Source organism: Aeromonas sp. 603079 (assembly GCF_049172135.1).
GTDB classification, from domain to species: Bacteria; Pseudomonadota; Gammaproteobacteria; order Enterobacterales; family Aeromonadaceae; genus Aeromonas; species Aeromonas veronii.
In genome coordinates this window covers 57,468-115,138 of record NZ_JAAKPX010000018.1, presented here as the reverse complement: position 1 = coordinate 115,138, position 57,671 = coordinate 57,468, and the positions used below count along the sequence as shown (strand labels likewise).

Annotated in this window: 45 protein-coding genes and 1 tRNA gene (2 of these 46 cut by a window edge); 17 read left to right on the top strand and 29 right to left on the bottom strand. The window is 60.2% G+C overall.

The genetic code is table 11. The features are described from left to right. The 8 genes from G5287_RS14680 to G5287_RS14645 form a co-directional block, all read right to left on the bottom strand. Window positions 1-903 carry the 5' portion of an MFS transporter gene (locus G5287_RS14680; RefSeq protein ID WP_421173157.1) on the bottom strand. It extends 432 nt beyond the left edge of the window, so only the first 903 of its 1,335 coding nucleotides appear in the window; it begins with the start codon at window positions 901-903; the stop codon falls past the left edge of the window. A 27-nt stretch (window positions 904-930) separates the two neighbouring features. Further along, window positions 931-2,451, bottom strand: a complete 1,521-nt coding sequence (uhpB, locus tag G5287_RS14675) for a signal transduction histidine-protein kinase/phosphatase UhpB (RefSeq protein WP_227340821.1) — start codon at window positions 2,449-2,451, stop codon at window positions 931-933. Further along, on the bottom strand, window positions 2,448-3,038 hold the full coding sequence (uhpA, locus tag G5287_RS14670; RefSeq protein WP_005334071.1) for a transcriptional regulator UhpA: 591 nt from the start codon (window positions 3,036-3,038) through the stop codon (window positions 2,448-2,450). Before uhpA ends, uhpB begins: the two co-directional genes overlap by 4 nt. A 192-nt stretch (window positions 3,039-3,230) precedes the next feature. Beyond that, complete coding sequence (rnk, locus tag G5287_RS14665) at window positions 3,231-3,626, bottom strand: nucleoside diphosphate kinase regulator (protein WP_005334070.1); 396 nt, start codon at window positions 3,624-3,626, stop codon at window positions 3,231-3,233. A gap of 245 nt (window positions 3,627-3,871) precedes the next feature. Beyond that, the gene (locus tag G5287_RS14660) at window positions 3,872-4,609 is read right to left on the bottom strand and encodes a substrate-binding periplasmic protein (protein ID WP_421208170.1); all 738 of its coding nucleotides are present in this window, start codon (window positions 4,607-4,609) and stop codon (window positions 3,872-3,874) included. 82 nt (window positions 4,610-4,691) lie between these two features. Continuing rightward, window positions 4,692-5,378, bottom strand: a complete 687-nt coding sequence (locus G5287_RS14655) for a hypothetical protein (protein ID WP_421208510.1) — start codon at window positions 5,376-5,378, stop codon at window positions 4,692-4,694. 72 nt (window positions 5,379-5,450) lie between these two features. After that, window positions 5,451-6,842 (bottom strand): alkaline phosphatase, encoded by a 1,392-nt coding sequence (locus G5287_RS14650; RefSeq protein WP_139732383.1) that lies wholly within the window; start codon window positions 6,840-6,842, stop codon window positions 5,451-5,453. 11 nt (window positions 6,843-6,853) lie between these two features. Further along, complete coding sequence (locus tag G5287_RS14645; RefSeq protein ID WP_421208172.1) at window positions 6,854-8,251, bottom strand: alkaline phosphatase; 1,398 nt, start codon at window positions 8,249-8,251, stop codon at window positions 6,854-6,856. A gap of 323 nt (window positions 8,252-8,574) precedes the next feature. Between G5287_RS14645 and ylqF the strand changes: the two genes are divergently transcribed. Next, on the top strand, window positions 8,575-9,525 hold the full coding sequence (gene ylqF / locus G5287_RS14640; protein ID WP_421231500.1) for a ribosome biogenesis GTPase YlqF: 951 nt from the start codon (window positions 8,575-8,577) through the stop codon (window positions 9,523-9,525). Window positions 9,526-9,684: 159 nt separating this feature from the next. Here ylqF and G5287_RS14635 read toward each other — a convergent pair whose 3' ends face one another. The 3 genes from G5287_RS14635 to dinG form a co-directional block, all read right to left on the bottom strand. After that, complete coding sequence (locus G5287_RS14635) at window positions 9,685-10,581, bottom strand: histone deacetylase (protein WP_227340820.1); 897 nt, start codon at window positions 10,579-10,581, stop codon at window positions 9,685-9,687. A gap of 99 nt (window positions 10,582-10,680) precedes the next feature. Beyond that, the gene (locus tag G5287_RS14630; protein ID WP_216954052.1) at window positions 10,681-11,340 is read right to left on the bottom strand and encodes a DUF2057 domain-containing protein; all 660 of its coding nucleotides are present in this window, start codon (window positions 11,338-11,340) and stop codon (window positions 10,681-10,683) included. Window positions 11,341-11,482: 142 nt separating this feature from the next. Continuing rightward, the gene (dinG, locus tag G5287_RS14625) at window positions 11,483-13,555 is read right to left on the bottom strand and encodes an ATP-dependent DNA helicase DinG (RefSeq protein WP_421173160.1); all 2,073 of its coding nucleotides are present in this window, start codon (window positions 13,553-13,555) and stop codon (window positions 11,483-11,485) included. Between the two features lie 394 nt (window positions 13,556-13,949). On the opposite strand from dinG, the gene G5287_RS14620 reads away from it, so the two are divergent. Next, window positions 13,950-14,999 carry a porin gene (locus G5287_RS14620; protein WP_088869706.1) on the top strand — a complete coding sequence of 350 codons (1,050 nt, stop codon included), beginning with the start codon at window positions 13,950-13,952 and terminating at the stop codon, window positions 14,997-14,999. A 567-nt stretch (window positions 15,000-15,566) separates the two neighbouring features. Here G5287_RS14620 and tyrA read toward each other — a convergent pair. The 12 genes from tyrA to hinT all read right to left on the bottom strand — a co-directional run bounded on the left by tyrA (window position 15,567) and on the right by hinT (window position 28,007). Continuing rightward, entirely contained in the window at window positions 15,567-16,694 is a 1,128-nt protein-coding gene (tyrA, locus tag G5287_RS14615) for a bifunctional chorismate mutase/prephenate dehydrogenase (protein ID WP_005334049.1), read from the bottom strand. A gap of 132 nt (window positions 16,695-16,826) precedes the next feature. Next, on the bottom strand, window positions 16,827-17,900 hold the full coding sequence (locus G5287_RS14610; RefSeq protein WP_021231016.1) for a 3-deoxy-7-phosphoheptulonate synthase: 1,074 nt from the start codon (window positions 17,898-17,900) through the stop codon (window positions 16,827-16,829). 409 nt (window positions 17,901-18,309) lie between these two features. Continuing rightward, the gene (gene glgC / locus G5287_RS14605; protein ID WP_005334047.1) at window positions 18,310-19,611 is read right to left on the bottom strand and encodes a glucose-1-phosphate adenylyltransferase; all 1,302 of its coding nucleotides are present in this window, start codon (window positions 19,609-19,611) and stop codon (window positions 18,310-18,312) included. A gap of 290 nt (window positions 19,612-19,901) precedes the next feature. Beyond that, complete coding sequence (gene secF, locus G5287_RS14600; protein ID WP_005334046.1) at window positions 19,902-20,819, bottom strand: protein translocase subunit SecF; 918 nt, start codon at window positions 20,817-20,819, stop codon at window positions 19,902-19,904. Between the two features lie 150 nt (window positions 20,820-20,969). Next, window positions 20,970-22,772 carry a protein translocase subunit SecD gene (gene secD, locus G5287_RS14595; RefSeq protein WP_421231499.1) on the bottom strand — a complete coding sequence of 601 codons (1,803 nt, stop codon included), beginning with the start codon at window positions 22,770-22,772 and terminating at the stop codon, window positions 20,970-20,972. 158 nt (window positions 22,773-22,930) lie between these two features. Beyond that, complete coding sequence (locus G5287_RS14590; RefSeq protein WP_227340814.1) at window positions 22,931-23,365, bottom strand: hypothetical protein; 435 nt, start codon at window positions 23,363-23,365, stop codon at window positions 22,931-22,933. A 96-nt stretch (window positions 23,366-23,461) separates the two neighbouring features. Continuing rightward, window positions 23,462-24,319 carry a DUF6279 family lipoprotein gene (locus tag G5287_RS14585; protein WP_227340813.1) on the bottom strand — a complete coding sequence of 286 codons (858 nt, stop codon included), beginning with the start codon at window positions 24,317-24,319 and terminating at the stop codon, window positions 23,462-23,464. Window positions 24,320-24,322: 3 nt separating this feature from the next. Continuing rightward, window positions 24,323-25,147: a phosphotransferase gene (locus G5287_RS14580; RefSeq protein ID WP_227340812.1), complete on the bottom strand. Its 825-nt coding sequence runs from the start codon at window positions 25,145-25,147 to the stop codon at window positions 24,323-24,325. A gap of 10 nt (window positions 25,148-25,157) precedes the next feature. Next, the gene (lpoB, locus tag G5287_RS14575) at window positions 25,158-25,754 is read right to left on the bottom strand and encodes a penicillin-binding protein activator LpoB (protein WP_227340811.1); all 597 of its coding nucleotides are present in this window, start codon (window positions 25,752-25,754) and stop codon (window positions 25,158-25,160) included. Then, window positions 25,754-26,149 carry a YcfL family protein gene (locus tag G5287_RS14570; RefSeq protein WP_421231498.1) on the bottom strand — a complete coding sequence of 132 codons (396 nt, stop codon included), beginning with the start codon at window positions 26,147-26,149 and terminating at the stop codon, window positions 25,754-25,756. Before G5287_RS14570 ends, lpoB begins: the two co-directional genes overlap by 1 nt. Before the next feature lie 83 nt (window positions 26,150-26,232). Beyond that, window positions 26,233-27,627: a COG3014 family protein gene (locus G5287_RS14565; protein WP_421231497.1), complete on the bottom strand. Its 1,395-nt coding sequence runs from the start codon at window positions 27,625-27,627 to the stop codon at window positions 26,233-26,235. Window positions 27,628-27,656: 29 nt separating this feature from the next. Further along, window positions 27,657-28,007, bottom strand: a complete 351-nt coding sequence (gene hinT / locus G5287_RS14560; RefSeq protein ID WP_266133813.1) for a purine nucleoside phosphoramidase — start codon at window positions 28,005-28,007, stop codon at window positions 27,657-27,659. Between the two features lie 249 nt (window positions 28,008-28,256). On the opposite strand from hinT, the gene G5287_RS14555 reads away from it, so the two are divergent. Next, window positions 28,257-30,269, top strand: coding sequence for a methyl-accepting chemotaxis protein (locus G5287_RS14555; protein WP_216979043.1), 2,013 nt, complete (start codon window positions 28,257-28,259; stop codon window positions 30,267-30,269). 69 nt (window positions 30,270-30,338) lie between these two features. Here G5287_RS14555 and G5287_RS14550 read toward each other — a convergent pair whose 3' ends face one another. Beyond that, a complete protein-coding gene (locus tag G5287_RS14550) occupies window positions 30,339-31,214 on the bottom strand; it encodes a 6-pyruvoyl trahydropterin synthase family protein (RefSeq protein ID WP_421202614.1) in 876 nt (291 codons plus the stop codon). An 80-nt stretch (window positions 31,215-31,294) separates the two neighbouring features. Here G5287_RS14550 and G5287_RS14545 point away from each other — a divergent pair, with 80 nt between their 5' ends. The 5 genes from G5287_RS14545 (at window position 31,295) to G5287_RS14525 (ending at window position 36,663) form a co-directional block, all read left to right on the top strand. Then, complete coding sequence (locus G5287_RS14545; protein ID WP_421221499.1) at window positions 31,295-32,638, top strand: dihydroorotase; 1,344 nt, start codon at window positions 31,295-31,297, stop codon at window positions 32,636-32,638. Between the two features lie 112 nt (window positions 32,639-32,750). Further along, window positions 32,751-32,827, top strand: a tRNA-Pro gene (locus G5287_RS14540). A 216-nt stretch (window positions 32,828-33,043) separates the two neighbouring features. Further along, complete coding sequence (locus G5287_RS14535) at window positions 33,044-33,475, top strand: CC0125/CC1285 family lipoprotein (protein WP_421231496.1); 432 nt, start codon at window positions 33,044-33,046, stop codon at window positions 33,473-33,475. Window positions 33,476-33,679: 204 nt separating this feature from the next. After that, entirely contained in the window at window positions 33,680-34,939 is a 1,260-nt protein-coding gene (locus G5287_RS14530; RefSeq protein WP_421202613.1) for a dicarboxylate/amino acid:cation symporter, read from the top strand. A 104-nt stretch (window positions 34,940-35,043) separates the two neighbouring features. Beyond that, a complete protein-coding gene (locus tag G5287_RS14525) occupies window positions 35,044-36,663 on the top strand; it encodes a methyl-accepting chemotaxis protein (RefSeq protein WP_421231495.1) in 1,620 nt (539 codons plus the stop codon). 68 nt (window positions 36,664-36,731) lie between these two features. Here G5287_RS14525 and G5287_RS14520 read toward each other — a convergent pair whose 3' ends face one another. Next, window positions 36,732-37,334, bottom strand: a complete 603-nt coding sequence (locus G5287_RS14520) for a DUF924 family protein (RefSeq protein WP_421231494.1) — start codon at window positions 37,332-37,334, stop codon at window positions 36,732-36,734. A 251-nt stretch (window positions 37,335-37,585) separates the two neighbouring features. On the opposite strand from G5287_RS14520, the gene G5287_RS14515 reads away from it, so the two are divergent. The 3 genes from G5287_RS14515 (at window position 37,586) to G5287_RS14505 (ending at window position 40,568) form a co-directional block, all read left to right on the top strand. Then, entirely contained in the window at window positions 37,586-37,726 is a 141-nt protein-coding gene (locus G5287_RS14515; protein WP_021231002.1) for a hypothetical protein, read from the top strand. 1 nt (window position 37,727) lies between these two features. Further along, window positions 37,728-38,648 (top strand): DUF808 domain-containing protein, encoded by a 921-nt coding sequence (locus G5287_RS14510; protein WP_257696067.1) that lies wholly within the window; start codon window positions 37,728-37,730, stop codon window positions 38,646-38,648. A gap of 123 nt (window positions 38,649-38,771) precedes the next feature. Beyond that, the gene (locus tag G5287_RS14505; protein ID WP_421231493.1) at window positions 38,772-40,568 is read left to right on the top strand and encodes a M3 family oligoendopeptidase; all 1,797 of its coding nucleotides are present in this window, start codon (window positions 38,772-38,774) and stop codon (window positions 40,566-40,568) included. A gap of 63 nt (window positions 40,569-40,631) precedes the next feature. On the opposite strand, the gene G5287_RS14500 is transcribed toward G5287_RS14505, so the two are convergent. Beyond that, window positions 40,632-42,038: a nucleobase:cation symporter-2 family protein gene (locus G5287_RS14500; RefSeq protein WP_069527695.1), complete on the bottom strand. Its 1,407-nt coding sequence runs from the start codon at window positions 42,036-42,038 to the stop codon at window positions 40,632-40,634. Between the two features lie 505 nt (window positions 42,039-42,543). Between G5287_RS14500 and ycfP the strand changes: the two genes are divergently transcribed. Together ycfP and G5287_RS14490 are read left to right on the top strand one after the other, a co-directional pair. Further along, window positions 42,544-43,083: an alpha/beta hydrolase YcfP gene (ycfP, locus tag G5287_RS14495; RefSeq protein WP_139734373.1), complete on the top strand. Its 540-nt coding sequence runs from the start codon at window positions 42,544-42,546 to the stop codon at window positions 43,081-43,083. 74 nt (window positions 43,084-43,157) lie between these two features. Then, window positions 43,158-44,450, top strand: coding sequence for an NAD(P)/FAD-dependent oxidoreductase (locus G5287_RS14490; RefSeq protein WP_019445491.1), 1,293 nt, complete (start codon window positions 43,158-43,160; stop codon window positions 44,448-44,450). An 84-nt stretch (window positions 44,451-44,534) separates the two neighbouring features. On the opposite strand, the gene G5287_RS14485 is transcribed toward G5287_RS14490, so the two are convergent. From G5287_RS14485 to G5287_RS14475, 3 genes are all read right to left on the bottom strand, one after another. Further along, a complete protein-coding gene (locus tag G5287_RS14485) occupies window positions 44,535-45,176 on the bottom strand; it encodes an energy-coupling factor ABC transporter permease (RefSeq protein WP_227340803.1) in 642 nt (213 codons plus the stop codon). Between the two features lie 87 nt (window positions 45,177-45,263). Then, window positions 45,264-46,061 carry a pyruvate formate lyase 1-activating protein gene (gene pflA / locus G5287_RS14480; protein ID WP_005333994.1) on the bottom strand — a complete coding sequence of 266 codons (798 nt, stop codon included), beginning with the start codon at window positions 46,059-46,061 and terminating at the stop codon, window positions 45,264-45,266. A 65-nt stretch (window positions 46,062-46,126) separates the two neighbouring features. Further along, entirely contained in the window at window positions 46,127-49,063 is a 2,937-nt protein-coding gene (locus tag G5287_RS14475; protein WP_227340802.1) for a sensor domain-containing phosphodiesterase, read from the bottom strand. A gap of 135 nt (window positions 49,064-49,198) precedes the next feature. On the opposite strand from G5287_RS14475, the gene G5287_RS14470 reads away from it, so the two are divergent. From G5287_RS14470 to pbpC, 4 genes are all read left to right on the top strand, one after another. Further along, entirely contained in the window at window positions 49,199-50,887 is a 1,689-nt protein-coding gene (locus G5287_RS14470) for an FAD-dependent oxidoreductase (protein WP_005344666.1), read from the top strand. 214 nt (window positions 50,888-51,101) lie between these two features. After that, the gene (locus tag G5287_RS14465; RefSeq protein ID WP_421231492.1) at window positions 51,102-51,761 is read left to right on the top strand and encodes a DedA family protein; all 660 of its coding nucleotides are present in this window, start codon (window positions 51,102-51,104) and stop codon (window positions 51,759-51,761) included. Window positions 51,762-51,926: 165 nt separating this feature from the next. Then, a complete protein-coding gene (locus G5287_RS14460) occupies window positions 51,927-56,810 on the top strand; it encodes an alpha-2-macroglobulin family protein (RefSeq protein WP_421231491.1) in 4,884 nt (1,627 codons plus the stop codon). Window position 56,811: 1 nt separating this feature from the next. Then, a protein-coding gene (gene pbpC / locus G5287_RS14455) for a penicillin-binding protein 1C (protein WP_421231501.1) crosses the window boundary here: on the top strand, window positions 56,812-57,671 show its 5' end (the start). 1,537 nt of this gene lie beyond the right edge of the window; only the first 860 of its 2,397 coding nucleotides appear in the window; its start codon is at window positions 56,812-56,814; its stop codon lies beyond the right edge, outside the window.

The following is a 57,671-nucleotide window of genomic DNA, read 5'->3' as shown; positions in this document are numbered from 1 at the left end:
GATAAAACCCCCTACCTCGAACATGGAGATGGCCGAGTTGGCGCTCATCAGATTGAAGCCGCGCTGCTCGGTCATGTAGAGGTTGCCCCAGTCGTTGATGGCGGTGCGCACCACATAGACCAGCACGTAACAGCAGGCCAGCAGCCAGATATAGGGGTTGCCGAGCACATATTTGCGCAGGATCTGGCGATGGGAGAGCCCCGCATCCTGGGTCTGCTGGGCCAGCTCCATGGCATCCTTGCGCCACTCGCCCACCGACGGCAGTCCCATGGCCGCCGGGGTATCCCGCAGCCGCCAGCAGAGCAGCAGACCGGCTGCAATGGCGATAAGGCCGGGCACTATCATGCCGTAGCGCCAGCCATGCTGCAGGGCCAGGGTGCTGACGATAAGGGGGATGAGCGCCCCGCCGGCGTTGTGGGCTGTGTTCCAGGCCGACCACCAGACGCCCCGCTCGCTGCGCGAATACCAGCTGGTGAGCAGTTTGGAGCAGGGTGGCCAACCCCAGCCCTGAAAGAAGGCGTTGGCCACCCAGAGGGCGGCAAACATCCAGAGAGCGGACGAGAGGCCGAACAGGATATTGATGACGCCGGTGGCCATCAGTCCGACACCCATAAAGTAGCGCGGGTTGGCGCGGTCACTGATGATGCCGGAGAAGAACTTGGAGCAGCCGTAGGTGATGTAGAACAGGGTCCAGAGCATGCCGATGTCTGACTTGTCCAGCATGTCGCTCGCCAGCATGTCCGGCATGGCGAAGTTGAAACTCTTGCGGGTGAAGTAGAAGACCGCATAGCCCAGATACATGGTCAGCAGCAGATGCAGCCGCCAGTGACGATAGGTGGCGTCGATCTCGGCCTGCTCGCGGATCGGCGGTTGCGCCGGTGCGCTTCTCATAAAGCTCAGCATGGGGCTCCTCCCTGATGAAGGGCGAGGTTACTCATGGCTCTCCTCCCGCTTGCGGCAGGGGAGATTGACCGTCAACTGGGTGCCGTGGACGCAGGAGAGCTGCAAGGTGCCTCCCAGCGCCTGCACCCGCTCGCGAATACCGAGCAGACCATAGCCCTGCGCCGCGCGGCTTTGCGGCAAGCCGCGACCATCATCCTCCAGCACCAGCTGCAGCTGTTCTTCACCGTGCCGCGTCCGGATTGTCACCGAGTGGGCGTTGGCATGCTTGACCACGTTGTTGAGCCCCTCCTGACAGACCCGAAACAGGGTGACCCGCTGGGCATCAGAGAGATCGCTGTCCGCCAGCTGCCACTCCAGCCGGGTGACGATGCCGTGGCGCTCCAGCTCCAGCTCTCTGAGCAGTGCCCGTACCGCTTGCTCCAGGGTCATGTCGTCGAGCTGGCGCGGGCGCAGGCGACCGAGCAGACCGCGCACCGCGTCGTAGATGCCAAGGGAGAGGGTATCGATCAGGGCGCTGCTCTGGCCCACACCCGCATTGTCGGGGGCGAGGCGGCGAACAATACCGGCCTGGGTACGAATGGCTGTGATGGTCTGGCCGATGTCGTCGTGCAGCTCGCGCGCCACCTCCTTGCGGATGCTCTCCTCGGTCTCCAGCAACCGCTCGGTGAGTTGGCGATTGTGGGCAAGCTGGCGGGTCAGCGCCTGATTGAGCTCGCGCTGGCGCTGGATCCCGGCGCCCAGCAGCAGGCCGGTGAGACTCTGGGCCAGCAGGGAGAGCAGCAGATCGAGGGGGTGATCGTGCCAGGCCTGGCTCGCCAGCAGGGCGATGGTGTTCATCAGGGTTGCGAGCAGCGCCCCCTGCCAGCCGTAGCGCCACGCCATGGCGATGATAGGGATGGCCAGACAAAACGGGGTAAATCGCACCAGCGAGTTGGGCAGTCCCAGCTGAAGCCATAGGCTCAGCACGAATAACAGCAGATACCAGACCAGATGGCGAAAGCGCCAGTCTACCGGCTGATCCACCAGTGCAGGACCGAGCGGCACCCAGGTGGCGCGGGTAAGGTAGTGCCAGATCAGCATGCAGGTGGAGGTGAGGGTGAGCCCGCCGGTGAGGGTGAGCAGCAGGGCCGAGAGGCCATCTTCTCCCGCCAGATGCCAGAGCAGGGATTGCAGCAGGGCTGCCACCGAGACGGTGGCGAGCAGCAACAGCAGTTGCTGCCAGTCGTTGCGCACCGGCTGGCGGCGGGCAATCAGCAGGGGGAGCAGGGTGAGCAGGCTGCCGGTCAGCAACCACTGCCAGTGGGGCAGCCCAACCTCCAGATTGATCCAGTAGAGCAGCCCCCCTTCACAGAGCAGCAGCGGCAGCCAGTAGCGACCGGGACTTTGCAACAGCAGGCCGAGACGCAGGCCGAAGGGGAACAGCAGCACCGCCAGTGCCGGGCCGCCCGCCAGATGCAGGCTGATGCTCCACAGGCAAAACCAGCCGGCGGCAAAGATGAAGCAGGCCGCCAGCGCGATGGCGACATAGCTGGCAAAACGGGAGATCACCAGCTATCCAGCATGCGGTGGGCCAGCTCGACGTTGTTGCTGACCTTGAGCTTGTCCATCAGGTTGGCGCGATGGACGTGAACCGTCTTGGGGGAGAGTCCAAGCTGCTCGGCAATGGCCTTCACCTCCAGCCCCTGTGCCAGCAACTGGGCAATCTCCCGCTCCCGATTGGTGAGGGGATCCCGGCTGCTGCTGGCCAGTTTCTGGGCGATGTCCGGCGTCAGATAACACCCCCCCTGGGCGGCGGTACGCACCGCGGCGATCAGCTCGTCCGGACTGCAGCGTTTGGAGAGAAATCCCTTGGCGCCGGTTTGCAGTGCCTGCTCGATGAGGGCCGGGCTGTCGTGCACCGAGAGCATCACCACGGCCAGACCGGAGGGGAGCTGCTTGAGCAGATCCAGCCCCGATTGGTCGGGCATCGAGATGTCGCAGACGCAGACGCGCGCCCCGCTGCCGGGCAGGCCGGCAAGGGCATCGCTGGCGGAGCCGAATTCGGCGACCACCTGCAGGTCGGGCTCCAGATTGAGCAGTTGGGCAAAACCGGATCGGACGATCTGGTGATCGTCGATAAGGGCAATTTTTATCATGATGTCAGCCTGAAATTCGGTGCGTCATGACCATGACGCGGCCAACAAGATACCTGCCCCTCGAGTCAGGCTCAAGCAGCAGCAGGAAAAGGGGCTAAAAACCGGGGAGCAAGGTGAACAAAGCTTGATCGGGATCAGCTGGCAAGGGCGAGCAAGCGGGCTGATCAACAGGGGATGACCAGCCCGTGGGACTCAGCGGTGCAGCTCGCCGGCGCGCTCCGGCTGATAGACCACTTCCAGAATTTCGACCTCGATGGTGCGACCGGCCGGGCCCGGCCAGGCGATGCTGTCGCCCACTTTCAGACCGAGCAGGGCGCTGCCCACCGGCGCCAGTACCGAGATGTTGCTCTCGTCGCCCTTGGCATCGCGCGGGTAGACCAGGGTGAGGCAGAACTCGTTGCCGCTGCTCTGCATCTTGAAGCGTACCTTGCTGTTCATGGTGACCACGTCCGGCGGCATGTCGGCCGGTTCGCGGATCTCGGCGCGGTCCAGCTCCTCTTGCAGGGCGAGATGCTGCGGGTGGTTGCCGAGCAGTTGTTCGATACGGTCCAGATCAAGGCTGGAGATAACCAGATGAGGTTGTTTCATAAGATATTCCTTATCAATAGCGGATAGGCCCATACCGGCGGGTGCAGGTTGGCCATCACGCAAAGTGTTACAAAAATGGATTCAACAGGTTCAATCGATTGAAAATGCCATGCCCCCAAGCGACTCGCGGCCGAAGGAGCGAGGCGGGGGCTCAGCAGGGTGTGAGCAAATGCGAGGAAATAGCGAGTATTTTCATGGGGCTACCATAACCATTCTGGCCGGCCTTGGCAACCGTGATTGAGTGACTACTCAGGAACCTGATAGTTGTACTGACGGATGATCCGCGCCAGTGTGCCATCATGGCGCATCTCGTCAATCACGGCTTGCCAGCGACGCCCTTCGGTGAAGGGAAAATCCTTGCTGGCCGCGATAAATAACTGGGTACGCATCAAGGATTCGCCTTTTACTATCTCATCGATGGAAAATCCGCCCGTCTGCTGGTTGTAGAGGATGACGTTCCAGGCTGCGACCCAGGCATCGATGCGTCCTCGTTGCAGTTTGAGGGCATTGAGGTCTTCGGTGGCGACGGTTTGGCTGGCGAGATTCAGCCTCTGCTTGAGCAGATACTGGCCGAAGGAGTGACGCAAGGTGCCCACCTTGAGTGAAGGAAGCGCGTTTATCATGAGTGGGGTGGGATGCTTGTGGCGATTGCTGACAATGAGGAACTCTTCATCAAGGATGGGGGAAACCCAGTAGTAGAGATGCTCCCGTTGAGAGCTGCGTACTGGCGGTATCAGCAGTACATCCTTGCGATGGGCGGTTTGGGTGAGGGCTCGGGCCAGCGGCATCAGCTCGATGGTGAGCGGCTCTTTGAGGCGCCGGGCGGCCTCCTCCATGATCTCGATGGCGACACCGCTTGGTTTGCCGTGAGAGGAGCGAATGACGTAAGGGGGCAGCTCGGCCGCCACCAGCACAATAGCCTGGGCACCGGTGTTCACCAGCAACAACAGCAGGGCAAAAAAGGGCAGGCAGAGAGCGCGCATCAAGGTCGTGAGCCAGAGTCGAATATGCAGAGTGTAACATTCCTGCCTGCGTTGTCGTTGTGCCCGCTGAGGGGTTGGGATCTCAGTCGAAGAAATCCCGCAGATCGCGCACTTCGTAATCAGCGAGTTGCTGCCAGGGGAGCTGAGCAGGCAGCTTGCGCAGGGTCACCTCCATCCGGTAGCTGCGATAGCCGTCGAGACTGGCTGACTCGACCACCAGCGGGATCTGCCACTGACTCGACCAGAGAATCCGGGTTCGTTGCTGCCCTTCGCGCTTTTCATACCAGCGGGCCTGCTCGGGGGCGGCCTCATCCAGCGGGGTCATCCCCTCGAGCAGCGCCGGGTTGACGAGATGGCGGAGCCGCGGCCAGTCGGGTTTGAAGGCCACCTGGCCATACTCTTCCACCGGCACCTCAACCAGTTGGTTGTGCCAGCTGTCGGCATAACGCAGCTGAAGTTCACCCTCATCACTGCGACTGACCCAGCGGGCCGCCATCTGGTGGGTAAAGTGCTTGTGGCCGGGGGTGGCGTCGTGAGTGGCGTGATAGGCACGGGCAAGGGGGAGGGGAATGAGCCGCTGGCTCCACACCTGATTGCCCACGCGCAGCCACTTCTCTTGCCAGACACTCTCTCTGGCGATGCCATCGCTGCCGGTGTTCCGGTCGTGATAGCTGATCCGGGCGGCGAGATCCGGGGGCGTGTCGTCAGCATGCAGGGGGAAGGCGAAGGTGCTGCCAAGCAGCCATAACGAAAGCAAAAGTCGCATCATCATCTGTCGCTCGAAAGAGCCGGGGCCCGGGCCGCTGAGTCGATTGCTCAGATGCACCCGGGCCCCTGCTGCTTACAGGCCGAGCGCCTCCCGCAGTTTGCCAAACACCTTGGTGTTATCCAGCGTGCCCTTGAAGCGGTTGCTGCCGGCGCCATCGGCAAACAGCATCACATCGCCGCCGCCGTGGGTTTCCGATGTCAGTTTGACGCCGGTCTCCTGCAGATAGTCATTGGCCATCACCTGATCGCTGGTGAGGACGGGGCGTACATCGGGGCGGTTGGGGCCGTTACCGAACACCAGGGTGGTGAAGGGCTTGCCATCCACGTCGTTCTGGGTCGAGCCATCGCCATTTTTAACCAGATCCAGCACCGGATTACCCTTGGCGGAGTAGCCGTTAATGGTCATGGTGTGGTCATGGTCGGCGGTGACCACGATCAGGGTATTGCTGAGATCCACTTTACCCAGCGCCGTCTTGACCGCCTCATCCAGTGCCACTGCGTCGGTGAGCGAGCGCTTGGCATTGGTGCCGTGCAGGGCGTGATCGATACGGCCACCCTCTACCATCAGGAAGTAACCCTGACTGTTCTTGCTCAGCAGGTCGATCGCCTTGGCGGTCATTTCGGAGAGGGACGGCTGGGTATTGGCTGCCCCCTTGGCGACCCGATCCAGCTCGTAGTCCAGGTGGGATTTGCTACTGAACAGACCGAGCACCTTGCCGCTGGTGACCTTGGCCAGTTCGCTTTGGGTGGTGACATAGCTGTATCCCTGCGCCTTCATCTCGGCGGTCAGGTCGCGGTTGTCATTGCGACCGCCCTTGTTGCTGGCGCTGTAGGGGGTCCAGTGGTTGGCACCACCGCCCATCAGTACATCGACCCCATCCCCCAGCGCCTGGTTGAAACCAGTTCCTCCCGGAACAGCTTGTGCGGCGATGTCATAAGCGGCATCCCGATGGCAGATGTGGGCGTAGGTAGCCGCCGGGGTGGCGTGGGTCAGCTCAGTAGTGGTGACGGCTCCGACCGATTTGCCTGCCGCCTTGGCCAGCTCCAGGATGGTGGGCACCGGCTTGCCATTATCGCTGCTGCAATTGTTGACGGTTTTGTTGCCATTGACGTCTTTGCCGGGGGCGACGGCTTTGGTGTCGCTGCTCATGGCGATCACCTCGTTGTTCATCTTGACCCCGGTGGTGTAGGCCGCCATTGAGGGGGCCGAGTCGGTGGTCTGGGCATCGTTGGAGAAGGTCTTGATGCGGGCACTGCGCGGCAGTTTCATCATCTCCAGATTGCCCTCTTCTCCCACCTTGAACAGGCGGGTGGCGGTGAGCACGGTAGGCCCCATGCCATCACCGATAAAGAGAATGACGTTTTTGGCATCACCGGCCTGTGCCTGGGAGGTTGCGCCCAGTGCACTGAACAGGGCGGCGCAGACCAGCGTGTGCTTGATGGATGTGTTCATCTGTTTGCTCATGAAAGTGCTCCTTACAGCTTGGCCGCAGCCTTGATCTTGCCGAACACGGCGGTGTTGTCGAGTGAGCCATGGAAGCTGTCAGCCCCCTTGCCGATGGCGCCGAGGAAGACATCTGTGCCGCCGTGGGTCTCGTTGCCGATCTCGCCCACCTTGACCACCACTTCCTGGTGGTAGTCATTGGCGGAGACGGTGGCATCGTCGAGCGGGGCGACGCTGCTGCGCGGGCCATCCAGCCGGTTGTAGCCGTTGCCAAAACCTATGATGGTGTAGGGCATGCCCTCGCTATCCTTGCTTGGCTCGCCAGTCTCGTAGTTCTTCACCAGCCCGAGTACGCCGGGGTTGTCGGCGGTGGTCTTGCCGGTGCGCTTGGCATAGCCGTTGAGCACGAGCGTGTGGTCGTGATCGGCGGTGACCACGATCAGGGTGTTTTTCAGCTCGGGGTCGCTCTTTTTCACCTCGTCGATGGCGGCTTTGATGGCGTTGTCGAAGGCGATGGTGTCTTGCAGCGCCCGCTTGGCGTTGGTGTCGTGCAGGGCGTGGTCGATGCGGCCCCCTTCCACCATCAGGAAGTAACCCTTCTCTTTGCCCTTGAGCTGCTTGATGGCGGCCAGGGTCATCTGGGCCAGTGACGGCTCGCTGGCAGGGCGGTCCAGGTCATATTTCATGTGGCTGGAACCAAACAGACCCAGCAGCGGCTTGCCCGCATCGGCCTTGTTCAGCTCATCCAGATTGCTGGCAAACTGGTAGCCCTTGGCCTGCATTTCGCTGATGAGGTTGCGGCCATCCTCCCGCTTGCCCTTGTCGGCTTTGGGCAGGAAGAAACTGCTGCCGCCACCGAGCACCACATCCAGCCCCTCCTTGAGGGCGCTGTTGTAGCCTTTGCCGCCCGGTACCAGCTGGACGGCGATATCTGCCTCCAGATCCCGGTTGCAGATATGGGCATAGGTAGCCGCCGGGGTGGCGTGGGTCACCCGGGTACTGGTTACCACGCCGGTACCGCGGCCATCGGCTTTGGCCAGCTCCAGCAGGGTCGTCACCGGCTTGCCGGCGCTCTTGCTGCAGTCGCTTTCATAGGTGGCGTCGCCGTCCATGCTGATGACGCCGTTGTTGCTCTTGACCCCGGTCATGTAGGCCGCCATGGAGGGGGCCGAGTCAGTGACCTGGGCATCGTGGGAGAAGGTCTTGATAAAGGCCGTTTCTGGCAGGGTATCGATGGTGAGATCACCCTCTTCGCCGACACCGTAGATGCGGGCTGCCGTCAGGGTGTTGAGGCCCATGCCGTCACCGAGGAAGAAGATGACGTTGGTGGGTTGGGCTGCGGGCTTGGTCGCCACCGTGTCATTGTCTGATTTGCAGCCGGCAGCCAGGGCGGCGCCGATCATCACTGCAAGTCCTGCCATTTTTCTCATTGGGGTTCGCTCCTTGTAAAACCTGAGCGCAGCCTAGAGGGGGCAGATGACACTTTTACTGACTATCGGTGACGGTTGTGTGAAAAAGTGATGAAAATGTTACACTATATCAATGTGTTATCTGTCAATTGAGCCAGTTGGTCCGGTCGCTTCCGGCAAGGTCGCTCCGCCTCGGCGGTTTGCTGATTTGATGAGGTGATGGTTAGAATGACCTGTCAAAAGAGGCCCGCAGCAGGTAAAATGCGCCCCCTTCGTTAGATGCCCGCGGCAGAGCGCCTGTTGTTCCATGCGCCCCCCCGCAGCCCCCACAGAGAGTAACGGATATGTCCATCAACTGGTTCCCCGGTCACATGCACAAGGCCCGCAAAGAGATTGCCGAGGTCATGCCCCAGGTCGATGTGATCATCGAGATGCTCGATGCCCGCATCCCCTTCTCCAGCGAAAACCCGCTGGTGCCCGAGCTGCGTGGTGATACCCCTGTGATCAAGGTGCTGAACAAGGCGGACCTGGCCGATCCGGCGATCACCGATCTGTGGGTGGCGCACATGGAAAAAGAGAAGGGGATCAAGGCGCTGCCGCTGACGCAACAAGAGCCGGAGAAGATCAAGCAACTGCTGACTCTCTGCCACGAGATGCTGCCGGAGCGCAATTTTGAGCTGCGCGGCGTGCGGGCGATGATCATGGGGATCCCCAACGTGGGCAAGTCCACTCTGATCAATACCCTGGCGGGGCGCATCATCGCCCGTACCGGCAACGAGGCGGGGGTGACCAAGTCCCAGCAGCGGATCAAGCTGGATAACAACGTTATCCTGACCGATACCCCGGGTTTCCTCTGGCCCAAGCTCAACCCGCCCTCCTGCGGTTATCGTCTGGCCATCACTGCGGCCATCAAGGACACGGTTTTCGACTATGCCGATATCGCCATGTTTGCCGCCGATTACTTCATCAAGGCCTATCCGGAGCGGATCAAGGCGCGCTACCAGATTGACGAGTTGCCCGAGACCGAGATCGAGCTGCTGGAGATGATCGCCCGCCAGCGGGCGTTTATGCGCAAAGGGGGGCTGGCCGACCTGCACAAGGCGTCCGAGATCCTGATCAACGAGTTCCGCTCCGGCTTGCTTGGCCGCATCTCGTTGGAGACGCCGGAGATGGTGAGCGTCGACATTGTCGAAGCCGCCGCAGAAGCCGAGCAAAAAGCCAAAGAGAAGGCCGAGCGGGAAGAGGAGCGTCAGGCCCGCGCCCGCCGCAAGTACGCCCGCAAGCGTCAGAAATAGTTATCCTCAGGCGTCCCGAGCTTGCCTGACAACGAGCGAGCTTGTGTGACCGAGATGACGGAACACGAAGAGGCGACCCCAGGGGTCGCCTCTTCTGTTTTATCTAGAGAAATCTCCTCCCACTCTGATGGCGTGTCCGCGCCATATAAAGCCATGCCATCAGCCAAAACGATGGCGCGCCGTCTCAAACAGCGACATATGAAGCGGGATCAGCTGTCGCCAGTCGCGGCGATAGCCGCCACCGGGCACCGCCGCGATGGGCAACCCATGCTTGATTGCACAGCCAAATACCATGGCATCGCGCAGGCGAACCCCTGCATCGCTCAAGGAGAGATAACCAAGCTCGTCGGCATGATGCACATCGACGCCCGCCTGATAGAGGATGAGATCCGGCGAATAGAGCCGCAGTGCCAGCGAGAGTGCCTGTTGCAGTGTGGTGAGATAGGCATCGTCCGTCATGCCGCTTGGCAGCGGAAAGTCGAGGTGAGAGGCGGCTTTGTGATGGGGAAAGTTGTGCTCCCCATGAAGGGATAGGGTGATGATATCGCGCCGTCCGGCGCACAGGGCTGCACTGCCATCTCCTTGATGCACATCGAGATCGACGATCAGCACCTGTTCGCAGCGCCCCTCGTCGAGGCAAGCCTGCGCCGCAATCACCAGATCGTTGAACAGGCAAAAACCGCTGCCGTGATCGCGATGGGCGTGGTGATAGCCGCCGGAGATCTGCAAGCCGCATCCCTGCTCAAGAGCATGGCGGCTGGCGGCAACGGTGGCACCCACCGAGCGCAAGGTGCGCTCTATCAGAATGGGTGACCAGGGAAAACCGATCTTGCGGATGGCGCGATCTTCCAGCTGGCCGCTCAGGGCCGCCGCGACATAATCAGCATCGTGAATGCGACAGATTTGCTCCCGGGTGGCCGACGGCGCTTCGCCAAGGGGGTAACCCTGCACCTGCAAGCGCTCAAACAGCCCCTGATACTTGGCCAGCGGGAAGCGATGGCGTTCGGGCAGGGCCAGGGAGGAGTAGAGGGGGTGATAGAAAATATGCAGTGACATCAGGGCATTGTTCCATCGATGCAGAGATGAACCTGGATATGAAAAAGGGGAGCCAAGCTCCCCTTGTCATTCACGACGGGTCAGGATGATGTTTCCGGATTACTGCTGCTGGATAACCCAGATCTGGAAGGCTTTGCGGGTTTCCGCATCGGCCTTGTTGTACCAGTTTTGCAGTTGGGTCAGGGCTTCCGGATTGCTTTGCGCCTTGCTGGGCGCGGCTTGGGCCGGTGCGCTGGCGGCAGCCATCACGGCAGCAGAGGAGACGGCAACGGTTTTGGGCTGGTTGAAAGCTTTGCCCATGTTGATCAGCTCTTGCTGATAGTCACGGGTCAGCTGGAAGCCCTCTACTTTCGGCATTACGAACTGTTCACTGCTCACTTGCTGTCCTGTGACCTTGTCTTTCAGCGCCACTTTCTGATCTTTCAGGAACTGTTTGGCTTCTGCTTCATTGCGGGGCTTTTTATAGTCCAGCACCAGCTGCTGATTGTCGGCTGCAGTGAAGTTCAGCACCAGCGGCTCGGCGGTCACCAGCTTGATTTCGTTACGGCTGGAGTAGTTGCCTTCAAAGGCGACGACCAACTGGTGCTTGCCGGCAGAGAGGGGGAAGGTGCTGGTTTTGTCGAGCAGCTGGGGGTTGATGGATTGGCCATCAATCAACTGCACGATGTAAGGGGTGGATACTTCCAGTTTGGCATCAGCCAAGGCGCTACCGGCCCACAACAGACCAGCCAGCGCCGGTACCAGAACAGTCAGTTTCATTTCATCTCCTTGAACAGTCAGGCGATTGCCCACTGAAAACAGGGGCTCATTTTTACAGGTTTGGTCTACTGCGGCAATGGCTCTTTCTGGAGGTGTATGTTCGTGCAGTTGTCAGTTCATTTATCAATAACGGCATGCTTATTTATTCGATCCGCCGTGTAAACGGGGGGAGGGCATCAAGTAACCCCTTGCCATAACGTTTGGTCAGCAGACGCCGGTCAAGAATGGTGACTCGCCCCCGATCGGCCTCTTTGCGGATGAGGCGGCCACAGGCCTGGATCAGTTTGCGCGATGCCTCCGGCACCGTCAGTTGCAGAAAGGGGTTGCCTCCTCGCTGCTCCACCCACTCGGCGGTAGCCTCCTCGACCGGCGAGTTGGGCACCGCAAAGGGGAGTTTGGTGATCACCAGATTGGTGAGGTAGTGACCCGGCAGATCCAGCCCCTCCGAGAAGCTGCCGGTACCAAACAGGATGCTGGCTTGACCGCCATCGCATTTCTGCTTGTGCAGGGTGAGCAGGGCATTGCGGGAGGCTTCCCCCTGCACCAGCAGTGACAGTCCCTTGGCTCGCAAGCCAACGGCCACCTCATTCATCTGGCGGTAGGAGGAGAAGAGCACCAGACTCGCCTCCTTGCCCGCCAGAATACGTGGCAGCACGCTGATGAGTTCATTGGTAAAGGCTGGTGAGTTGGGTTCGTGCTCCATCTTGGGCAGATAGAGCTCGGCTTTCTGGTAGTCAAAGGGGGAGCGCAGGCGCAGATAGCGGGTACCGTCGTGCTCCTTGAGCCCCACCTGATGGCGAAAATAACTAAAGGAAGAGAGTGCTGTGAGGGTCGCGGAGACCAGTACGGCTCCCAGACATTTCGACCAGAGCCACTCCTCCAGCAGATAGCCCACCTCTATCGGTGAAGCGTGCAGCCAGATATCGCCGTCATCGCTCTTGGCCATCCAGCGGGCGAGCGGGGTTTTGCCGGTCGGCACATGGCGCCCCAGCATCTCCCAGAGGGCGCAGAAACTCTCCAGCCGCTGCAGATGAAAACCGCTCTCTGCCAACAGGGGTTCGGCCTCCTTGCGGCGGATCTCGCCATCTTTCAGCGCTTCACCTATGGCCCCTTGCATCCGATCCAGCGCTCGCAGCGCCTTCTTGCTCGACTCCTTGAGATTCTCCGCCAGCATGGGCAGGGGATCCGGCAATACCCCTTCGACGAAGCGGTAGTGGGGTTCCGTGCCAAACAGCCGATCGTTGGCGCTGAGCCACTGCTCGACCGCCTTCAGATCAGGCTGGATGGTGGCCAGTGCATCCTGCAGTTTGAGTTGGGGGTCGAGCAGGCTCTCCTTATTAAGAGTCCGCGCCAGCTTGCCTGCACTTTGTACCAGCTTCTCCAGCCAGCGACGCGAGCCTTTGACGCTGGCCGACGCTGCGCCGTGATCCCGGGCGATGGTGGGCAGGTGATGGGCCTCATCCAGCACATAGATGCACTCATCAGGGGGCGGCAGAATGATGCCGCCGCCCATGGTGAGATCGGAGAGCAGTAGCGCATGGTTGACGACCAGCACATCGGCGCTCTCCATGTCGTTGCGGGCGCGATGAAAGGGGCAGTGCTGGTGATGGCTCAGCGCCTTGTTGCAGGTGTGGCGGTCTGCGGCGATGCGATCCCAGCAAGTGTCGGGAATGGGCTCCGGCCAGTTGTCCCGATCCCCGTCCCACTTGCCATTGGTGTAGGCCTGCCACAGCGCCTGGTAGCGATCCTTGTCGCTGTCCGATGGTTTGGATTTGCTCAAACTGCCAAAGTCGAGCTCGAAGTTGGCCATCTCGGCGCCACTGGCTGCCTGCTCCAGCAGATGCTCGCAACAGTAGCGTTGACGCCCCTTGACCAGCATAAAGCGAAACGGAAGCTCGCTGTGGCGGTGGTAAAAAGGAAGGTCTTTGTGGATCAGCTGCTCTTGCAGGGCCACTGTGGCGGTGGAGATCACCAGCTTCTTCTGGGTGAGTCGCGCCACCGGAATGGCGCCCTGCGCATAGGAGAGGGATTTGCCGATACCGGTACCCGCTTCGGCAACCAGAATACGGCGTTGTTTGTCGTACTCGCCGGTCAGGGTTTTGGCTATCTCGGCCACCAGAAAGTTCTGCTCTTTGCGCGGCACAAAACCGGGTAATCCATCCGAAATCTGGCGATAGGTTTGACGAATGGTTGCTTTGAGGCGAGTAGAGAGCATGAAGAGAAGGCCAGTTAGGGGTTAATCGAAGGACAAGGATACCCGCAACCCCTCGGTGAGGTCGAGGCAACAGCCATTATCACGGAGTTTTACGCTGATCAGACCACTTTGGTTGTTTATCAGGTAGTTAGCGTCATTTGCATGAAAAATAGACTATTTGAGTCCAAATAATCAGCAGGATTCATTGTAAACGTTTTCCTTTTACCTTGCCGTCAGGTGAGACTTGGCTCACATTTTTGCCTCCATGACTATGGTTTCCGTAAAAAGTTCCAAGTTTTTTCATTGCGGTTCAAAAAATCCGGTGCTAGTCTCGGCGGCATAGTGATGCAAAGAACATCGCTAACACAGGGAATAACAACAACTTAGTGTTTAATTACAGTAGGCATTGGAAACTATGAAAAAGACAATTCTGGCTATTGCCATTCCGGCTCTGTTTGCATCCGCCGCTAACGCCGCGGTGATCTATGACAAAGACGGTACCACTTTCGACGTATACGGCCGTGTACAGGCTAACTACTACGGTGAGCACGATGATACCGATGGCGAGCTGATTGGTTCTTCCCGTCTGGGCTGGTCCGGTAAAGTTGCTCTGAACAACACCTGGTCCGGTATCGCCAAGACCGAGTGGCAAGTTGCTGCTGAAAACTCCGACAAGGGCAGTGACGGTAAGTCTAGCAAGTTCGATGCTCGTCATATCTATGCAGGCTTTGACGGCACCCAGTACGGTAAAATCATCTTCGGTCAGACCGACACTGCTTTCTACGACGTACTCGAGCCGACCGATATTTTCAACGAGTGGGGCGATGCGGGTAACTTCTATGACGGTCGTCAGGAAGGCCAGGTTATCTACTCCAACACCTTCGGTGGTTTCAAAGGTAAAGTTTCCTACCAAACCAATGACGACGTAGCGGTCAAGATCACTGACGTTGGTCAGAAGGTCAAAGAAGATGCCATCTTTGGTTCCGACGTTAAGCGTAAGAAAGCTTATGCCGTTGCCGCCGGTTACGATTTTGACTTCGGCCTGGGCTTCAACGCCGGTTATGCCTACTCCGACCTGCAAAACAAAGTTAACGGTCAGACTGGTAAGAAAGACGAGTGGGCTATTGGCGCGCACTACGCTATCAATGGCTTCTATTTTGCCGGTGTTTACACTGAAGGCGAAGTGAAGAACAAGAGCCTGGGTCTGAAAGATGACGGCCGTGGTTACGAGCTGGCTGCTTCTTACAACGTAGATGCTTGGACCTTCCTGGCTGGTTACAACTTCAAAGAAGGCAAGGCCAACGCTCAAGCTGCCGGTTCTACTTACAAGGATCTGGTTGACGAGACCCTGCTGGGTGTTCAGTACGCTTTCACTCCGAAGCTGAAAGCTTACACCGAGTACAAGATCCAGGGTATCGAGAAGCATGACGACGAGTGGACTGTTGCTCTGCAGTACAACTTCTAAGAAGTTGAACAAGAGTAATATCCAGGCTTGAGTCTTTGACCAGGCTACAAATGGCCGAGATAATTTCTCGGCCATTTTCTTTTTTGGCGACAGCGGATTGGCGCCATGATAAATCGCCGGATTGCTGTGTTAAGTGATCTTTGGCAAACCATTTGTCTCGGTTAATCTCTCCTGCTTCCTGCTTCCTGCTTCCTGCTTCCTGCTTCCTGCTTCCTGCTTCCTGCTTCCTGCTTCCTGCTTCCTGCTTCCTGTTTATCTCTTTGATGGGGAGTACACCGTTCTCCTTTGCGTCGTACAGCCTTGCTCGCAGCAGTTTGGTTTGACCGTTAGAGTCTGGCAGCCCTTGCAAGGGGCGGTGCTATTTGCGCGGATTGCGTGGATATTGAGGGGGCATACTTGCTGGATGTGAGGCAGCGCCAGGGGAGGGTATTGAGGCCAGTCAGCTGTGGGGGCTCGACGTAGGGCCGAGCGTGACTGACGTCAGTGTTTAAATCGGTAACAAATAAAATGGGAAGATGCCCAGGCATCTTCCCATTCTGGCGATATGAGGTAGCTGCTTTTGCAGGATCAGCCGTGTTGGCGGCGGTCGTTGGCCTGGGCCAGTAGCATGCGGCTTTCACGCAGGAACTGGTCGGCATGCTCGCCGAAGAAACCGGAGACTTGCGAGAAGGCATCGATGAAACCGTCTCTGTCCCCTCGTTCCAGCAGCCCCAGCGCTTCGCCGAAGTTTTGGTAGTAGCGACGGATCATCGCCAGATTCTGCGGTGACGACAAAATGATGTCGGCATAGAGGTGGGGATCCTGAGCGAACAGCCGCCCCACCATGGCGAGCTCCAGCCGGTAGATGGGGGAGCTCAAACTCAGCAGGCGATCCAGATTGGCCTGCTCCCGGGAGAGGTGCCAGCCATAGGCAAAGGTGGCGAAGTGACGCAGTGCCTGAATGAGGGTCATCGCCTCATCGTGGGCCTTGGCTTCTACCTGTTGCAAGCGGGCGCCCCAGATGGTCATCTGATCCAGCAGCCATTGGCTGGCGGCGGGGTCACGACCCTGGCAGCAGACGATCACCTGCTTGGCGAGACTCGCCACATCCGGCCCGAACATGGGGTGCAGTCCCAGTACCGGCCCTTGGTGCACCGCCAGCATATGTTCGAGCGGCGCCGCTTTCACGCTGGTGACATCGACCAGCAGGCAGTGGGCGGGCAGGTTGCCGAGGCGGTCGATGATCTGGCAGGTGATATCGATGGGCACCGCCACCATCACCAGACCGGCTCCGGCGAGGATTTCGTCAGCGCGCGGCCAGTCGGCTTGTTCCAGCGTCTCGACCCGATAGCCTGAGAGGCTGAACATATGGCCGAACAAGCGGCCAAGCTGGCCCTGACCGCCGATGATGACCACCTTGCCAAGATCCGGCTTTATGCATTTGAAGCCGGTATCTTTCTCGCTGGCATAAGATTCACGCATCACCCGGCGCAGCACGTCTTCGATGAGATCGCCGGGCACCCCCAACTGCTCAGCCTCGGCGCGGCGGCGGGCCAGCATGCTCGCTTCCCGATCCGGTGCATAGATGGGCAGGCCGTGGCGGCTCTTTACCTCACCCACTTCTCCCACCAGGGCCAGACGGGCGGCCAGCAGATCGATCAGCTGCTTGTCCACCGCATCTATCTTGTCCCTGAGTACATTCAACTCTTCAGCCATATCCAGTCCCTGCTGGCGCCGCGAGCGGCGCCCTGAAAATCAAGATGCAACAAGGTATCACGGCATGAGCGGCCAGATGCCACCTGCGGTGATACCCAGATTGTTCAATAGGTTACGACAAGATACCACGGCTTACCGTGCAGTTCTGCCCTTGAGGGGGTCAGCCAGCTGGTTGTGGCAGCGGGCGAGCAGGGTAGCGGTGGTGTCCCAGTCGATGCAGGCATCTGTGATGGAGACCCCGTAGCGCATCTGCTCCTTGGGCTGCTCGCTGGACTGGTTTCCCTCGAACAGGTTGGATTCGAGCATCACCCCGATGATGGAGCGGTTGCCCTCCTGGATCTGGTGGATGACGTTGTCGGCCACCTTGGGCTGCAAACGGTGATCCTTGCTGGAGTTGCCGTGGCTGCAATCCACCACAAGGCTCGGCAGCAGGCCCGCTTTCTCCAGCGCCTCTTCCGCCAGCGACACGTTGACCGAGTCATAGTTGGGATGTTTGCCGCCGCGCAGGATCACGTGGCCATCCGGGTTGCCCTGGGTCTGCAGCAGCGCAACCTGGCCCTGCTGGTTGATCCCCATAAAGGCGTGAGGGGAGGAGGCCGCCTGCAGCGCATTGATGGCAGTCCCCAGGTTGCCGTCGGTGCCGTTCTTGAAGCCGACCGGCATGGAGAGGCCGGACGCCATCTCCCTGTGGGTCTGGGATTCGGTGGTGCGGGCGCCGATGGCTGACCAGGAGAAGAGCTCCGCCAGGTATTGCGGGCTGATGGGGTCGAGCGCTTCGGTGGCCAGCGGCAACTCCAGCTCCGCCAGCCAGCAGAGCAGCTCGCGGGCACGGTGCAGCCCCAGCTCCACATCGAAGGTGCCATCCAGATTGGGGTCGTTGATAAAGCCTTTCCAGCCGACCGTGGTGCGCGGTTTCTCAAAGTAGACCCGCATGACAATGTAGAGAGAGTCCTGGTAGGCATCATGCAGCGCTTTGAGTCTGGTTGCGTACTCTTTGGCGGCGTCCATATCGTGGATGGAGCAGGGACCACAGATCACCAACAGCCGGTGATCGCGGCGGTGAATGATGTCGGCGATGGTATTGCGGGCCCCTTGCACGAATGCCAGCGCCTTGTCGGAGATGGGTAACTTCTCCTTGAGCTGGGCAGGCGTGATCATCACTTGTTCGGACTGGATATGGATGTTGTTCAGGGGGTCTCTTTGCATGATTTCATTCTCTCTACTGTATTAAGCCAAAAGCGATTGTACCCATATATTTACACTGGTACCTGCTTTGTTACGCAACCGCCCTCACCTTACCAAGGAAAAACAAACAATCAAGTGAAACTAGTGGGTTTACCACTAAAAAGTCAGATAAAGGAGCTGCTATATAGCGCGAACAGGAATAATACAGAGGGTTTTTCGGAGGGTTAATGGTTTTTGTGTAATTTAATGTTTACGATTTGAGGGCGTGAAGGCTGCGTTGCACAGCTGTTAACCCACAGTAAATGGTATCTCTGGGAGACTGCAACGCGATGGCAGTGATGGTGTGAGGTGGCTATCTGGTCAGCCATAGAAAGAGGGAGCCATAATGGCTCCCTTTGCGGTAGGAAGGGGGATCCCGTCTGGCTGCGGATCAGCGCTTTTGTTTTCCCTGCAGCTCTTTGTTCAGGCGAGTGAGCATCCCCTGGGTGACCAGCACTATGCCCTGCTCGGAGCGGTGGAAGCGACGTGCATCTTCATCGGCGTTTTCACCTATCACTGTGCCTTCCGGCAGTTTGCACCCCTTGTCGATCACCACCCGGCGCAGTCGGCAACCGGCACCAATCTCCACACCCGGGAAGATAACGGCCTGATCCAGAGTGCAGAAGGAGTCGACCCGCACATTGGTAAAGAGCACCGAACTCAGGATGAAAGAGCCACTGACGATGGTGCCCCCGGCAAACATGGAGTTGATGGTCATGCCGTGCTGGCCGTTTCGGTCCTGCACGAACTTGGCGGGAGGAGTCATGTTCTGACTGGTCCAGATGGGCCAGTCCTGATCGTAGATATCCAGCTCAGGCGTGACGGAAGCGAGATCCATATTGGCCTCCCAGAAGGAGTCCACGGTGCCCACATCGCGCCAGTAGGGGCGGCGATCCGGACAGCAGCCGACACAGGACATGCCAAACGGGTGAGCGAATGCGGTGCCCTCTTTCACCACGCGGGGGATCACGTCCATGCCGAAATCGTGATGGGACTGCTCGTTGGCAATGTCCTCTTCCAGCAACTGATAGAGATACTCGGCATCGAAGATATAGACGCCCATTGAGGCCAGCGCGGTGTCGGCCTTGCCCGGCATGGCGGGCGGGTTAGCAGGCTTTTCGACGAAGGCATTGATCTTGCGATCATCATCCACCGCCATTACCCCGAAGGCGCTTGCTTCACTGCGTGGCACCTCGATGCAGGCAACGGTCACCTTGGCGCCCATATTGACGTGGTCGAGCAGCATGGCGGCGTAATCCATCTTGTAGATGTGATCGCCTGCCAGCACCACCACATATTTGGGGGCGTGATCGCGGATGATATCCAGATTCTGGTAGACCGCATCGGCGGTACCCCGATACCAGTTCACCTCATCCACCCGCTGCTGGGCAGGGAGCAGATCGATAAACTCGTTCATCTGGTAGCGCAGGAAAGACCAGCCCGATTGGAGATGGCGCAACAGGCTGTGGGATTTGTACTGGGTCACGACACCGACCCGACGGATGCCGGAGTTGATGCAGTTGGAGAGCACGAAATCGATGATGCGGAATTTGCCGCCGAAATGAACGGCAGGTTTTGCACGGTTGTCGGTTAACTGTTTGAGGCGACTACCCCGCCCTCCTGCGAGTACCAAAGCCATGGTCTCGTTCAGCAACTGTCTGGATTTTGCTGTATTGGCAGGTTGTAACAACATCTCATATCCCTTTGTAGATAAATCACTACAATGTTGCCTCCTTTGAGCCCTCAAGAAAGTGCTTTCAGTCACATTTTATGGTTTCCGACGTAATAAAATGACCTTTTTGTTATTAAAAATGACGGGTTGATCCGTCATTGCTTTCAATATGGTCAGTTGTCAATTGAGGCGAGCCGAGCAACAAAAGGGGCGGTGAGAGACCGAGAGGAGGAATGGGAAAAAGCCCCTGCCAATGGTTGGCAGGAGCCCGGTTTGTTGAGGCCCGGTGAGCCGGGCCTGGTTAACAAGGTTCAGGCTGCGTTGGCCAGTGGCTCCTCGCTCTTCTTCTGGTAGGCCTGCGGGGTGAGGCCCAGCAGCTCCTGTACGGTCGAGGCGACGGTGATGGAGGAGACGGTGCCCACCAGGATCCCGGCAAACAGGGTGAAGGAGAAGCCGTAGAGGGCGTCACCGCCAAACAGCAACAGAGCGCCCACGGTAAACAGGGTGGTGCCCGAAGTGATCATGGTGCGACTGAAGGTCGCCTTGATGGCCACATCGGAGCACTCGTGGATCCCCATCTGGGTACGCGAGCTCAGCAGATCCCGCAACCTGTCCGAGATGACGATGCTGTCGTTGAGGGAGTAGCCGATCACCGCCATCAAACCGGCGATGATGTTCAGATCGAATTCGATCTGAAAGAGTGACAGCAGCCCCAGCGCTACGATGGCGTCATGGACCACCGAGAGCAGGATGCCGATGGCCTGACGCCACTCGAAGCGAAACGCCAGATAGGCCGACATCGCCAGCGAAGCCACCAACACCGCTAGCATCCCCTGCTGGAACAGCTCGGCACCCACCTGAGGACCGACGATGGTGGTGCGCAGCAACTCGACCGGCATCCCCAACTGCTGGGTCAGCATGGTGGCGAGATCCGCCGCGGGCCAGGGCAGTTCGTGGGGGGGCAGCTTGATCAGCCACTCGCCGGGAATTCCGGCCGAGCTCAGCTCAACGGCTCCCGCCAGCGGGGAAACCAGCATGGCATTGAGCTCATGGGCCTCTTTCAGGGTCTGGATATGAAACTCCAGCAGGATCCCGCCGGTAAAATCGAGCCCCAGTGTCAGGCCGTTCACCAGCAAGATGGCGACGCTGGCCACGGTCAGCAGGATGGAAGCCCACAGGCCGATATAACGCCAACGGGTCAGCCCCATGGCAACGATCATTCTCAACATAATTCTCTCCTTGGCCAGCCAGCATCAGGCTGTTGGCCCATCACGACGTGTCGCGACACGCCGGGAAATAGTGTTCTGCTTTGGCCGCTCCGGCCATATCCATGGCCGATGGCGCAACCAAAGCCGCTCATCAGAGGGATTGCTGTCCCGTTACACCTTCAGCGTGCGCTCGTTGCTGCGTCCCCACAGGGGATTGATGATGGCGCGCGTTCCCCAGATCCCAGTGATCATGCTGGAGAGCAGACCCAGAATGAGGGTGATGGAGAAGCCCTGCAGCGGCCCGGAGCCGATGGAGTAGAGCACCACGGCGCAGATGAGGGTGGTGATGTTGGCATCGAAAATGGTGTGGAAGGCCGAGCGATAGCCAAAGTCGATGGCATTGGCCAATGAGCCCCCTTCTCGCAGACGGTCCCTGATCCGCTCGAAGATCAGCACATGGGTATCCACCGCCATGCCCACCGTCAGCACCAGACCGGCGATCCCCGGCAGGGTCAGCACGGCGCCCGGCAGCACTGCCAGCATGCCGACCTGCATCAACAGGTTGGCGACCAGCGCCGTGATGGCAACCCAGCCGAATTTGCGGTACCAGGCCATCATGAACAGCATCATGCCTGCCATGCCGAAGGCCAGCGCGGTGAAGCCTGCCTCGATATTCTGCATCCCCAGCGTCGGGCCAATGGAGCGCTCCTCCAGGATCTTGAGCGGGGCGGTGAGGGCGCCGGCACGCAGCAGCATGGCCAGCTCTTGCGCTTCCGGCAGACTGCCAATGCCGGTGATACGGAACTGGTTGCCAAGGGCGGTCTGGATGGTGGCGACGTTGATCACCTCGCTCTGGGCGCGCAGTTTGCCCAGGGCGTTGGTTTTGTACTCGGTGAAGACGGTCGCCATCGGCTTGCCCACATGCTGGCGGCTGAACTGGTTCATCTTGCTGCCACCCAGGGTGTCGAGCACGATATTGACCTGGGGTTGACCCATCTCGCCCATATTGGCGCGGGCATCGACGATGTGCTCTCCGGTGAGTACCGGCTTGCGCGCCATGCCGACGGCCTGGCCGTTGCGATCGGCGATATAGAAGTGGCTGTCGGCTTTGGCCTCGTAGAAGGCCAGCGAGGCGGTGGCCCCGATCACCTCTTTCGCCTGCTTGGGGTTGTGCACCCCGGGCAGTTCGATACGGATGCCATCTTGGCCCTGACGCACCACCGAGGCCTCGACAATGCCGAGCTCGTTGATCCGTTTTTTCAGGATCGACAGGTTTTGGGTCACGGCGTTGTTGACCAGCAGGGTACGCTCAGCCTCGCTCAGCACCAGTTTCAGATCATTGCCGGAGCGGGTCAGCTTCCACTGATCCTGACGGGTACCGGCACTCTCCTTGATGATGGCGAGCCAGCTCTCCTGTTCGGCCACCTCCGGCAGGGTGACGGCTACGGCGCCCTGTGCCGTGCGCGTGGCGCTGGCGCCGCGCAGATTGGCTTCACGGAAACGGGTGCGCAGGGTATCCACCAGATTCTTGGTCTGATTGTCGATGACAAAGTCCACGTCCACCCCGATCAGCAGCTGGGAGCCGCCACGCAGGTCGAGTCCCAGCTTGATGGGATCGGCGCCGAGGCGGGTGATCCATGCCGGCGCGTTGGAGTGAAACTCCAGGGTCAGGGCGGCACTGTCGACCCCTTGCTGCTCCAGCAACTGCTTGGCTCGCTGCTGCTCGCCCTGGCTGTCAAAGACCAGCTCGACCCGCTCAGGTTGCTCGATCACCTTGACCGGTGTCAGGTGCTTGTCGCTCAGCAACATCTGTTGCTGGGTGGTCAGGCGCTGCTGTCCGTGCAGGCCAAGGGAGGGCTGCTCACCGAAAAAGGTGGGCAGGGAGTAAAAGGTAAAGGTCAACAGCATCAACAGCAGCAGTGCGTACTGCCACTTGCTCATGCGGTTGAGAACGGTGCGATTGCTCTTTCTCATGGCAAACAAGCCTCTGTCAGGAGAATGGTGTCCGGGCCGATAGCATCAAGGCTCGGCAAGGCGCAAAAAATGGGATGCATCAGATGCGGATCAGGCAGTTGCCGGATCCGTCAGGAAGAGGAGATGAGCAAACAGTGGATGTGTCAGCCCCTCCGGGGTCAGGCGTTCAGATAGCTCTGGGTGAAGCGGTATTGCAGATGTTGGCGCTGTAGATGGCGCCGATGGATCGCACCGAAGCGATCGCGAAAACTCTGTTTGTGATAGAGCTCGGGGGCCAGCATCAGCCAGCCGAGCAGTAACAGCAGGATGGCCTGGGCCGACCAGCTCTGGATCAGCTCGTAGACCACACTCTTGGGCTGGTTGTCACTGCGCAGGGATTGTTCGAGACGCAGCAGGTGATTCTGATGGCTGCCGACAAACTTGATGATGCCATCATCGCTGTCGCTAAGCTGATTGAACACCTGAGTCTGCTGCTGTTCACTCTGGGGAGATGCGGGTAGCAGCGGGCCTTCCATTCGGGCGATGGAACAAAGCAGGGTGAAGGCAATAACCAGAGTTACCAGCACCAGTTTTACTTTGTCGATAAGGCGCAAAAAGTTAATTCCCGATAAATAGAAAGGGCAAACTACCATAAGCGCCCGGTTTGAACAAGGTTGCCCCGGGAGCATGGCACCATTCGGTGCCGCTCGTCAGCTGCCGCTCATCTGCTTGAAGTCGCGGACATAACCCTTAAGCAGGGAGTAGAGATGGGCCCGCTGAGAGATATCCAGCGACTGGCTCATGGCGCTCAGCCAGTTGACGGTACGTTGGCGCGACTGCTCGGTATAGCCGGTAAAACGGCCATCCATCAGTCCATCCCCCTCGGCCAGCAGGTTGGTCAGCTCGCGGGTGAAGTCGGGACTCTGGCGCTGCTTCATCAGCCTGTCCAGCTCCTGGGTCCAGGACTCCTGAAACTCGAGCCAGGGGGGCATCAGCTCGTATTGCCATTCGGCCCACTGGGCCACCAGTGGCGCCTGTGCAGGTTTCACCTCGCCAATCCAGAACTCGAGCCGCTTGTTCATCTTGTCGCGAAACTCCGCCAGCATCTGCTCTTTGGGCTCAGTGGCAAAGTCCTTTTGCCGCTCCTGTTGCCGCTTGACCCGATCGGTCATAAAGCGGGCTACCTGCTCGTCGGTCAGGGTGCGCGCCAGCCTGACCGCGCGGGGGATAGTATTTTCCAGCGTGCGGGTCAGGCTCTGCTGCACCGCATCTAGGTTGGTCGAGATCTGCTCCGGCGTCATGGGGCTGGCCACTGCTTTGGCCAGCGCGTCGAGATCCCTGGCGTAGCGCGGTAGCTCGTGTTGGCGATGCCAGGCCATCAGCCCCTTCACTTCGCGGCTGAGCAGATCCTTCTGCGAATAGGAGAGGGCAAAGTAGTCATCCAGCTGCCAGATGATGGCGGTATCGAGCCAGTAGTAGATCACCCGGGTGGAGCAGCCGGTCAGCAGCAGGCCGATCAGCAGCAGACCCCAGGTTTTCGGCTTGTGCCAGCGCACCTTGTTTATCATCTGTTACTCCAGTCGTTGCCGGTTGATGGCGATCAGGGTGTCATAGTCGAGTGAGGGCTGTTGCTCTGCCATCAGCAGTGCCCAGAGCAGGCCGATATAGTCGACCCAGGGTAAAAATGCCTCGCTTCGAAAATCAGGCCACTGGTGGCGCGGCAGGGCCTGCAGATAGTGCGCTTCCAGCTCGTCGCGCCGCTCGGCGGGCCACTCATGGGTGCGCTGGATGCTGGCGAGCTCAAAGCCGGGGTGACCTGCCGCGCCATACTCCCAGTCGATGACCCAGGGTTTGCTTCCCAACAAGTTAGCCGGATTGAGATCATGGTGGCAAGGGCGCCAGCAATCATTTGGCTCACTGCTGGCGAGCAAGCTCCGCTCCAGGGCGGGCAGCCAGGAGGGAATGTGGGCCAGTCTGGCGCGATAGCCTGCGGCGTGAGCCCGCACCGCCATCACCACCGCAGGTAGCGGCAGGCGATGGAGCTTGCGCAGCACCTCTGCCAGCAGATGGGGCTGATCGGCTTCCGGTGGCGCCGCGTGTACCCAGTTTGGCTCATCGCACCATTCGAGCAACATCAGACCGCTGGCGGGATCGCCATAGTGGCAGGGCAGCGCCAACCCTTCGGCCATCGCCCCCTGATAAAGCTGCCACTCGGTGGAGCGGTCGATGCCAAGGCGCAGCGGATCGGGGTGCCCTTGACGCAAAAAGTAACAGCGCCCCGAGGGGAGGCGCAGTCGATAGTTGCAGTTGGTCAGGCCTAACCCGAGTGGTTCCAGCTGCCCCTCCCGCCAGGGGGCGGGCAGGCTGGCCAGTAGCGGATCACAGTTGCCTGTCACCGGGAGCCTGTTACCAGCCAAAGGTGGATTTCTTCGCCTGTTTGCGGATCTCTTTCTGATCGGCCCACAGCAGTTCGCCGTTTTGCAGATCCATCAGGTTCATGGTCATCTGGTAGTAGACATCTTTCACCTTGCCATTGTCCTTGACGATGCTGGCGAGGTTGCCATAGACCATGTAGCGGGCACCGGTCTGCTTGCCCAGACGCACCATGGAGGCAGGATCCACCATGCCGCTGCTCTGCTGGTATTCGAGCTGCTGCTTGACGGCGGCCACCTTGCTCATGTCGACGAAGCGGAACTTGCCGGCCCGCAGCAACTTGGTGCGGATGGTGTCAGTGATGGCTTCGGTATCGATGTGCTCGGAGGTCTTGTTACGGATGGAGTCCATAAACATCACCGGACGACCAGATGCGGTGATCTCGCGGGTGGCCGGGGAGGCGAGCATGGAGTCCGCCATCTTGTCGGCGATTGCCTGCAGATCGCTTGAGCCGTAATCGACGGTGACGGTTTCGGTTTCAGTGGGATCGCCATAGCTGACGGTAGTGCTGGAGCAGCCGCCCAAGAGCAATGCAGAGGTCAATATCAGCAGGGCATGATTCATTTTCATCAGTAGGATTCCTCAATCACTTCGCGTACGTAAATCCGGTAACCTTGCGCCGCCGGGCTGGGCGCCAGGGCAGAGAGGGTGCGGGTCTGATAGCCATGCAGCTTGATGGGGGTCCAGCCGCGGCCATCGCTGGCGACCTCCTGACCGGCCTCATCATACCAATAGAAGATATATTGCAGCTTGTTGTCGCCGCGCTGGGTGCTGGCGGCAGCCACATTGACCTGCAGCAGGCCGTTTTGCTGGCGGCGGCTGAGCTCAGTCAGAGTGACATTGACATTCTGGTGCTGCTCCAGCGTTGGTGCGCTGCCCGCCGGGCCATAGAGCGCCACGCCGGAGGTGTTGGTGGCGCAGCCGGTCAGCAGCGCGAGCCCGAGGGCCAACCCGTATGCTTTCATCTTGCTCTCCTTAATCGGGGTGAGTGGGGCCGCGTGTGTGCCTGCCCGGTTAATTGTCTTGCTCATCTCTCTTCGCCGTCTGCTCAGAGCGGCATCACCCGGGTGGTCAGACCGGCGCCGAGGCGCTGTACCCAGACCAGGGTGATGCGTCCCTTGTGGATGGTGAGCGGCAATTGCCGCTGGGCTGCCCCCGCGCCCAGGGTGAGATTGATGTCACCTGCCGGCACCATCCCCTGCCAGCTCGATGCCTGAGCTGGCAGCGTCAGCCAGCTGCGGGTATCGGCCCGCTCCGAGAGGGTGTTGAAGATCCCCACCAGAATATTGCCCACATCCCCTCCCTCTTTGGCGGCGGTGCGGCGCATCTGCTCCTTGGCCACCAGTCGCAGCGCCTGGCGGGTCAGCATACCGGGCAGCCGCTCTTGCAGATCTTTGGCGGCCAGCGCTTCCAGCCTGACCAGCTCGCTGGTCTGCTCGACCCGCTTGCCGACTTCCACCGTCAGCGGGCCGGTGTCGCTGGCCCGATTATCGTAATAGGGGATGGCGACGGTAAAGGTGCGAAAATCGCCGCGGGAGGTGGAAATGGGGAGCGGCAGGAACAGTTCTCGCCGTGCCGGGATCAAACCATCTTCAAACAGCACCACCAGTTGGCCTTGATCTTTTGCAAGCGGCGGCGCTTTGCGGCCTATCTTTTTCTCGGTCTCGCGGATCTCGTCCGGTGAGCCACGCAGCCGCGCCAGACGCAACAAGGCATCTTGCAGGCTGCGGTTGTCTGGCGCTATCTGGTAGCCGCGCTGATAGTCGACCCAGGCATCGTTGAGATCCCCGGCCGCCTCATAGAGCACGGCAGAAAAGTAGAAGGTGTAGGCGTTCTGAAAACCGTTCTTGACCTTGCCGATCAACCGGTCGAGATCCGGTGTGCCGCGCGACATCAGCTGGCGCATCTCGCCTTCTGCTTCGGCCTCTTCGCTCTCATCCTTCGCTTTGCGTACCTCATCGGCTCGCCGTTTCAGGGCCTGCTCCTGCACCTGATTGGCCCGGCGTACCTCCACCAAGGCGCCATCGGCATCTCCCCGTTGCAGGTAGTTGAGGGCCAGATAGTGGTGCAGCATGGTGCGTTCGTAATCGGGGGTGAGATAGGCCATCGACTGGTCGTTGGTAAGCAGGCTGCCCACCTGATCGAGCCCGTGACTGAGCCGGTATTCGGCCTGATTGTCTTCCCACTGAAGGCGGCGGTCGGCGGCGGTGAACGCCTGCTTGCTGTCCGCATCTTGCCCCGCCAGCCAGGCGATACGCCCCTGTTCAAGGCGATCGAGGACAAAGGTGTCATCGCCGAGGGTGGAGTCGCGCACTTCGGGCAGCGCCTCGGCGGCATGGCCCAGCAGCAGCTGGTTGCGCAAGGGCACCATCTGGTCGGAGTAGGAGACAAACATATCCTGCCAGTGGGAGGCGCAGCCTCCCAGCAGGAAACTGGCCAGCATCAGGCCGGCCAGTCGAATGCTCGGGAGTATCACAGGCTGAGCAGGGGGCCCAACGGCTCGCCGCCGACCAGATGCAGGTGGATGTGGTAGACCTCCTGCCCACCGTGGCGGTTGCAGTTCATGATGAGGCGGTAGCCATCTTCGGCGATGCCCGCATCGCTTGCCAGCTTGCGGGCCACGGTGAACATCCGGCCAAGGGCCAGTTCATGTTCGGCTTCCACGTCATTGACGGTGGGGATCAGCACATTCGGGATGATCAGGATATGGGTCTTGGCCTTGGGCTGGATATCCCGGAATGCGGTGACCAGATCGTCTTGATAAAGGATGTCGGCAGGGATCTCTTTACGGATGATTTTGCTGAAAATGGTTTCTTGCGCCATGGCTAACTCCCTTATATGAAAAAGAAAATTGAACTTGCATCCCAAGCGGCTCCCGAAAGAAGGCGAGCAGCGCGTCAAGTGTGACACAAGCCGAGATTTGACACAGCTGATGTCCCATTCCCTTCAGTTATTGTTAAGAATACCGATAGCCAGAGGGACGTCATCTGCAGCGCCTGTTCAGGGGTCTGAAGGGTATCAAAAGGACGGGGTACTCAGGCAAGGGACTTTTGCATATACAGCGGGACAATAATGAAACAAACAATGTCGGATCTCTCCATCTTGCAGCGAGTCTACCTTGGCTTCGCGATCCTGGTGGCCGTGATGGTGGCCAGTTCACTACTCACATTTCGTAGTCAGAATACCCTGGGGGGAGCGCTGGAACAGGTGACCCGGCAGTCTATGCCGCTGGTGATTGCCAGCAGCCAGACCCAGATCACCCTGCTTAGTGCCAACAAGTGGCTGGGGGATGTGCTCACCGAGCAGGACCCCAAACTGCTGCCTGCCGAAGTGGCCGAACTGAAACAGGCCAAGGCCGCGGTGGGCAAGAGCCTCGATGCCTTGCGCCAGCAGGTCGCCCACCACCCCGAACTGCAAGGGGAGATGGGCACTCTGAGCCAGCAGGTCGACAGCTACCTGCAACTGACCGATACCCTGCCGGGCGAACACGAGGCGCTGCTCACCCGATTGCACAAGGTCAATCTGGCCAAGGGGCAGTTTCAGGTCAGCTTGCCCCAGTTCAAGAAGAGTCTGGGGGACATGATGATCACCATCGACGACAGCTTCATCAAGATGCTCTCCGAGACCCTGACCACCAAGCTTTCCGCTATCGAACTCTCCACCATGGATGCCCTCAACCAGAGCATTCCGGCCCCCATTGAAGCTGCGCTCAAGCGCAACAGGATGCAGATCGAGGGGTTCAACAGCACCATCAAGGATCTGCAGGGTGAGCTCAAGGATTTCGACAACAACATGGGTCACTACGTCCACGGTTTCGTGCGCGATACGACCGGTAATGAAGGTGTCCTGGCCCAGTATCTGGCGCTGATGCAACAGCAGGAGCAGATGCGGGAGAAGAGCAAGCAGGCGAGTGCGCTCATCGTGGCAATTCAGGATCGGCTTGAGCGGATCACCGATCAGAGCCAGCAACTGATGAACCAGAGCATTCAGCATGCCAAAGCCGCACAGAGCCAGAGCACCCTGACTCAGGGAGCCAGCATAGCGGTCGCCATCCTGATTGCCATGCTGGTGGCTTATACCCTAGGCAAGGCCATTCGCCGTCCGCTCAGGGAGTTGCTGCGGGTGCTGACCGAAGTAACCCAGGGCGACATGACCCAGCGCATCGGTTTTCAGAGCAAGAATGAATTTGGTCAGCTGGGCAGCCAGATCAACCTGCTGATCGCCCAGATGGGGGAGGTACTGGCGCAGCTTTCACAAGCATCGGCCCAGCTTAACGATGCCGCCCACGGCAACCGTCGCACCACCGAATCGGTGCGGGCGGATCTGGAGAAACAGCGGCAGGAGACCGCCTCGGTCGCCGCCGCCATGACCCAGATGGAGGCATCGGTGCGGGAAGTGGCGCAGGCCGCCAACCAGACTCTGGAGCGAGTGATGGATGTGGAGAAGGCCTCCGAGATGGGGCGAAAGGTGATGGCGGGCAATATCACCACCACCCATCAGCTGGCGGGCAAGTTGCAACAGACCGGCAAGGTGATTGGTGATGTGAGCGCCATGAGCAGCCAGATAGGCAACATCCTCGATGTCATTCGCGGCATTGCCGAGCAGACCAACCTGTTGGCTCTCAACGCGGCCATTGAGGCGGCGCGGGCCGGCGAGCAGGGGCGCGGATTTGCGGTGGTGGCGGATGAGGTGCGCAGTCTGGCGGGCCGCACCGCCCAGTCCACAAGCGAGATCCAGACCATGATCGAGAACCTGCAGCAGGGGGTCGCCAAGGCGGTAACCGTGATGCAGGAGTGCTCCCGCGAGATGGACAGTTGCGTCGAACAGAGCTCCCACGCCAACAACGCCATGGAGGAGGTGCAGGGGATTGTGGTGCTGATCAGCGACATGTCGAGCCAGATCGCCTCTGCCGCCGAGCAGCAGCAGGCCACCAGTGCCGACATTGCCACCAACCTCAACCGCATCTCCGATATCTCGGATCTCAACTATCAGGGGATTGAGCGGGTAGCCGAGACCAGCCAGCAGCTGGACTCCCTTGCCGAGCAGCAGGAGAGCCTGGTCAAGCGCTTCCGCCTCAGCGCCTGATGGTCGAGAGTTGAAATAACAAGGCCCCGCAGATGCGGGGCCTTGTTATTGCGGTAGTCAACGTAGGAATTACGCGTAGGCGATGGCGCCCTTGCCGACCCCTTCATAAGCGACAATCTTGACGAACTTGTCGCCCACCATCTTCTTCACTTCGCGGGCGATGTAGCAGGCCAGCAGCTCGACCGTGGTGTCGGTGTCGATCATCTCTACCTCGGCGGTGGGGATGGCCAGCTGGAACAGCCCCTGGGGCGCCATATATTTGAAGCCGGTGTGATGCTCGCCAAGCTGGGCATTGGCGCGGGGGCTCAAGGTGAGCTCGGTCAGTGCCACCTTGTCCTCTTCGGTGCCGAGGTAGATATCGCCCCAGCGTTCGGCCCAGTTGAACTCAAGCTCCTGGTCGCGCTCACCATCGACATGGATCTCGATGGGAGAGCGGTGGCCATGGGCGATGCGCTGGCAGTTGCCATCGTGCTTTTTCAGGCCGTGGCTGTAGTGGTAGAAGGCACCGGTGATCGCCTCCTGACGCAGGGTCAGAGAGAGATCCTTGATATTGCCCGGCAGCCGTTTGGCCAGTACCGCCAGCAGGTAGCGGGTCACCGACTCTTTATCAACTTGCGGAGCCGGGATAAAGGCAAAGCCCTGGGATGGGCAGCGCAGATGGATGGAGCGACCCGGGCGCAGTAGATCCACTGTGCTTTCGTCACCATCCAGTGTTTCGACGTGGATCAGCGGGCACTCGGTCGGCACCAGCAGCTTGTGGTCCACCTCTTCATCGATGATCGACTTGATCAGCTTCTTTACCCGGCCAAAGTCCAGCAGCATGCTCATTTCGTTGAGCTCACCGCTCATTTCGATATCTACCAGCCAGCTCTCGCCCACCATGCCGCGGCGTTCGCAGAGGTAGCTGGAGTCGATCACGGTCAAATCTCTTACAAATAACTTCATCAGTCAGGCCTTGCTACAGAGAAAGGGCAGTTTTGCGCTATTATGACCCGCGATTATCGGCAAAGGAACTGGAACCCCCCATGAACAAACTGCTTATCAAGAATGCCACCCTGGTCAACGAAGGCCGTATCTATGCCTCCGATGTGTTGATCGAGGGGGAACGGATTGCCCGCATCGCCCCGGATATCGAGGCGCCCGATGCGCTGGTTATCGATGCCGCAGGTCGTCATCTCATCCCCGGAATGATCGATGATCAGGTCCACTTCCGGGAGCCGGGATTGACCCACAAGGGGACCATCGCCAGCGAATCCCGGGCCGCCGTCGCCGGTGGTACCACCAGTTTCATGGAAATGCCCAACGTCAATCCCCAGACCACCACCCTCGACGCCCTCGAAGCCAAATACCAGATTGCCGCCAACTCCTCCGTCGCCAACTACAGCTTCTATCTCGGCGCCACCAACGACAACCTTGAAGAGATCAAGCGTCTCGACCCCAAGCAGTCCTGCGGGGTCAAGGTGTTTATGGGCTCCTCGACCGGCAACATGCTGGTGGACAATCAGGAGACCCTGGCGGCCATCTTCCGCGAAAGTCCGGTGATGATCGTCACCCACTGCGAAGACACACCGACCATCGCCAAGGCGGAAGAGGCGGCGCGGGCCAAGTGGGGCGAGAGTGTGCCGATGGGCGAGCACGGCCGCATTCGCAGTGACGAGGCGTGCTACAAATCCTCCAGCATGGCGGTGGCGCTGGCGAAAAAATACGGTGCCAAGCTGCACGTGCTGCATCTGACCTCGGCCAAGGAGCTGTCGCTCTTTACCGCCAGCCACGACCTGAGCGAGCTGAAGGACAAGAACATCACCGCCGAGGTGTGTGTGCACCACCTCTTCTTCAATGATGCCGATTACGAGACCCAGGGCAGCCTGATCAAGTGCAACCCTGCGGTGAAGAGTGCCGCCGACCAGCAGGCACTGCTGGATGCGGTACGCAACGACGTGCTCGACATCATCGCCACCGACCACGCGCCCCACACCTGGGAAGAGAAGCAGAACAGCTACTTCAAGGCGCCGTCTGGCGTACCGCTGGTGCAGCACTCTTTGCAGGCGCTGCTGGAGCTCTACCACAACGGCGTGTTTACCCTGGAGACTATCGTCAAGAAGACCTCCCATGCGGTGGCCGAGCGCTTCCAGGTGCAGGATCGCGGTTATATCCGCGAGGGCTACTTCGCCGATCTGGTGCTGCTGGATCTGGGCAAGCCCTATGTGGTCAACGATGACAACATCCTCTACCACTGTGGCTGGTCGCCCTTCAACGGCTACCGCTTCCACAGCACGGTGGAGATGACGCTGGTGAACGGCCAGATCGCCTGGCAAAACGGGCAGGTGACTGACCAGATCCTGGGCAAGCGGCTGACCTTTAACCGCTGATTGTTCGCAAAGCAGGCGAACGCACCGTGGCCGAGGAATTGGCGGCGTTTCCCTGTTGACAGGGCAGGGTCATCTCCATAAACTCTGCCCCCGTCAGCCGAGCTGACTCCGTCGGTGTGTAGCGCAGTCAGGTAGCGCATCTGCATGGGGTGTAGAGGGTCGGAGGTTCGAATCCTCTCACACCGACCAAATTCCCCGGTAAAGGCCTTGTCAAACGACAAGGCCTTTTCTTTTGCCTGCGATTTGCCGCACAGGCGCGAAGCCAGTGGTGATGCGTGCCGGTCGATGTTGACGTGAGTCGATTGTGCAGCCACCGCGCTTTATGGTGTAGTAACGACTCTGTTGCTCATTTGCCTGGCGAGGCCTCTCGTGTCTGCATCCGTATCTAAACCCTGTTGTCTGCTGATGCTCACCCTGCTTCTGGTGGGCTGCGCCACCCCTTATGAGAGTGAAAAGTCGTTCTGGAATGGCCAGACCGGTTTCTCCCAGACCCGGCTTGGCCCGGACAAGTGGCAGTTGGAGTTTGTCGGCAACGATCTGGTGGACAGGGAGACCGCCCGCAAATATGTGCTCAAGCGGGCAGGGGAGCTGGCACTGGCAGAGGGTTACTCCTGGCTCAAGGTCGATGAGCTGACCATTAACCGCGATGCCGTCAGGGTGACCACATCACGGCCGATCTTCGGCTTTGACGAGGATGAGCCGGATCTCTTTATGGCCCAGATGCAGGTGCAGCATACCATCTCGGCGCTGCTCACTTTTCGCCTGTTGCCACGGGCACTCGATGAGCGAACTCTGGATGCGAAATATCTCGCCGAAATCAAAATAAACAGTGATTAATATTGGTTGTTTGCAAGATCTATATCACATACACCTAATGGCAGGATAAAATTCTGGAGAAAGCCTCTAGATTTACCCCCTGCTTTTAGGCATTCTCCCAGCATACCAGCCGCCAGGAATCAACGGCTCGGATCACAAAAACGGACTGTTGTGGCTCCCATGCCACCGTTTACGGCTTGCACCAATCAAAACCGGGACTCCCCCATGAAAATGAATAAACTGACGGTCGCCATCCTCATCTCCATGATGTTTGGCATCCTCACCGGCCAGGGCTATCGCATGTTTGCCGCAGATCAGGCTGCGGATTTTGCCAATAACATCACGATCCTGACCGATATCTTCCTGCGACTGATCAAGATGATCATCGCTCCCCTGGTCTTCACCACCCTGGTGGTCGGTATCGCCAAGATGGGCGACACCCGCACCGTGGGGCGTATCGGTGCCAAGACCCTCGGCTGGTTTATGCTGGCCTCCCTGATGTCCCTGAGCCTGGGTCTGGTGATGGTGACCCTGATGCAGCCGGGTGTGGGGCTTTCGCTCTCCCTGCCCAATGACACCGCCAGCTCGGGCATTGCTGCCGGTGCCATTACCCTGAAAGATTTCGTGACCCACGCCATCCCCAAAAGCGTGGTAGAGGCAATGGCCACCAACGAGATCCTGCAGATCGTGGTCTTCTCACTCTTCTTCGGTCTGGCCGCCGCTGCGCTCGGCGATCTGGCCAAGCCGGTAGTGGTGCTGATGGCCAGCGCTGCCGAGATCATGCTGAAAGTGACCGGCTACGTGATGAACTTTGCGCCATTCGCGGTGTTTGGTGCCATCGCCGCCATGGTAGCCAAAGAGGGGCTGGGTATTCTGGTTACCTACGGCAGCTTTATGGCCCAGTTCTATATCGCGCTGGCCTGCCTCTGGCTGCTGCTGATCGCCATGGGCAGCGTCTTCCTGCGTGGTCGCGTCATCAAACTGCTGGCGATGATCCGCGAACCCATCCTGCTGGCCTTCTCGACCGCCAGCTCCGAAGCCGCCTATCCGAAGACCCTGGACCGTCTGGAGAAGTTCGGTTGTGACAAGCGCATCGCCAGCTTCGTGCTGCCGATGGGTTACTCCTTCAACCTCGACGGCTCCATGATGTACTGCACCTTCGCGGTGATGTTCATCGCCCAGGCGTATGGTATCGAGCTCTCCATGGCCCAGCAGATCACCATGCTGTTGCTGCTGATGGTCACCTCCAAGGGGATGGCCGGGGTACCGCGTGCCTCTCTGGTGGTGATTGCCGCGACCCTGAACCAGTTCCATATTCCGGAAGCGGGCATCCTGCTGCTGCTGGGGATCGACCATTTCCTCGATATGGGCCGCTCTGCCACCAACGTGCTGGGCAACGCCATCGCCGCCAGCGTGGTTGCCAAGACCGAAGACAGCTTGGGTGACACCGTCGCGCTGGGTGAGAGTGAGCCAGCCAAGGCCTGATCACAACGCTATGAAAAATAAACAACAACGGCCCGCCAATGCGGGCCGTTGTTGTTTATGGCTCGTCTACACTGCTAGATAGTTTCCATCTGGAATGTACGGTTATGAACATTGCTCGTCGACTGCAACTGATAGCGCTGCTGGTGATGCTGACACTCATTTTTCTCAGTTGGTTCAGTATTAATCGCCTTGGGGCTGGCAATCGAGACTTGAGCTATGTGACGGACAATACGGTGCCCAGTATTTCATTGATCAAGGAGGTGCAGGCGGTCTTCTATGAGCTGCACTCACGGGTGCAGAGCCATATCCTCAACACCGACAATGACAAGATGCAGCAGATAGAGACGGACATTGCCGATAAACGCAAACAGATTAATTCGTTGTTGGACAAATATAAGGCCGAGATGCTCTCCAATGACGAAGATCGCCGCCTGACCGACGATGATCAGCGCCTTATTGCGCAATATTATCAGGAGATAGACAAGGTTCTGCAGCTCTCCAGACAAAACAAGAATGATGAAGCCAGGGACATGTTGGCGGGAGAAGCCACCAGCGTGTTCCAGCAGTTTGCCAAGGCAATCGAGCTTCACGTCAACTTCAATATGGATTTGGGACTGGCGCTCAAGAAACAGGGCCAGGAGAACTACGACAACAGCCTGCAAACCCTGTTGTTTATCGCCGGTGGTGCCACCGTGCTGACGATGGGGCTGTTTGTCTGGTTGTTCAATCAGGTTGCCAATCCCCTTCGCACCGCCATGGATACCCTGACCCGGATCCAGTGTGACCTCAACTTTACCCTGAGAGCAGATGTGAAACAGCAGGATGAGATTGGCCTGACCCTCAATGCGGTCAACCGGCTGCTCGATACGCTGCTGCAGACATTTACCGAATTTTCCGTCGGCAGCTTGCAGATCAAGAGCACCGCCGAATCCCTCTCTCAAGCGGCGCAGCACCTGGCCAGCTCGGCCAGTCAGGCCAATGATGCCACCAGTCTGATCGCTGCCGGTGTGGAAGAGATGACGGTCAGCATCACAGATATCTCCCAGCGTACTCAGGAGACGAGCCGTATCACCAACGAGTCAGGGCAGCTGGCCAGCGAAGGAAGCAGAACCATAGATCGTACCGTCCACGCCATCAACGAGATTGCCGACTCCATTCGGCAGGCTTCGGCAGAGGTGAGTGCACTGGGTGAGGGCATTTCGCGCATTGGCGGTGTGGTCAGCGTGATCCGTGATGTGGCGGGGCAGACCAACTTGCTGGCCTTGAACGCGGCCATTGAAGCGGCGAGGGCCGGGGAGTCCGGCCGTGGCTTTGCGGTGGTGGCGGATGAGGTGCGCAAACTGGCAGAGCGCACAGCCCAATCCACCCAGGAGATCTCCGCCACGGTAGAGGCGATCCAGCAGGAGTCAAACAATACGGTCTCCCGGATGCATCTGGTGGAGGAGAAGGTGAGCCAGGGGGTCACCATGGCGACCGAGAGTGGCACCATTATTGCCGAAATCCGCAGTGCGTCGCACCGGGTGATGGAGCAGGTGGGCGAGATCACCAATGCCATCCGCGAGCAGAGTTCGGCCGCTGAGTCGATCGCTCATCAGGTAGAGCAGATTGCTCAGGTCGTGCAGCAGACCAGCAGCACAGCAGAGGAGACCTCTGCTGCAGCCGAGGAGCTTAATGTCACCACAGAGAGCATCCACCAGCAGATATCCCGTTACCGTATTCAGTAACGCCGATAGTTGTTATCCATCCGCTATCCCCGCCAGCCAGCTGGCGGGGATTTTTTTATATGGCTTGCTTAGAAGCCTGAGCCCGGTTGCTGCAAAAATGCCGCCTCTTCCGGTGTGCTGGTGCGACCCAGAATGTCGTTGCGGTGGGGGAAGCGGCCAAAGCGTTCGATGATCACCTGATGGCGGCGGGCAAAGTCGGCAAATCCGGCAAAGGTCGCCTGCGCCGGTGTGCCAGCTTGCTCGGCAGCCAGTGCCTCGAACAGCGCCACACTTCTGGCCTGCTGCTCTCGGGATTCGGCATGCTCCAGCGGCAGATAGAAGAAGACCCGCTCCAGTGGTGAGAGGGATTTGTCCGCCCCGATGGACAGCCCTTTCAGGCAGAGATCCCGTGCCAGCGGATCCCGGGCAAAGGCTGCAGGCGTGCCGCGATGGATATTGCGGGGCAACTGGTCGAGCAGCAGGATCAGCGCCAGCCGACCGCTGGGGAGATCGGCCCAGTGGGCGAGACTGCCCTTGGCTGCGGCCTCTGCCAGCTCGCCAAAGCGGCTGGCCAGCAGGGCATCCGTTTCGCTGCTTTTTCCCCACCAGAGCGGGGCTTGCCGTGTGGCCCGCAGGACGTCATCGGCTTCGTCGCCAAACCAGAAATCGATCAGAGGTTGCCAGGGTGGCATGGGAACTCCTTGATGTGATTCAGAGGGAACCAGGAACAAATGGCTCAGGGGTGCTGCCGAAACGGCAGCTTCTCGTTACACTGTGCCATCTTTTGCCCGAAAGACGTAACCCCCCGATGGCGAGCGCCGGATTCTTGGCTCGGCCGATGATGGCCTGCCATCGCCATGAGGTGGCCCTCTTGACCCCGGTGGTTATCGGGACGTACACCTCTCTCCCGGGGTTGTTCTCACTGATATAAGGAATCTCTGATATGGCCGGAACCAGTTTGTTGGCCCTGCTCGACGATATCGCCAGCGTGCTTGATGACGTGGCGCTGATGACCAAGGTCGTGGTGAACAAGCGCGAGACATTTTTCGGGAAGACGTTTCTCACTGATATAAGGGATCTTTGATATGGCTGGAACCAGTTTGTTGGCCCTGCTCGATGATATCGCCAGCGTGCTTGATGACGTGGCGCTGATGACCAAGATGGCGGCGAAGAAGACTGCCGGGGTGCTGGGGGACGATCTGGCCCTCAACGCGGAGCAGGTTTCCGGAGTGCGTGCCGAGCGGGAGCTGCCGGTGGTGTGGGCGGTGGCCAAGGGCTCATTTCGCAACAAGCTGATTCTGGTGCCCGCCGCCATCGCCATCAGTGCGCTGGTGCCCTGGCTTATCACGCCACTCTTGATGCTGGGAGGTGCTTACCTCTGCTTTGAGGGGGCCGAGAAGCTGGCCCACAAGTTCCTGCCTCATGAAGTGAGCGAGGGTGAGGCACATACAGCGCCCATTCCTGATGATCTGGTGGCCTTCGAGCAGCAGAAGGTAAAGGGAGCGATCCGCACCGATTTTATTCTCTCTGCCGAGATCATCGTCATCGCCCTTGGCACGGTACAGGGAGCAAGCCTCGCGCTGCAGCTCTCGGTAGTGGCGGGCATCGCCCTGCTGATGACCATCGGGGTCTACGGGTTGGTGGGGCTGATCGTCAAGCTCGATGACATCGGTCTGCATCTGCTGCAAAAGCACGATGGCAGCGCCCTGCGCCGCGCGGTGGGGCAGGGACTGCTGGTGACGGCTCCTCGTCTGATGCACCTGCTGGCACTGGTCGGCACCATCGCCATGTTTATGGTGGGCGGTGGCATTCTGGTGCATGGCTGGCCTTTTGCCCATCACCTGATTGAAGGTACAGCCGCTGTTGTCGCCACCCTGCCCACAGTGGGGGCCGTACTGGCGGCGGTGACGCCGACGCTGCTCAACGCCGTGGCCGGTGTGGTGGCGGGTCTGCTGCTGGTTGCCGTGATGACGCTGGTGAGCCGTCTTGCCCCGGCCAAGGGATAAGCGAGCTTGCGGGCCATTGTCTCTTTTTTCCTCTCTTCATTTTTTGGCCTTCGGGTTGCCCGGTCTCTGACTTGCTGCCCGCAGGTCTGCTGCGCCTCCCGATAAAGGTCTTTGCGAGAAGTTATGTATCAACAACAGTGGAATAACGACCATATCTACCCGGGCCTCGACAGCACCGAGCTGGAAGCGGACATGCGCGCAGCCCGCCACGCGCTGGAAGAGCTGGCCAGCTATATGGCGGGTCTGGACGGGGTGCGCGACGATGACGCAGCGCTGCTGGATTTCTTGCGGGAAGTGCGGCTGCGCGCCCGTGATATTCGCCATATCGGCTGGAACGTCGCCATTCTGGCCGCGTGCCGCGGCAGTCAGGATGCGCGGGATCCGCAGGCCAAACAGCTGGCGTCCCATGCCCGCGCCCTCAACGCCGATCTGTTCAAGACCCTGGCACCGGTGGAAGATCTGATGCTGGCGTTGCCGGAAGAGGAATTCGCCGCGCTGATGAGTGATCCGCTGCTCGGTGAGGAGGCGTACCGCCTGCGCCACGAGCGTCGTTTGCAGGATCAGCGCCTGCCGGTGGAGGCGGAGCAACTGGTGATCGGTCTGGGCACCGATGGCCTGCACGCCTGGGGCAACCTCTACAACGATCTGGTGGGCAAGATCCGCTTGACCATTGATGGCCGCGAGATGGGGCTGGCGGAGGCGAGCAATCTACTCTCCAGCCCGGTGCGTGCCCTGCGCCTTGAGGCGTTCGATGCCATCAGCGCCGGTTGGGAAGGGGAGCAGGAGACGGTTGCCGCTATCCTCAATGCCCTTAACGGCTGGCGGCTGGAGCTGGCCCGTCAGCGCGGCAAAACCCGTGTGCTCGATGCGCTGGATCTCTCCTGCCACCAGAGCCATATCGAGCGTGCCACCCTCGATGCCCTGATGAGCGAAACCTGGCGAGCCCGTGGGTTGGGTCAGCGGGCGCTGGAGCTGATGGCCGAGCGCCTTGGTCTCGACGATTTGGGGCCGGAGGATCTCTTTGCGCCGCCGCCTGCTTCCAGCAGCCGTGACATTCCTTTTGATGAGGCGATCGAGTTGATTGCCGATGCCTTTAGCCGATTCGATCCCGAGATGGGGGCATTTGCCCGCATGATGGCCGAGAAGGGGTGGATTGATGCGGCGCCCACGCCACATCGCCGCACCGGCGCCTACTGCACCAAGTTTGCCGAACCGGTCGAACCGCGGGTATTCGTTACCTATGCCGGCACTATGGACAATGTCATTACGCTGGCCCATGAACTGGGTCACGCTTGGCACAACTGGGTGATCCGCGATCTGCCGATGAGTCAGCGCAGTTACCCCATGACGCTGGCGGAGACCGCCTCCATCTTCGCCGAAACCCTGGTGCGCAGCGCCCTGTTCGGGCAGGCGCAAAGCCCGGAGGAGCAGCTGGCCATCACCTGGGCCGAGGCCGACGGCGCGGCCACCTTCCTGGTCAATATCCCGGCTCGCTTCGATTTCGAGCGGGCCTTGGTGGCTGAGCGGGCGCAGGGTTATGTATCCGCAGAGCGGCTCAAGGCGTTGACCGACGAGGCGTGGGGACGCTGGTATGAGGGGAGCCTGACCCGCTATCACCCGATGTTCTGGGCGGCCAAGGCGCACTTCTCCATCGCCGGGCTGGGCTTTTACAACTACCCCTATCTGTTCGGTTATCTGTTCAGCCTCGGGGTCTATCAGCAGTTGATGAGCCGCAAAGCGGCGGGGGAAGAGGGCGTGGCCGAGGCCTATCGCGCCTTGTTGCGCGATACCGGCCGGATGAGCGCCGAAGATCTGGTAGCCAAGCATCTGGGGCAGGATATCCGTGAGGCCGCCTTCTGGCAGGGGAGTCTGGCACAAGTAGCGCAGGCGATAGAACGCTTCGCACAGTTGCCTGCCTGATTGGGTCAGCGGTGATATGAACAACAGGCCCCCGGACAGTCTCGCTGTCCGGGGGCCTGTTTGTTATGCCTGCTTTTGTTGCGGTTTGATGGGACCAACGAATAGAGGACGGGTCTGGTGAGTCAGATCAGGCTGATAGCCGTTGAAGAAGAGGTTGAGCAGCACTGAACTGATGGTGGCCAACAGAATACCGCTATGAAAAAGCGGTTGTAGCTGCGCCGGAAGTTGTTGGAAAAAATTTCCGGAGACCGTCGGGATCATGCCAATTCCGAGACTGATGGCGACGATATAGAGGTTGTGACGGTTGCTGTTGTAATCGGTGCGCGCCAGGATGCGGATCCCGGTGGCCAGCACCATGCCGAACATCACGATGCCAGCGCCCCCCAGTACGAAGGGCGGGATGGAGGCGACCAGCACCGACATCTTGGGGATGAGGCCAAAGGCGAGCAGGATCCCCCCCGACATCACGCAGACCCAGCGACTCGATACCCCGGTCACGCTCACCAGACCGATATTCTGGGAGAACGAGGTGTGGGGGAAGCTGTTGAATATCCCACCAATAATGGTGCCGATGCCATCCACCCGCAGCCCGCGCACGATATCACCGCGCCTGGCCGGATGGCCGACGATGTCGCCAAGGGCCAGAAACATCCCCATCGACTCGATAAAGGTGATGAGCATGATCACCGTCAGGGTGGCGATGGAGATGGGATCGAAGGTGGGCCAGCCGAAGGCGAAGGGCACTATGGGGGCAAACCAGGCTGCCTCGCCGAGGCCATCGAGGCTCACTTCGCCCATGGCGATGGCCACCACGAAACCGAAGATGATCCCGAGCAGCACCGAGATATTGCTGAAAAAGCCCTTGGTGAAGCGGGTCACCAGCAGGATAAAGACGAGCACCAGAAAGCTGGTGCCGATGTAGCGCAGGCTGCCATATTCCGGATTACCCTTGCCCCCCGCCATCCAGTCGATCCCCACCTGCATGATGCTGATCCCGATGGAGGTGATAACCACCCCGGTGACAACGGTGGGGAAGAGTGGCATCAGCCTACCTATCAGCGGCACCAGCAGGGTCGAGATGATACCGGCGGCGATGGTGGCGCCGAAGATGCCCGTCAGCCCCAGATCCGGGTTGGCTCCGATGGCCAGCATGGGCATCACGGCGGCAAAGGTGACCGACATGATGACCGGCAGCCGGATCCCGGCAAAGCGGCCAATCCCGACACATTGCAGCAGGGTGACGATGCCGCAGCAGAAGAGATCCGAACTGATGAGGTAGGAGATTTGATCCTTGGGCAGCCCCAGACTGCCGCCAATCACCAGTGGCACCGCCACGGCGCCGGCGTACATCACCAGCACATGTTGCAGGCCCAGGGTAAAGAGTTGGCCCATGGGGAGCATGCGCTCCACTTCATCCACCGGGCGCTTGCGCGCACCCGGTCGGGGGGAGGGGGGATTGGTCTCGTTCATGAACAGATCACTCCTTGAAGCCCGCGCAACTGCTACAGGCAAGATAGTGAAAGCCGCAGCTTTCCCGGTCATTGATCTCGTGTATTGACAGAGGTGCCAGATCCCTCGGCAGTAGTGAGAGGGATCCGGTGCAGCACGGGTCAGTGCACAAAACATGCACAACGCCGCTCACGAGAGAAAACGTTTGGTGATAACGCCTTGTTTTTGCGGGATGAGTCACATACCGGCCAGATAAGTGTCCGGCTGCTGGCAGGGGAAGGAGGTGAGGGCATCTCAGATTGGTAAGGGATTTATCATTATCGGTCTGGCGATCTCACTTTGATAGTCGGGCACCAGAGGGTTGCTCGCAATGCGCCCCTCTGCATGTGACGGCGCTCGCGGGCTGCTGGGCGCAATCGGGGGCGGGGGCGTGATCCAAAGCAAGAAAGTTGGATGTTTTGGTGGCGCACGGGGCCGCCGCTGGGGTAGTTTCGATAAAACCGACACAGATCCTGAGGTCTTATCCATGATCATCTATCTGCATGGCTTTGATGCCACCAGCCCAGGCAATCACGAGAAAGTGCTGCAGTTGCAGTTTATTGATGATGATGTGCGTTTCGTGCACTACAGCACGGTTCACCCCCGTCATGATATGAGCCATCTGCTCAAGGAAGTGAAAAAACAGCTCGATATGAGTACCGATCCCAAGCCGCTGATCTGCGGCGTGGGTCTTGGTGGCTACTGGAGCGAGCGGATCGGTTTTCTGTGCGGCATTCGCCAGGTGATCTTCAACCCCAACCTCCATCCGGAAGAGAACATGCAGGGCAAGATCGACCGGCCGGAAGAATATGACGATATCGGTACCAAGTGTGTAACTGAATTTCGTAAGAAAAATTCAGGAAACTGCCTGTGTATCCTTTCCGTTGAGGATGAAGTGCGCGATAATCGGGACACTGAACGTGAATTGAAGAACTATTACGACATCGTGTGGGATGAGCGCGAGACTCATAAGTTCAAAAATATCTCGCATCATCTGCAGCGGATGAAGGCCTTCAAAGAAGCCTGATCCATCACGTCGACCGATTTCGTTTTAGGGAGCCAATGGCTCCCTTTCGTTTTGAGGAACCGAGGAAAATCATCATGATGAATATTGTCGTTGTAGGCGGCGGCGCCGGTGGCCTGGAGCTGGCCACCAGTCTGGGTCGCAAGCTTGGCAAGAAGAACAAGGCCAAGATCACTCTGGTCGATCGCAACCGCACCCACCTGTGGAAACCCCTGCTGCACGAAGTGGCCACCGGCTCCATGGACGCGGGCATCGATGCTCTGAGCTACCAGTCTCACGCCAAGAACCACGGTTTCGACTTCCAGCTCGGCACCCTGACCGACATCAAGCGTGACGATAAACGCATCGTGCTGGCCCCGATCCACGACGACAATGGCGACATCGTGGTCAACGAGCGCGAACTGCCCTACGACTATCTGGTGATGGCCATCGGTTCTGTCTCCAACGACTTCAACACCAAGGGCATCAAGGATCACTGTATTTTCCTCGATAGCCCCTCCCAGGCGCACCGTTTCCACAACAGCATGATGAACCGCTTCCTGCAGTTCGCCACCGAATATAAGCCGGGCGACAAGGTCAAGATTGCCATCGTCGGCGGCGGCGCAACCGGCGTCGAGCTCTCTGCCGAGCTCTACAACGCGGTCGAGCAGCTCTACGCCTACGGCTTCAAGAACCTCACCACCGACAGCCTGAAGGTGACCCTGGTGGAAGCGGGCCCGCGCATTCTACCGGCTCTGCCGGAGCGCATCAGCGGCGCCGCCCATCAGGAGCTGGTCAAGCTGGGTGTGGATGTGCGTACCGCCACCATGATCACCGAAGCGACCAGCGACGGTCTGCACACCAAGGATGGCGAGCTGATTGAAGCTGACCTGATGGTGTGGGCGGCCGGTATCAAGGCGCCTGACTTCATGAAGGATATCGCCGGCCTTGAGACCAACCGCATCAACCAGCTGGTGGTGAAAGAGACCCTGCAGACCACCCGTGACGAGAACATCTTCGTTATCGGTGACTGCGCGGCCTGCCCGCAGCCGGATGGCAAGTTTGTGCCGCCGCGTGCCCAGTCTGCCCACCAGATGGCCAGCCAGGCGTTCAAGAACATTCTGGCCAAGATGAACGGCGGCGAGATGAAGCCCTACCTCTACCACGACCACGGTTCGCTGGTCTCCCTCAGCCGCTTCTCCACCGTGGGCAGCCTGATGGGTAACCTGATGCGTGGCTCCATGATGGTGGAGGGCTACATCGCCCGTCTGGTCTACATCTCCCTCTACCGGATGCACCAGATCGCCCTGCACGGCTACGTCAAGACCGGCCTCATCATGCTGGTGGGTCGCATCAACCGGGTACTGCGCCCGACCCTGAAGCTGCACTAAGCCGGGATTTGGCACCATGTTGAATACCAAAAGGAGAGGCGATGGCCTCTCCTTTTTTATGGGCGCAGATCAGGAAAGAGAGCGTTACTTGCCCAGATAGGTGCGGTCGAAGAAGGTATTGACCCAGTGAGGGCGGTAGATGGCCAGCACCGTCATCGCCATGCCGTTGAGCAGGGCTTCGGGGAACAGCAGCAGTGGCCAGATGGAGAGGTAATCCGCCGTGATGGTGTGCCAGGGGTAGCTGTCGCTCAGCCCCATCAGCAACGCATTGGCGGCCACCTTGACCGAGATGGTGATGGCGCCACCGAGAAAGGCGGCCACGAAGATATAGACAAAGAGATGGCGCGGCAGCCAGGCCCAGCTGGCCAGAAACAGCAGCCAGCTGGTGGCTACCGGCAGGGCGATGCCAACCAGTGCCTGCCAGCCAAAATCGGCCAGATTGGTGACACCGAAGTAACCGAGCACCAGCAGGGTCAGACAAGGGGCGAGCAGTGCCAGCCGCCAGCCCAACAGCAGGGTGAGGGAGGTGAGCCCGAGAAAATGGACCTCCAGCCCTTCATGAAGACCGGCCCTTAGATACCAGAGCGGCACCAGCGCGATGGCACTGCCCAGCAGCAGGTGCTGATAGAGGGGGTTGTCATGGAGGGTCTGCCACAGGGAGCGGCGCAGGCTGAAGGCCAGCAGTACCAGCCAGATCAGGAGGGCGGCGAGTTGTCCTTCACTCATCTTGTCGTCCATTCATGCAGTAGAGTCCGGGCGGCCTTCCCGACCGCCCATAGCAGAGCAGGCTGACGAGTCAGCCTGCTTTTACCATCAATATTTGACGTTGTTGTGGTACTTGCCGAGGATGCCCTTGACCCGTTCCATGGTCTCCTTGCTGGGGGGCTTGATCCCGCTCAGCTCGTACGGGTCTCCCAGCACGTCCCACTTGTGTTTGCCGAGCTCATGGTAGGGGAGCAGCTCCACCTTCTCCACGCTCTCGCCCAGCTCGGCGATAAACTGACCCAGCCCTTCGGCGCTCTCGTCGTCGTCGCTCCAGGTCGGCACCACCACGTAGCGGATCCACATGGTCTTGCCTTTGGCTGCCAGATAGCGGGCAAACTCCAGTGTGTATCTGTTGCTGACGTGAGTCAGCGGAATGTGTTTCTCGTCATTGATCTGTTTGATGTCGAGCAGCACCAGATCGGTCTGGTCGAGCAGCTTGTCCACCTGTTCGTCGAGATGACGGACGAAGCCGTTGGTGTCGAGGCAAGTGTGGATCCCTTTCTCTTTGCAGGCGGTAAAGAGTTCAGTGATGAAAGCCGGTTGCAGCATGGCTTCACCGCCGGACGCTGTCACACCGCCACCGGAGGCATTCATGAAGTGGCGATAGCTGGTGATGTCACTCATCAACTCCGGTACGGTCACTTCGCGACCACCCTCGGTATCCCAGGTATCACGGTTGTGGCAGTACTTGCAGCGCATCAGGCAGCCTTGCATGAATACGATAAAGCGTATCCCCGGACCATCGACAGTGCCGCAGGTTTCGACGGAATGGATCCGGCCAACGGTGCCGTGAGCTCCGGCTGGCTGGCTGATTTCAACGGCAGGGATCCGATTAATGACAGACATAAACAACTCCAACGATTCGAGCAGGCCGTTATTTTATTACATAAACCCCTATTGATCCTACACCTTTAGTCCGCCGCCCGGCTGCCAAGCAGCTGCTCCAGCCCCTTGACGGTGAGCGGCCGACTGGTGAGATACCCTTGATAATGCTGGCATCCCAAGGTTTTGAGGATGGCCAGTTGCGCCTCCTCTTCCACCCCTTCGGCAGTGACGGTAAAGCGGAAGACCTGGGCCAGATCGAGGATAGCCTTGACGATAGCCCTGTCCTGTTCGCTGTGCACCAGGGTCTGAATGAAGCTTCTGTCCAGTTTCACCTCGTCGGCGGGCAGATCCCGCAGGTAAGCCAGCGACGAGTAGCCGGTGCCGAAGTCGTCGATGGAGATGAGGATGCCGAGCTCCTTGAGCTGGCGCATTCTGGCAATACTCTCCTGCCGATTCTCCAAGACTACCGATTCGGTTACCTCCAGCAGCAGGCGGGAAGGGGGCACACCGGTGTCGCGCAGAATGTACTCCACTTGTTGTACGAAGCCCTGGGTGTGGAACTGGCGGGCACTGACGTTGACCGACAGATGGGGGATCTGCAGGCCACGGTTGAGCCAGAAGCTGTACTGGGCGCAGGCGGTCTTCATCACCCAGTAGCCGATCTCGAGGATCAGGCTGGTCTCTTCGGCGATGGGAATAAACTCCCCGGGTGGCACCATGGTGCCGTCGCTGCGCTGCCAGCGCAGCAGCGCCTCGATACCCGACAGTGAACCATTGTCGACCCGGTATTGTGGTTGATAATGCAGCTGCAGCTCGTGATGACGCAGGGCATCGCGCAGCTCATTGGTAAGGGTCAGGCGGTTCTTCTCCTGCTGGGCCATTGCCTCGGTAAAGAAGACGTAGTGGCCCTGACCGGCCCGCTTGGCCATGTGGGTGGCGGTGTCGGCCTGTTGCATCAGGGTGAGGTGATCCATGCCGTTGCCGGCAAAGAGGCTGATCCCCACCGAAGCGCTGCAGTGCAGCTTGTGATCGCCGATGTCGAACGGGGTGCGAAACAGCCCCATCAGCTCGCGGGCGAAGTGCTCTGCCAAAATTTTGGCTGTGACTTCCCCTTGTCCGAGCTGGGTAAAGAGCAGGGCAAATTCATCCCCAGAGATGCGCGCTTGTACCAGATTGTCCTGGGGCAGCTCCCTGAAACGCTGCACCACGGCCTGCAGCAGCAGATCGCCGCAGGCGTGACCAAGGGAGTCGTTGATCGACTTGAAGTTGTCGAGATCCACCAGCAGCAGGGCGCCCCACTGGCCGTTGGAGGCGCTCAGGGTTTGCTGCAAAATATGGTTGAGGCTGCGTCGGTTGTGCAGGCCACAGAGATCGTCGTAATAGGCGAGCTGCTCGATGTGTCTGGCTGCTTCCTTCTCCCGGGTGATGTCGTAGAAGCTGCAGATAAAGTGGCTCAGTTCTCCCTGCTCATCCTTGACGCCGTTCACCATCAAGCGCACCGGAAAGAGGTGCCCATCCTTGTGCAGACAGCGCTCTTCCCCGAGCCAGAACGCCTGCTCGTTGACGGCGCGACTGACATCCTCCTTGAGGTGATCACCGAAGTAGGTGGGGCGCAGCTTGCGAATGGAGTGGCCGAGCACCTCTACCTCGCCAAAGCCGGTGATCCGGCTGAAGGAGTGGTTGACCTTGAGGATGATGCCGTTGTGATCCATCACGATCAGTCCATCGTGGGTATTGAAGGCCACTTCCGCCAGCCGCAGGGCGTCGTCGGCGGCGAGGCGTTGCAGCTCGATGGCGGCCCGCTCGTGCTGGCTGCTCAACAGATCCAGCAGGAGCTCGGGCTTTTTCAGCGGAGCGTCGAGCAGCAGGGTGATCTGCCCCATGACGGTACCGTGCTGGTCATGAAGCGGGATACCGATATAAATGTCGGCCTTGAGGGCCAGCAGCCGGGTTGCCTTGGGGTAACGCAGTGCCAGGTTTTCGACATAGATGGCCTGACCGTGCTGGAACAGCTCCAAAGCGGGACCTTGCTCTAGCTGGATGGGTTTGAGGGTGGAGAAGAGCTCCCCGTTAAATACGCAGCGGGGAATGATCCAGAGCTCCTGACCGCGGGGCTGGAACTCGCCGAGCCAGCCGGCGCGGGCACCACTAAGGCTCATGGCCCAGCGGATCAGCGTCTTGCAGTAACTCATACCGGTCAGTTGGCTTAGCTCGGCAGGCAAACTTGCTTCCCCCTCCTGCTCTTCGCACTGTGGTTGCCAGTGACCGAGCAGTTGGGCGCTGTTGCGCACCAGTTGCAACATCTCCTCGCTAAGGGGGGTGGGATCGAGATACTCCAGACTCAGCACCCCGAACAGCTTGTCCTGCTCCAGCAGGGCACCATCGAGGCGTGAGCGCACACCGGCACTGGTCAGATAGAGGTGATTGCTCAGCATTGGCTGGTGGGCCGCCTCCGAGAAACTCAACGCTTTGCGGGTGCGCAGGGCGCGGATATAGCGGCTGTCGCCGCGGATCGGATAAATGCTCTCTATGCCCAGGGTAAATACGGGGGTGAGCTGCTCGCTGCCGAGATCACCGTTGGCCTGATAGTGCCAGAGGATGAGCCGATCGGCCCCCAAACTCTCTTTAAGGGCCTCTAGCAGGGGCGCATACTGTTGCTGGCTCGCCATCTGGCTGAGGCGCGGCAGTTGCAATGCCAGATCGGCGATGGGCTCCTGGCGAAGGTTCTGCAGACAGATGAGCCAGAAGCCATCCTGCTCGTGGGCGAGGGCGATATGCCACAACTGGCTGGCAAAGCGCACGGTGATCTTGCCGCCATGGCCGTTGGCCAACAGTTGTTCGATGGGCAGGCGCAGGGCATCGGGCAGCTGGGCAGGCCAGGGGGCGCGCGGTTCGTCGAGCCAGTAGAGCGGGGTTTGCATCACGTCGGTCAGGGCGACCAGCCGTTGACTGCGCAGGTCCAGACGGAAAAAGAGCGGCGTCTGGAGGGCAGGAGGAAGATGACTGAGTGCGGTAGACGACATGAACAAACAACATCCTGTTAAGCAACCGTCGGGGTTGCAAGAATACTGCAAAATGGTGTGAAACAAAATTTCATTGAACTCTAAATTAGAAAAGCCTAATTTATTGCCCATTATCATGTATGAGGAGTCTTGCAGATGAAACGGATCCTGATTATCGGTGGTGTCGCGGGGGGCGCATCGGCGGCGGCTCGTGCTCGTCGTTTGAGTGAAGAGGCAGAGATCGTGATGTTCGAGCGGGGCGAGTTTGTCAGCTTCGCCAACTGCGGTCTGCCCTATCACATCGGGGGCGATATCCCCGACCGGGATGCCTTGCTGCTGCAGACTCCCCAGAGTTTCAAGCGCCGTTTCAACGTCGATGTGCGGGTCTTCCACGATGTGATTGAGATCGACAAGGCGGGCAAGACCTTGCTGGTGCGCAACCTGCAAACCGGTGAAGAGCAGCGCGAGCATTACGATGTGCTGCTGCTGAGCCCGGGGGCGGCGCCGATCCGTCCTCCCTTCCCCGGTATCGACAGCCCCCATGTCTATACCCTGCGCAACATCCCGGACATGGATCGCATTCTGGCGGCCCTGCATCACGATCAGCCACGCCACGTCACCGTGGTGGGCGGCGGCTTTATCGGGCTGGAGATGATGGAGGCGCTGCACCAGCGCAAGCTGGATGTCACATTGCTGGAGCTGGCCGATCAGGTGATGGCGCCGGTGGACAAGGAGATGGCCAACATGCTCCATGCCCGCATCCGGGAAGAGGGGATCGACCTTCGCCTGCGCACCGGCCTCACCGCCATCGAGAGTCTGGATCTGCCTGCCGAGAAGACCTCCGCCGTGCCGACCGCCAAAAGTGGTGGCCTGCGCCTGACCCTCAATGACGGTTCCCATCTTGATACCGGTCTTTTGATCCTCGCCATCGGCGTCAAGCCGGAAACCCTGCTCGCCGCCAAGGCAGGGCTGGAGCTGGGCCCACGCGGCGGCATCAAGGTCGATGCCGGGATGCGTACCTCGGATCCCTTCATCTACGCGGTGGGGGATGCGGTGGAAGAGATAGACTTCGTCACCGGCGAATCTGTGCTGATCCCGCTGGCGGGCCCGGCCAACCGGCAGGGGCGCATCGCCGCCGACAATATGCTGGGCCGAAGCGAAACCTACAAGAAGACGCAAGGGACCGCCATCTGCAAGCTGTTCGATCTGGCGGTGGCCAGCACCGGGCTCAACGAGAAGCGACTGGTGCAACTGGGATTGCCATTCGAGAAGGTTTATGTTCACCCGGGCAGCCACGCCGGTTACTACCCCGGCGCCCATCCGGTCAGCCTCAAGCTGCTGTTTGCCCCGGATGGCAAGATTTACGGTGCCCAGGCCATCGGCAAGGATGGCATCGACAAGCGCATCGACGTGCTGGCGGTGGCCCAGCGCGCCGGTCTCACCGTGTTTGACCTGCAGGATCTGGAGCTCACCTATGCGCCGCCGTTCGGCTCAGCCAAGGATGTGATCAACATGGCGGGCTTTGTGGCGAGCAACCACCTGAAGGGGGACACCCTACTCTGCCACGTGGCCGAGGTGCAGGCTCGTAACCCCCATCAGCTGGTGGTGGATGTGCGCAATGGCCCGGAGCTCGACAAGCTGGGCCGCATTCCGGGGGCGCTGCATATTCCCCTCGACGAGTTGCGTGGTCGCCTCCATGAGTTGCCCAAAGAGAAAGAGCTGCTGATCAGCTGTCAGGTCGGGCTGCGCGGCCATGTCGCCTGCCGTTTGCTGAGCCAGCACGGCTTTAAAGTGAAGAATCTCTCCGGCGGCTTCAAAACCTGGCAGATGGCCACCGCCGAGTAACCGTTTTATTTCTGTGCCTGTTTGCCCCTCTCCCTTGTGCGTGCAAGATGAGGGGCTTTTTGTTTCTGCTTTTCGCCCTCCTTGCATTCCCTAATTGCAGCAATATTTCGACACACTTTATTTCCTGTGCCGGACAAAATTAACGTTTTGTTCAGGGGATGGGTGCTATAACCCCAGCCTCGTTCATGATGAACCGTGTAGTAGGGAGAGTGACATGCTGGATATGCTGATGGCCATTTGGCATCAGGATTTTGACGCCCTGGTTCAGATGCAGGCGGTACCCCTGCTGATCAGTTGCCTGATGCTGGTACTGCTGCTGGAGTCCGCATTCGTCTTCCTGCCCCTGCCGGGGGACAGCCTGGTACTGCTGGCCGGTGGGTTGGTGGGCATGGGGGTGTTTGGCCCCGAAGTGACTCTTGTCTATCTGCCGTTGGCTGCTGGCGTAGGTTCTGTGCTCGCCTACTGGCAGGGACGGGCACTGCAGCGCACCCGCTTTATGGATCATATCGAACGGATGTTGCCTCCCGACAGCCTGCCCAAGGCGACCCGGTTGCTGAAAAAGTACGGTTTTCTGGCGATGTTCTCCTCCCGTTTTATCCCGTTCGTGCGGGTGCTGACCCCCATGCTGATGGGGATTGGCCGCCTGAGCGTGCTGCGCATGTGCGTGGCCAGCTTTGCCAGTGCCTTTATGTGGGCGCTCTGCCTCAGTTTGGTGGGCAAGCTGGCGATGAATACCCCCTTCTTTCTCCACCACAGCGAACTGTTGACCCGGGCCCTGCTGATTACCTCGCTGGTGCTGTTTCTGGCGGCCGTCATGGCCATCCTGTTTCGCTGGTTCAAAGGCGGAGCAAAAAACGAGACCAGCCACGACTAGATGACAACCCTTGCCGCACGGAATCAGTGGGCAAGGGGGTTCTCGTGCAGTAGGGGCGCGGAATTGTGCCCATTCGGGTAATGAGCTTTGTGTCGGGTGAGCAGGATGCCTTATCCTGTTTCCAGCCACGCTGCGTTTGCAGCGCTCCAACTCGGGATGGAACCTATGCGCCTCTTCGACTCTCCCTCTGCTTTTCACCGCTCTACCGCCGGAACCGGCGCTCTGCGCCGCTGCTGGTCGGCCCTGCTGCTTTGCGGGGTGGTCGGTTTGCTGTCTGGTTGCGGCCCTGACAAGCCTGCCAGCCAAATATCGACCACAGAATCCACAGCGCAGCAGGAGGCCGGGGCGCCAACTTCTGTAGTGCAGGCCAATGCCCGCCAATATCGCGATGCGCCAGCACTGGCGCTGGTCTTCTCCGGCCCCTTGGTGCCCAAGCCCAATTGGCAGAGCTGGCTCGGGGTCAGTGAAGGTGGCAAGCAGGTGCAGGGGGAGTGGATCCTCGCCGACGATGGTCGCACCCTCTATTTCCCGAACGTCCAGCCCGACAAGAGCTATGAAGTGAGCCTCAAGGCGGGGTTGGGCCCATCCCCCCAGAGTTGGACCCTCAAGACCCGCCCGCTGGAGGCGGGGGCCTCCTTTACCGCCAGTGGCATGGTATTGCCGCTGCGCGACGAGCTGCGCCTGCCCATCAGCGCGGTCAATGTGGATGAGGTCAATATCGACTTCTTTCGGGTCGATGCCGAATACCTGCCCCGTTTTCTGGCCGAGTATCGCCCCGGTGCCGGCATGGGCAACTGGGAGCTCGAGCAGATCACCAAGCGGGCCAAGCGGGTGTTCAGCGGCCGCTATGCGCTGGAGCTTGATGCCAACCGGCGCGAGACCCGCCTCATCAATGTGAAGGAGCCGCAGCTGGCTGAGGCTGGCGTCTACTTTGCGGTGATGTCCCCCCTTGGCAACTACGACTGGCGCAAGGAGACCACCTATTTTGCGGTGAGCGACATGGGGCTCAGTGCCCGCCGTTACCGCGATCAGCTGGAGGTGTTCGTCAGCTCCCTGGCCAGCGCCGACCCGCTCAAGGATGTGCAGCTCTCCCTGCTCGACGAGAAGGGTAACCGGCTGCAGGTGCAAACCACCGATCCGCAGGGCCATCGTCGCTTCGATCAGGTGCAGGGGGCCCGCTTGCTGCTGGCCGAACAGGGCAACCATCTGGCGGTGCTGCGCCTCGATGGGGCGGCGCTCGATCTCTCCACCTTCGATCTCGGCACCCAGCCCTGGCAGGCCCAGCAGCTCTATCTGTTCAGCGGGCGCGATCTCTATCGTCCCGGCGAGCGGCTCGACAGCGAGATCCTGCTCAAGGGCCAAGATGGCCAGCTGTTGCCGGGGATGGCGGTGGAGCTGGAGGTGAAACAGCCGGACGGCCAGCTGCTCGAACAGAAACGGCTGCTACCGGACAATTTGGGCGCGGCCCACTACGGTCTGCGTTTGCCGGACGATGCGCCGCTCGGGCGCTGGACCATCAACCTCAAGACCGCCGCTGGTAGTCGCTTCGAGTGGCCCTTTTTGGTGGAGGAGTTTTTGCCGGAGCGGCTCAAACTGCAGCTCGGCAAGGGGCCGGATGGTGAAGTAACGGATCTGGACGCCGCCCTGACTATGCCACTGCAGGGGGACTATCTCTACGGTGCGCCTGCGAGCGCCACCAAGGCGAAGGCGGAGGTAAAAATCAGCCGCGCCACCATGCCCTTTACCCAGTGGCAGGAGTTCACGCTGGGTGACGTGCTGCTCGCCGAGCAGGCCAAGGATCTCGAGGCGCGCAGTCTCACCCTCAATGCACAGGGGCAGGGGACCTTCTCGCTGGCTGATGAGCTCGACGGGGTGCGCGCCCTCGGGCCGCTGGAGGTGGCCTATCGGGTGTCGCTCGCCGAGCCCGGTGGCCGCGCCGTCAATCGCAGCCGCACTCAGTATGGCTGGCCTGCGGGCAGCCAGTGGCCGGCACTCAAGGCCGACTTCGTGGCCGATCGTGTGGAAGGGGGCAAGCCTCTGCCCTTCCAGATCCTCAACCTCGATGAGCAAGGCCAACCGGTGGCGGGGGCGGTGAAGGTGCGCCTTATCAACGAGTACCGCGACTACTACTGGCACTACGCCGATGGCGAGGGGTGGAAGTACGAGTTCAACAGCCAGCCTTATCTGGAGCAGGAGCAGACCCTGCAGCTGGATGGCAAGGGGCCGACCCCCCTAAGCTTGCAACTCGCCGCGGGCTGGTATCGATTGGAGGTGGAGAACAGTCAGGGCCATCAATCGAGCCTGCGGGTGGAGATCGGCAGTTACGCCTGGGGCGGCGGTGGCGAGCAGGCGCGGCCTGACAAGATTGCCATCACCCTCGACAAGCGCGCCTATCAGGCGGGCGACAAGGCCAAAGTGACGCTGGTGGCCCCGCGCCCCGGCAAGGGGTTGTTGCTGGTGGAAGGTGGCGACGGCCTACGCTGGTGGCAGCGTATCGAGCTCAAGGGGGCCGGCGGTGATGCCAAGGATGCCCGCGGCGAGTTCGAGATCCCGGTCAGTCCCGAGTGGCAGCGCCATGACTTGCATATCTCGGCCCAGATCGCCGCACCAGACAGCGCCTCCAAACCGGTCAGCAGCCAGCAGGGGCAGAGCCTGCGCTCGGTCGGTCTGGTGCCGCTCACCCTGGATCGGGAAGCGCGCCGTCTGCCGCTCACCCTGAGCGCACCTGATAAAGCGGTGCCGCTTACCCGGCTGGAAGTGACCGCAACCTCCACCCCCAATAGCCAAGGCCGTGTGGTGCTGGCGGCGGTGGATCGGGGCGTGCTCAATATCAGCGATTATCAACCCCTCGACCCGTTCGAGATCTTCTTTGGCCGCAAGCGCTTCGCCCAAGATTTGTTCGACAACTACGGCCAGGTGATCCCGCCGCAGGATGGCAAGCCGGCCCGCCTCAACTACGGGGGCGATCGGGCGCCGCTGAAAAAGGGTGGCGCGCTGGAGAGCCGGGTCGAGATAGCCGCACTGTGGAGCGGCGAGGTGAGTTTTGACCAGCAGGGTAAAGCGGTGATCCCGCTCGAACTGCCCAACTTCAACGGCGAGCTGGCACTGATGGCGCTGGCCTGGAATGAGCAGCAAGTCGGTGAGGCCGAGCGCGCCGTCAAGGTGGTGGCGCCCTTGGTGGCCGAGATTGGCTGGCCGCGCTTTGGCGCCAGAGGCGATGAGACCCGGGCGCTGGTGCAGCTGCGCAACATGAGCGGCGAGGATCAGTCCCTCTCCCTTGTCTGGACCCTCAACGGTGGGCTCAAGGCAAACGGCGAGCTGCCCCGCACCCTTGCCCTTAAAAACGGCGAAGAGCAGTGGTTGACCCTGCCGCTCACCGTGACCGGGGCGAGCGGCGTGGCGAGCCTGCAGTTGGCGGCCAGCGGCAAGGATTTTGCCATCAGCCGCGACTGGACTTTGCCGCTGCGTTCCCCCTGGCCTGCCGAGACTCGCCAGCGCTATCAGATGCTGTCCCTCGGCCAACAGATGAGCTTTGCGCCAGCTGAGCTGGTCGGGCTGGATCGCGCCAACCTGCAGGGGCTGCTCAGCCTCTCCGGTACTCCCCCCTGGGATCCGGCTGCCCAGTGGCAGGCGCTGGCCGATTACCCCTATGCCTGTCTGGAGCAGACCTTGTCCCGTGCCTGGCCCTACTTGCTGACCACGGCCGATGAGCGGGCCGCTTGGCGCAAACCCGCAGAGGGCAAGAAAGCGGCGAGCGAGGCGGATGTGCAGCGCGCCCTGCTGCAACGGCTGCAGCGGTTGCAACTGCCAAGCGGTGGCTTTGGCCTCTGGGATGGTCGCTCCGACGAGGAGCAGTGGCTCACCGCCTATGCCGCTGACTATCTGCTGGCCCGCAAGGAGGCGGGCGACGCAGTGCCGGAGGCGATGCTCAATCAGGCGCTGAACCGGTTGCAAAGCTATCTCACCGACAGCCAGTATGGCGAGCGCTGGAGCAGTGCCCCCGAGCACAGCCGGCTGGCCTATCAGGCCTACAGCGCCTATGTGCTGGCCCGGGTGGGCAAGGCGCCGCTCGCTACCTTGCGCCTTATCTGGGAGCAGCAGGCTGATCACGCTCGCTCCGGTTTGCCGCTCTTGCACCTCTCGCTGGCGCTCTCGGCCATGGGGGATGAGCAGAACGCCGCCAAGGCCCTCAGCCGGGCATTGGCGACCGAGCGTGGTGACGACTATCTCGGGGATTACGGTTCGCCGCTGCGTGACCAAGCCCTTGAGCTCTCCTTGCTGCGCCAGCACAAGCTGGCTGTGGAGCGCTGGCCAGCCCTCAGTGCCAAGGTGGCAGATACCCTGGCCCATCGTCAGTGGCTCAGCACTCAGGAGCGGCTCGCCCTGCTGCGACTAGCCCGCTTCGATCCGGCCGTCGACTGGCAGGCCAAGGTAACTTCCTCTCTTGGCAGTGGATCCCTGAGCGGTTCGGCTCCGTTGCAGCAGGGTGCCCCCGAGGCACTGGCCGCGAGCACCGTCACCAACGAGGGCAAGGGATCCCTCTATGTGCAGCGCACTCTGGTAGGTTACCCCGAACAGGCTCCGGCACGGATCAGCAAGGGGATGAGCGTGACCCGCAGCTGGTTCAATAGCGACGGTCAGCCGTTTGATCCCGCCAAGGTGAAGGTGGGTGATCTGGTGGTGGTGCGGCTCAACGTCAGCAGTGAATCGGCGGTGCCCGATGCCCTGCTGGTAGAGATGGTGCCCGCCGGCTTCGAGCTGGAGAACCCGGCCCTTGGCAACAGCATCAAGCTGGAAGATCTCTCCATCGAGGGGAAACCGGCGTGGCAGAGCGAGTGGAACGACTATCTCAAGCATCAGGAGTTTCGCGATGACCGCTACATGGCAGCGCTGGATCTGAGCGAGGGGAGCAACCAGCAACTGGTTTACCTGATGCGGGCGGTGACGCCGGGTCGCTATCAGGTGCCGCCGACCCAGGTGGAGGATATGTACCGCCCCGAGCTGCGGGCTGTGGGTGAGGATATCCATGAGGTGATCATCTCTGAGTAACATTCCCTCCCTTGAGCGGGTTCGCCCGCTCACTTTCTGGCAGCGTGGCTGGCTGAAATTAGGTCGCACTGGCCACGCTGGCTGGCGCTGGCTTGGTCGCCTGCCACGCTGGCTGCGTTGCTCGGTGCTGGGCGTTGTAGCACTGCTCCTGTCATTGCTGGCACTGGATCGACTCTTCCCGCCGCCACCGCTCGACCCTGCCTACGCACGGGTGGTGCTCGACATGAAGGGGCGACCGCTGCGCGCCTTTGCCGATACCAGCGGCGTGTGGCGCTACCCCGTGACCCTGGAGCAGGTCTCCCCCCGCTATATCGAGGCGCTGCTGGGCTACGAGGATCGCTACTTCTGGCGTCATCCGGGGGTCAATCCGGTGGCCATGGTGCGCGGGGTCTGGCAGTGGCTGCGCTATGGGCGGGCTGTATCGGGCGGCTCGACCCTTACCATGCAGGTGGCGCGTCTTATCGAGCCCTACCACCGGAGCGTGCCCGGCAAGCTGCGCCAGATGGTGCGTGCGCTGCAACTGGAGTGGCACTATGACAAGCGCACCCTGCTCACCGTCTACCTCAATCGGGCGCCGTTTGGCGGCAACCTGGAGGGGGTGCAGGCGGCAAGTTTTGCCTATCTCGGCAAGAGCGCCGCCAAGCTGACCTATGCCGAGGCGGCGCTGTTGGCGGTGCTGCCGCAGGCTCCCAGCCGCAACCGGCCAGACCGTCATCCCGAGCGGGCCCGCGCCGCCCGTGACAAGGTAATGCAGCGGCTGGTGGCTCAGGGTGTCTGGCCCGAACAGGTGTGGTTGGAGGGACGTATCGAGCCGGTGCTGGCCCGCGGTCACTTCACGCCGATGGAGGCGCCGCTCTTTGC

Bases quoted from the DNA above. Each gene is read 5' to 3' on its own strand.
- uhpA (WP_005334071.1), bottom strand. From the start codon at position 3,038: ATGATAAAAATTGCCCTTATCGACGATCACCAGATCGTCCGATCCGGT.
- rnk (WP_005334070.1), bottom strand. From the start codon at position 3,626: ATGAAACAACCTCATCTGGTTATCTCCAGCCTTGATCTGGACCGTATC.
- G5287_RS14660 (WP_421208170.1), bottom strand. From the start codon at position 4,609: ATGCGCGCTCTCTGCCTGCCCTTTTTTGCCCTGCTGTTGTTGCTGGTG.
- G5287_RS14655 (WP_421208510.1), bottom strand. From the start codon at position 5,378: ATGATGCGACTTTTGCTTTCGTTATGGCTGCTTGGCAGCACCTTCGCC.
- G5287_RS14650 (WP_139732383.1), bottom strand. From the start codon at position 6,842: ATGAGCAAACAGATGAACACATCCATCAAGCACACGCTGGTCTGCGCC.
- G5287_RS14645 (WP_421208172.1), bottom strand. From the start codon at position 8,251: ATGAGAAAAATGGCAGGACTTGCAGTGATGATCGGCGCCGCCCTGGCT.
- ylqF (WP_421231500.1), top strand. From the start codon at position 8,575: ATGTCCATCAACTGGTTCCCCGGTCACATGCACAAGGCCCGCAAAGAG.
- G5287_RS14635 (WP_227340820.1), bottom strand. From the start codon at position 10,581: ATGTCACTGCATATTTTCTATCACCCCCTCTACTCCTCCCTGGCCCTG.
- G5287_RS14630 (WP_216954052.1), bottom strand. From the start codon at position 11,340: ATGAAACTGACTGTTCTGGTACCGGCGCTGGCTGGTCTGTTGTGGGCC.
- dinG (WP_421173160.1), bottom strand. From the start codon at position 13,555: ATGCTCTCTACTCGCCTCAAAGCAACCATTCGTCAAACCTATCGCCAG.
- G5287_RS14620 (WP_088869706.1), top strand. From the start codon at position 13,950: ATGAAAAAGACAATTCTGGCTATTGCCATTCCGGCTCTGTTTGCATCC.
- tyrA (WP_005334049.1), bottom strand. From the start codon at position 16,694: ATGGCTGAAGAGTTGAATGTACTCAGGGACAAGATAGATGCGGTGGAC.
- G5287_RS14610 (WP_021231016.1), bottom strand. From the start codon at position 17,900: ATGCAAAGAGACCCCCTGAACAACATCCATATCCAGTCCGAACAAGTG.
- glgC (WP_005334047.1), bottom strand. From the start codon at position 19,611: ATGTTGTTACAACCTGCCAATACAGCAAAATCCAGACAGTTGCTGAAC.
- secF (WP_005334046.1), bottom strand. From the start codon at position 20,819: ATGTTGAGAATGATCGTTGCCATGGGGCTGACCCGTTGGCGTTATATC.
- secD (WP_421231499.1), bottom strand. From the start codon at position 22,772: ATGAGAAAGAGCAATCGCACCGTTCTCAACCGCATGAGCAAGTGGCAG.
- G5287_RS14585 (WP_227340813.1), bottom strand. From the start codon at position 24,319: ATGATAAACAAGGTGCGCTGGCACAAGCCGAAAACCTGGGGTCTGCTG.
- lpoB (WP_227340811.1), bottom strand. From the start codon at position 25,754: ATGAAAATGAATCATGCCCTGCTGATATTGACCTCTGCATTGCTCTTG.
- G5287_RS14570 (WP_421231498.1), bottom strand. From the start codon at position 26,149: ATGAAAGCATACGGGTTGGCCCTCGGGCTCGCGCTGCTGACCGGCTGC.
- G5287_RS14565 (WP_421231497.1), bottom strand. From the start codon at position 27,627: ATGCTGGCCAGTTTCCTGCTGGGAGGCTGCGCCTCCCACTGGCAGGAT.
- hinT (WP_266133813.1), bottom strand. From the start codon at position 28,007: ATGGCGCAAGAAACCATTTTCAGCAAAATCATCCGTAAAGAGATCCCT.
- G5287_RS14555 (WP_216979043.1), top strand. From the start codon at position 28,257: ATGAAACAAACAATGTCGGATCTCTCCATCTTGCAGCGAGTCTACCTT.
- G5287_RS14550 (WP_421202614.1), bottom strand. From the start codon at position 31,214: ATGAAGTTATTTGTAAGAGATTTGACCGTGATCGACTCCAGCTACCTC.
- G5287_RS14545 (WP_421221499.1), top strand. From the start codon at position 31,295: ATGAACAAACTGCTTATCAAGAATGCCACCCTGGTCAACGAAGGCCGT.
- G5287_RS14535 (WP_421231496.1), top strand. From the start codon at position 33,044: ATGCTCACCCTGCTTCTGGTGGGCTGCGCCACCCCTTATGAGAGTGAA.
- G5287_RS14530 (WP_421202613.1), top strand. From the start codon at position 33,680: ATGAAAATGAATAAACTGACGGTCGCCATCCTCATCTCCATGATGTTT.
- G5287_RS14525 (WP_421231495.1), top strand. From the start codon at position 35,044: ATGAACATTGCTCGTCGACTGCAACTGATAGCGCTGCTGGTGATGCTG.
- G5287_RS14520 (WP_421231494.1), bottom strand. From the start codon at position 37,334: ATGCCACCCTGGCAACCTCTGATCGATTTCTGGTTTGGCGACGAAGCC.
- G5287_RS14515 (WP_021231002.1), top strand. From the start codon at position 37,586: ATGGCCGGAACCAGTTTGTTGGCCCTGCTCGACGATATCGCCAGCGTG.
- G5287_RS14510 (WP_257696067.1), top strand. From the start codon at position 37,728: ATGGCTGGAACCAGTTTGTTGGCCCTGCTCGATGATATCGCCAGCGTG.
- G5287_RS14505 (WP_421231493.1), top strand. From the start codon at position 38,772: ATGTATCAACAACAGTGGAATAACGACCATATCTACCCGGGCCTCGAC.
- G5287_RS14500 (WP_069527695.1), bottom strand. From the start codon at position 42,038: ATGAACGAGACCAATCCCCCCTCCCCCCGACCGGGTGCGCGCAAGCGC.
- ycfP (WP_139734373.1), top strand. From the start codon at position 42,544: ATGATCATCTATCTGCATGGCTTTGATGCCACCAGCCCAGGCAATCAC.
- G5287_RS14490 (WP_019445491.1), top strand. From the start codon at position 43,158: ATGATGAATATTGTCGTTGTAGGCGGCGGCGCCGGTGGCCTGGAGCTG.
- G5287_RS14485 (WP_227340803.1), bottom strand. From the start codon at position 45,176: ATGAGTGAAGGACAACTCGCCGCCCTCCTGATCTGGCTGGTACTGCTG.
- pflA (WP_005333994.1), bottom strand. From the start codon at position 46,061: ATGTCTGTCATTAATCGGATCCCTGCCGTTGAAATCAGCCAGCCAGCC.
- G5287_RS14475 (WP_227340802.1), bottom strand. From the start codon at position 49,063: ATGTCGTCTACCGCACTCAGTCATCTTCCTCCTGCCCTCCAGACGCCG.
- G5287_RS14470 (WP_005344666.1), top strand. From the start codon at position 49,199: ATGAAACGGATCCTGATTATCGGTGGTGTCGCGGGGGGCGCATCGGCG.
- G5287_RS14465 (WP_421231492.1), top strand. From the start codon at position 51,102: ATGCTGGATATGCTGATGGCCATTTGGCATCAGGATTTTGACGCCCTG.
- G5287_RS14460 (WP_421231491.1), top strand. From the start codon at position 51,927: ATGCGCCTCTTCGACTCTCCCTCTGCTTTTCACCGCTCTACCGCCGGA.